This is a genomic window from Paracoccus sp. 08 (assembly GCF_024105395.1).
Lineage (GTDB): Bacteria > Pseudomonadota > Alphaproteobacteria > Rhodobacterales > Rhodobacteraceae > Paracoccus > Paracoccus marcusii.
On sequence record NZ_WEKR01000016.1, the window covers coordinates 1 to 56343 of the forward strand.

Genomic DNA, 56343 nt, shown 5'->3' on the forward strand with positions numbered 1-56343 from the left:
GCCCAGCACCAGCAGCGCCGCCGCCCCCACGGGCAGCAGCGGACCCCACCGGCCGGTGCTGCCGCCCAAGGCGCCAAGTGCGCGCATCGCGGCCAGCATGTGCGCCGGCATGACCTGTTCCCACCCGCCAGCGGACGGCCCGCGACGGTCCAGCCACCACGCAAGCGCCAGAAGCGGCACCAGACCCGCCAGCCACCACGGCCGCAGCAGCAGCGCGCCGGTCATTCCTGCCTCCGGATCGCGGCCAGCATCAGGCAGGCGGCGCACAGCATCGCGGGCCAGATCCACAGCGACCGCCAATAGCGCAGCGGCGGCCGTTCGCCCGGGCTGGGCTCCAGCCGGTCCAGCGCCTGCGCCATCGCGGTCAGGTCGGCGGTGTCGCGCACGCGAAACAGCGCGCCCCCCGCGGTTTCGGCCACCGCGCGCAGGGTCGCCACGTCGACGGCGTCGCGGGCGGTGGGACGGGTCTCCAGGTCCTCGGGGCCCAGGGCGATGGTGTGGATGCGCAGCCCGTGCGACGCCGCCAGGCGCGCCGCGTCCACCGCCAGCACGCTGCCCGAGGTGTCGACCCCGTCCGACAGCAGAACCACGACCCGGCCGGGTGACGTGCTGTCCTGCAGCCTGCGGATCGCCAGGCCCAGGCCGTCGGCGATGGCCGTGCCGCGGCCCGACACGCCGATCTGCGCCTCGTCGATAGCCTGCACGACGGCGTTCAGATCGAAGGTCAGCGGCGCCGCGACATAGGCGCGTCCGCCGAAGATCACCAGGCCGATCCGGTCGCCCGTCCGGCTTTGCACAAAGGCGCGGGCGGTGCGCTTGACCGCATCCAGGCGGCTGACGGGCTGACCGTCCAGGGTGAAATCGGCCTGCTCCATGCTGCCCGACAGGTCCAGCGCCAGGACGATGTCCCGCCCGCTGGCGGGAACCACCTGGGCCTGGCGTTCCACCTGCGGCCCCGCCAGGGCGATGACAAGCAGCACCCAGGCCGCGGCCGCCAGCCACGGGGCGCGGTGCAGCGGCGGCAGGCTGCCAGGCGTGGCATGGGGCAACAGGTGGTCGGGCACGTCCAGCGCGGCACGGGGCCGGACCACCGGCGGCAGAAGCCAGCGCAGCAGCAGCGGCAGCGGCAGCAGCGCCAGCAGCCAGGGTGTGGCCAGGCTCATCTGCGCCACGGACGGCGCAGCCGGGCGCCGCGGGCGATCGCCTCGATCCGGCGGTCGGACGGTGGTGGGGCCGCGCCATAGGCGGCCGGGCGCAGCGCCGCGGGCAGATTGCCCAGCATGCGGGCGATGGCCAGCAGGCGGTCCGGCACCGGCAGCCCCCGCAGCGCCGCCACGCGCAAACGCGGGCGGGCCGCCCGACGGCGCGTGAAGGGCAGCACCGCCAAGGCCAGCACCAGCCCCGCGATGATGCCCAGTGCCAGAAGCGCGGCCATCTCTGCCGTCGACAGGATGGCCATCGGCGTGGGCAGGCGGACCGGGGACAGGGCCTGCATCAGCTGGTCATGGGTCATCGCCTCAGGCGTCACGGCTCGACCCGTCGCGCAACGGCGCCCATCGCGGCCAGGCGGTCGGTCTGGCCACCCAGATCGGCGGGCTGCAGACGCAGCAGCCGAGTGGCGCCGCCCTGTCGGACGGGCAGCGGGCGGGCGGGTGGCGCGGTCTCCAGCGGGTCCAGGATCAGCGCGACCTCCACCCGGCGGCCGCGGGCCAGGCGGGACAGCGCGGCATCGGCCCCCTGCCAACCATCGGGCAGGGTGGCCAGGACGACATGGGCGCCCGTCGGCGCGGTGCGGGCGGCCAGGGACAGCGCCTCGGTCAGGGGCGCCGTGCCGGAGGGATCGGCCAGGGCGGCGGCATGGCGGTCGACCAGCAGGCGGCACAGGGKCAGCATATGGCCCGCGCCGGTCGCGGGCGGCAACACGCGGACCCCCGCCCCTTCGGCGACGATCAGGCCGACCGCACCCTGGCGCGCCACCGCCTGCCAGCCAAGCCCCGCCAGATGCCGCGCGCCGCGCACCGATCGCAGCGCGTCGCCCGTGCCCCACAGCATCGGCCCGCGCAGATCGGCGATCAGCAGCGTGATGTCGTCGCGATCCTCGTGCAGGGCGCGCACATGCGGCACGCCCGTGCGCGCGCTGGCCGAAGGGTCCATCCGGCGCGGATCGTCGCCAGGGACATAGGCGCGGATCTCCCTCAGGTCCATGCCGCTGCCCGGATGGCGCGAGGCCATGACCCCCGCCCGCCGTGCCATGGGTCGCTGCCGGGGCATGGCGCCCTGCCCCGCCTGCAGGTCGACCAGCGCCTCCAGCGTCAGGGCGATGCCGGGCGCGGACCGCCAGCCGCTCATGGCGCCCCTACCACGGGGCCACCTGGCGCAGCGCCTCGGCGATCAGACGGCGGCCGTCCTGCCCTTCGCTGGCGGCCTTCCAGTTCGGGACCAGCCGGTGGGCCAAGGCATCGGGGGCCAGGGCCTGCACGTCCTCGGGCAGGCCGTGATCGCGGCCCTGCAGCCAGGCGCGCGCGCGCACCGCCGCGGCCAGCGCCAGCGTCCCGCGCGGAGAGACCGGGTGTTCGACCGCCTCTGCCAGCACCCCGCCGGGCCGCGTCGCCAAAACCAGCCTGATGATGAAATCCTTGAGCACGGGGGCCAACGTCACCCCCGCGACCTGCAAGCGCGCGCGATCCAGGTCCGCGGCCGTCACCTGCGACAGCACGGCCGCCATGCTGCCCCGGCCCTCGGCCTCGACCAGGTCCAGGATGGCGCGTTCGTCCTCGGCGCCCGGCAGGTCCAGCCGCAGGTGCAGCAGAAAGCGGTCCATCTGCGCCTCGGGCAGCGGAAAGGTCCCTTCATGCTCGATCGGGTTCTGGGTGGCCACGACCATGAAGGGATGCGGCAGGGAGCGTGTCACGCCGCCGGTGGTGACCTGCCCTTCGGCCATCGCCTCCAGCAGGGCCGACTGGACCTTGGGGGGCGCGCGATTGATCTCGTCCACAAGGACGATGTTGTGAAAGACCGGGCCGGGCAGAAAGTCGAAGCCGCCGGTCTCGGGACGGAAGACCTGGCTGCCGGTCAGATCCGACGGCAGCAGGTCGGGGGTGCACTGGATGCGCGCATGCTCGCCCGGCAGACGCGCCGCCAGCTGCTTGACCGCGCGCGTCTTGGCGATGCCCGGCGGCCCCTCCAGCAGGACATGGCCGCCGGTCAGGTACGCGATCAGCAGACGTTCGACCAGCCAGTCGTGGCCCACCAGCGTCCCCGCCACGTCGTCGGCCACGGCCCTGACACTGGCGCGGGCCAGATCGACATCAGCATGATCGTCCATGAGCGCCCCTCGGATTGCTTGCAGATGGTGCAGCGGCTTTCCCATCATGGCCAGCCGGGCCGCGCCGCGCTGCCACCAAAGTCGGGCAGGCCCGCCCGCGCTGTGCGACGGCCCCGCCTCGCCACCGCAAGTGGAATCACGCCATTGTGGGGGGCGGAACGGGCCGCCGCAGCATCGATAACCGGGTGGATTCGGCATCTTCCCCTTGCCCTGCAGGCCCTGGCGCGGGATGGTGCACGGCGCGCAATCCAGCGCCCATCGCATACGGAGCGGACAGTGCCTGACGTCGGTCTGAGAGAGTGGTTCGCGGTCGGCCGCGCCATCGCAAGCGGCAGCCTGCTGCGCTATGACAGCGGGGCCAGCCGGACGGCCCTGTTCGAACGCGAGATGGCCGCCCAGACCGGCGCCGCGCATGTGCTGGCCGTGAATTCGGGGACCAGCGCGCTGGTCGCGGCCCTGGCCGCCGCCGGGATCGGTCCGGGCGACGAGGTGCTGGTGCCGGCCTATACCTGGATGGCGACCGCCGCCGCGCCGGTGCAGGTCGGGGCCGTGCCGATCCTGGTCGACATCGACGAGACGCTGACCATGGACCCCGAGGACATCCGGGCCAAGATCACCCCCTATACCCGCGCGATCATCCCCGTGCACATGGTCAACGCGCCCTGCGACATGGACGCGATCATGGCGATCGCCAAGGAGCACGGCCTGATCGTCATCGAGGATTCGTCCCAGGCCGTGGGCATCCGATACAAGGACCGGCATTGCGGGGCGATCGGCGATCTGGGCGTCTTCAGCTTCAACCGCATGAAGAACATGAACATCGGTGAAGGCGGGGCCGTCCTGACCAGCGACGAACGCTATTTCATCCGCGCGCGCAGCTATCACGATCTGGGATCGATGGTACGCCAGCACGGCGACCGGCTGAACGAGCCCGAATTCGTCGGCATGAACATGAAGGTCACCGAGATGGACGGCGCCATGCTGCGCGTCCAGCTGAAGAAGGTGGTCCCCATGCTGCGCCGGATGCAAAAGCGCCGCGCCGTCCTGGCCGATATCCTGCAGCACAGCAGCGAATTCAGGGTCACCCCGCACAACGATCCCGCTTCGGCCGTCAGCCTGTCGATCCTGGCCCCGACCCGAGAGAAGGCGATCGAGCTGACCGGCCGCCGGGGCGTGCACAACCGCCTGCGCGACAGCTCCAAGCACCTGTACACCAATTGGGAGCCGATCCTGAACAAGCGGACCTTCCATCCCAAGATGAACCCCTGGGCCTGGGCCAAGCGCGACATCGAATACACACCCGACATGTGCGCCCGCACGCTGGAGATTCTGGACCGGACCTGCATCGTCACGCTTGGGATGCGCTATCCCACCCCGCTGATGGCGATGGTGGCCCGCAAGCTTGCGGGCCAGCGCTGATCAGCGGGCGGCCGCATGCGCCGCGGCGCGTGCGGTCAGCATCATCATCGTCAGGGTCGGGTTGTGGACATGCTGGCGCGGAAAGCACGCCCCGTCCGTGACATAAAGGCCCGGCACGTCCCAGCATTCATTGTGCATGTCCACGACGGATGTCGCGGGGTCGGTCCCCATCCGCGCCGTGCCGCATTCATGCACGCTGGTGCCGCCGGGTGACAGGTCGGTGTTTACGATCACGTCCGTCAGACCGATATCCGCCGACAGCTCGCGGATGATCTGCGCCTGACGGTCCGCCAGGGCGCGCTGTTCCGCCGAATGGCGGAAGCGGATCACCGGGACCGGGATGCCGTACCGGTCGGTCTGCGACGGCGACAGCGTCACCCGGTTCCACGGGTCGGGCAGCATCTCGGCGAACGAGACGATGTCGACCCGCGCGGCCCCGTCGGGACGGGGATGGACATGGATCTGCATGCTGATCGACGGATGCAGCGACGGGTCGGGCGGAATGTGGATGCAGCGGCCTGGCTCGGCCTGTTCGGGCAGGACGTCGTCCGATCCGGCGCGATATCCGGTTCCGCTCATGACCGCATGGTCCATCAGGTGACGGCCCAGGGCGGGCGATTCCGTCCCGATGCCCGCATCATCGCCCACCGACCGCGACAGCAGCAAAATGCGCGTGCTCTCGATCGCCGAGGCGCAGAGGAACACGACCGGCGCGTGGACGGTCCGGACCGCGCCCGTGCGGCCGTCGATCCATTCGACCCCGCTGACCGCGCCCGACGGATCCTTCAGGACGCGGCGCACCACGGCGCCGGCCTGGAACGCCATGCGGCCCGTGCCGGCCGCAATGTCCAGCCATGACAGGGGCGGCGCGAAATTGCCCAGCACCGGCCGTGCCCGCGGCCATCTGGACCGGATCGCGCCGATGATCGCCTGCTCGGACGGGGTGGGCTGCAGGACGCCGGCCAGGCGGCTGGTGTCCGGGCCGGGAACGGCCTGATCGCCGCCGCGCAACTGCAGCTTGTCCTCGACCCATCCGTACCAGTCGGCGACATCCTCCAGCGCGAAGGGCCAGGCATTGTCGGCGCTGTTCGAGCCATCCGACTTCATGCCGGACAGACGGTAGTACTGGCGCCCATGGCCGGGAACGGTCATGCGCCCCCCCGGCTGGCGGGCGCGGAACCACAGGAACTGGCTGCCATCCTCGGTCTGGTAGGGACAGTCGCGGTCGTCGACCAGCACGTTGGGGGCCATCGCCCAGGCAAAGCAACGCGACTGGACCGGCTGGCGAGCGCGGCCCAACAGCCGAAAGGCGCGTTCGCCAAAGCGGGCCAGGCTGGGCGGCATCCGGCTTTCGGCCCTGGTCCTGTCCAGGAACCGGGCCACGGCCGTCAGGGCCTTGGTCACGGGGTTGATGCGGCCGGGCCCGGCATCACCGGCCTCCAGGACCGCCACGCGCATCCCCGCCTCGGCCAGCGCGGTTGCGGCGACGCCACCTGCCGCGCCAGAGCCCACGACAATCGCGTCAAACCGGCTGCCATCCGCGATGGATGCGTGCCTCCACGTTGCAGCGCCGGTCATGGGCATGCCGATCGTTGAAGATGATCCAAAAGGCCGGAAGCCGGCCACGATCGGGTGGGGGCGCCCATTGCGCGGTGCAGGGCGGACCGACGCAAATCGTCGAACGGAAAGGACGTCTGGAAAAGGAACTGGCTGAAATTCACCTGATCATCCTTGTGGTCGCTATATGCCACGGTCCTAGACGTTTCCAACGGGGCGGGTCGTCGACGTCCGTTCCGTCATGACAGACCGCATGCTCTTCGCCGACGTGACAAGGTTGCGCACCGGCAGGTCATGGGAACAGCTCATTAAATACTCCATGCGTCAAAACGGGCATCATTCATCGTGCCGCACCGCACCGACCGGAAATTGAATCGTTCGCACGATAATATTGCGAAAAGCATACAGGTTCGGCATCGATTGCGGGAATAAGACATGTCCGTGACTGTGACAACAGTCCCGCGATCGACCGGCCCGCGCGCAAAAAGATTGCGCAGACAACCACAGCGGGCGTCGCGCGGCGCTAAGGTGCTGTAGTCTATTTGTATTATTAATTTCCCGCCGCAATCTCAAACGGCGGATTTATCCATTAACCCCCGTCACAATACGTCAATATATATATATATTGGCAGTTTCGGCCGTCATTTCGCAATCGAGCCGGGTCGCTTTGCATATATCAATCCGCAACATTCGCCGGGGCGAATTTTTCTGGAAGATTGAACAGGTCCATGAAGCGACGCAGGTCGCAAGCCGCGCCCCTGCAGGTCACGCCGGCGGTTTCAGGKGCGACCTTGCCATAGAACAGCGCGGCCATACGGGGTGCCGCATCCGCCTCGAAGACCAGATCGGCCGCGTCGGGAAGCCCGCGGGTGACGTCCAGACACGCCTGTTCAAGACGCAGGCCAAAGGAGGAGCCGCCGATGGTGATCGCCACCGTCAGGGACAGCCCCGCGGCCGCCTGGCGATCCAGCATGGTCCGCAGGGACATGATGAAGGACGCTGCCGACAGGGGCAGCGTCGGGTCATGCAGCGGAGAGGCGGCAGCCCACCGCCCGATCTCCTGCAGGATGGGTTCGGCCGACCGGCCCCAGGGCGTCAGCTGATAGACCTGCGCGGGCACCGGGTCGGACAGGGTGATGCGGGCCAGGATGCCGCTGCGCTCCATCCCGGCCAGCCGTTCGGTCAGGATCTTGGCGCTGATGCCGGGCAGGTCCGCGCGCAGGTCGGTGAACCGGCGCGGCCCGAACATCAGTTCGCGAAGGATCAGCAGGGTCCAGCGTTCGCCCAGCAACTCCATGCCGAACGCGCTGCCGCAGGCATCGTCGTACCAGCGGCCATGGGCGGGTTCCGGCCTGATGGTTTCTTTTTGTAACTTCATGGTTGCCTCAGGTAACCAAGCACCCCCATCCTGTCAACAGCACAGGAGGAGCGAATCGATGACCCGGATGATCTTCGTCAACCTGCCCGTCACGGACGTGACGCGGGCGACCGCCTTTTACGAGGCGATCGGCTTTACAAAGAACGAGGCCTTCTCGAACGAACAGGCCAGCGGCATGGTCTGGTCCGACGCGATCCACGTGATGCTGCTGGATCACGCCTTCTACGCCACCTTCACCGACAAGCGCATCATTGACGCCCGTACCCAGTCGGGCGTGCTTCTATGCCTGACCTTCGACAGCCGCGCGGCCGTCGACGACATCCACCGCCGCGCCCGCGAGGCGGGCGGGCACGACACGCGCCAGGTCGAGGACCAGGGCTTCATGTATGGCGGTGCCTTCGACGACCCCGACGGCCACGGGTGGGAGACGGTGTGGATGGACCCCGCCGCGACGCGGGACGGCCCCCCCGACATGCAGGATGCGGGGGGCCGCCATGCCGGTTGATCCCGCGGCCCCGATCACCATCACCGCCTTCGACTGGGTTCCGGACTTCGCCAGGGGCCAGGTCCGTGACCTGCGCGTCCGGTGGGCGCTGGAGGAGGTAGGCCAGCCCTATGCCGTGCGCCTGCTGTCCCAAGGCGCGCAGAAGCGGCCGCCGCACCGGGCGCGCCAGCCCTTCGGCCAAGTGCCGACATTGGAGGATGGTGACCTGATCCTGTTCGAAAGCGGCGCGATCGTCTGGCACATTGCCGAACGCTTCCCCGGCCTGATGCCAGGCACGGCGGCGGCGCGGGCGATGCAGCTGGAATGGGCATTCGCCGCCCTGAACACGCTGGAACCGCCGTTCATGGACCACGCCATGGCCATGCTGTTCGAGGCCGACGCGCCCTGGTCCGCACCCCGCCTGCCCGCGGTCATGGCCCGCATCGACGAGCGCCTGCACGAGGCGTCGGACCGGCTTGGCACGGCGGACTGGTTCGGCGGCGAATTCGGGCCGGGCGATCTGCTGATGGTGTCGGTCTTGCGGATGGCGGACGGGATGCTGGACGACCACCCCAACCTGGCCGCCTATGTCGCACGCGGGACGGGGCGCGATGCGTTCGGCCGCGCTTTGGACGACCATATGGCCGGCTTTACCGGCGCCCCTCCTCCGGTCGGCCCGGAACGGGCGCCGCCGCCGGACGGGCCATGACCGCCCGCCCCTGTCGCACAAGCGCCATCAGACTGTCGCAAGGCCGTCACCGACCGTGATCAAAGAGGACCCCGAACCAAAACGGGGGATTCCACGGTGCAAAGACTTGCCCTTCTGACCTCGGCCGTCGCGCTGGCCACGGCCATGCCTGCGATGGCCCAGACCACCTTCGACCGGATCGCGACATTCGCCACGCCCGACAACATGCCCGCGGGGGAGGACCGGTCGCGCCCGACATCGGCCGAGATCATCTCGGCCTCCGAAGATGGCAACACGCTGGTCTATTCCGACAGCCCGCTTGGGGTGCTGGGCTTTCTGGACATCACCGACCCGGCCGCCCCCCTGCCCCTGGGCACCGTGCCGATGGACGGGGAACCCACGACCGCCGTGATCATCGACGACCGCGTGTATGTGGGCGTGGACACGTCGACCTCGTTCACCGAACCCTCGGGGCAGCTGCGGGTGCTGGACCTGAAGACCCGCGCTGTGCTGGCATCCTGCGACCTGGGCGGGCAGCCGGATGCGGTCGCCCGTGCCGATGACGGCAGCTTTCTGGCCGTCGCGATCGAGAATCAGCGCGACGAGGACCTGAACGACGGTGCCCTGCCGCAGATGCCCGCGGGCCATGTGGTCACGCTGGCCGTCACCGACGGCACGCTGGACTGCGACGGGCAGACCCGCATCGACCTGACCGGTCTGGCGGACATCGCCCCCGACGACCCCGAGCCGGAATATGTCGACATCAACGCCGCGGGAGAGATCGTCGTCACCCTGCAGGAAAACAACCATGTCGTCGTGATCGGCGCGGACGGCACCATCGCCGCGCATTTCAGCGCTGGCACGGTCAGCCTTGACGACATTGACACGCGCGACGACGGCGCGCTGACCTTTGACGGGGCGCTGACGGACGTTCCGCGCGAACCCGATGCGGTCAAGTGGATCGACGCCGACCATTTCGCCACCGCGAACGAGGGCGACTATCAGGGCGGGTCGCGCGGATGGAGCATCTTTCACCGCGACGGCACGGTCGTCTACGACTCGGGCAGCAGCTTCGAACACGCGGTCATCCGGGCGGGCCACTATCCCGACAAGCGCTCGGACGCCAAGGGTGTCGAACCGGAATCGATCGAGGTCGCGACCTTTGGGGGCATCCCGCATGTCTTTGTCGTCTCGGAACGGGGATCGCTGATCGGCGTCTACGATGTCAGCGACCTGGCGGCGCCGCGGCTGACGCAACTGCTGCCGTCGGGCATCAGCCCCGAAGGCATCGTGGCCCTGCCCGCCCGCGACCTGCTGGTCACCGCCAACGAGGCCGATCTGGGCGCAGAGGGCGGCGCGCGCGCCCACGTCATGCTGTTCGGCGCAACCGACGGTCCCCCCCGCTATCCGACGATCACCGCGGAGGGCGCGGACGGGCTGATCGGATGGGGCGCGCTGTCGGGCCTGGCCGCGGGTGATGCACCGGGCCAGCTGTTCGCCGTGTCGGACAGCGCCTATGGCGCGCAGCCCGCGATCCATGCCATCGACGCCACGCGGACACCCGCGCGGGTCACCGCCAAGACGATCGTGACCCGAAACGGTGATCCGGCGCAGAAGCTGGACCTGGAGGGCATCACGCCCGACGGTCAGGGCGGCTTCTGGCTGGCGTCCGAGGGTCGCAGCGACCGCCTGATCCCCCATGCCATCATCCATGTCGACGCCCAGGGCGAGATCCAGGAGGAGATCGGCCTGCCCGCCGAACTGCTGGCCCACGAGGACCGCTATGGGTTCGAGGGGATCGCCCGGCAGGGTGACCGCCTGTGGATGGCCGTCCAGCGCGAATGGGGTGACGACCCCGCCGGCCAGGTGAAGCTGGTCTCCTATGACCTGCTGACGCAGGACTGGGGCGCCGTCGCCTATCCGCTGGACCCTGCGGGCGACGGCTGGACGGGCCTTTCGGAAATCGCCATCGACGGTGACTGGGCCTATCTGATCGAACGCGACAATCTGATCGGCGACGCCGCCGTGCTCAAGGCGCTGTTCCGCGTGCCGCTGTCGGAGATGGTGCCCGCAAAGCTGGGCGACCCCCTGCCCGTCGTGACCAAGGAGCTGGTCCGCGATCTGATCCCCGACCTCAAGGCGCAGAACGGCTATGTCCTGGACAAAGTCGAGGGGTTCGCCATCGACGCGGCCGGTATGGGCTGGGTGGTCACCGACAATGACGGCACCGACGACAGTTCCGGCGAAACACTGTTCTGGTCCACAGGCCTGATGCGCGCCGCGCAATAGGCCGCGGTTCCACAGCCGCCGCTGGAACGGAACACCGTGCCCGGTCCGATCGGACTGGGCACAGTCGTGAGTGGCCCTTGACCGTCGGGTGATGCGGCTGGCACGCCCGCCCAAAACCGTTCCCGACATTCGCACGGCGATCCGGGAGGATGACGCGGGGGCATGAACCGGGACATGCAACCATCAGGTGAGCCGAACCGACGCGGGTCCGGATGCATCCCCCGAACCGGCCGCGCCCGATCAATCCGGCATTCCGGCTTCCGGCGCGTCCTGCGCCGGACTTCTGGCACAAGATGGCGGGACGACCCGACATTAACGCACGGTCAACCACGACCGGCAAAAAAGGCCTGCGTCGCGCGGGATGTTAACCTTGCAGAACATGCAAATCCCTAAGGGTCGGGAAAACCCTGCAGAAGGACATTCCCGTGATCACGTTCAGCATTCGGGGCGATCAGCTGATCGTCGATCCCGCCGTCGGCACCAACTCCTCGCAAGGCACGGCACGGTGCAATAGGGTCGCCAGATGTGGGCCAAGGACCACCGGATAGAGATCACGGCCACCGACGCGACACAGGGACCAAGCTGACCGGCAGAAGCGCCATCCTACGCTAAAGTGCACGATAACCAACTATGCCATCAGCATACCCCTGGCCGAGATCGGTCCGGACGTGCCGCTGGTGGCCTATCTGATGGACGACCGCGAGATTTCGGTTCGCGACAAGGGACCGCTGTGGATCGTCTATCCCTATGACGCGGACCGGCAGTACCAGACCGAAGTGATCTACTCCCGCAGCATCTGGCAGCTGAACTGTCTTCGCACCGCCCTGGTGCCATGAGCGCCATCCGCACCCGGCTGCAGGTCGCGGTGGCCGTCCTGACGGTCTCGATCGCCGTGTGGTGGTTCGTGGTCAACATCGTGGCGGGCTTGGCGCAGACCACGTCCGGCGTCGTGACCATGGACGGGGACGAAAGTTCCGGCCCCAGCCTGGACCGCGGCGTGGTCTTCCAGAACTACGCGCTGCTGCCGTGGCTGACCGCGCTTGGCAATGTCCGCTTCGGGGTGCGCGCCCGCCATCCCGACTGGACCCGCGCACAGGTCGACGAGGTTGCGACCCGGTACCTGTCGATGGTCGGGCTGAGCGCGGAGGCGATCCACCGAAAGCCCAGCCAACTGTCGGGCGGCATGCGCCAGCGCGTGTCCATGGCCCGCGCCTTTGCCAACCACCCCAAGCTGCTGCTCTTGGACGAGCCGTTCGGCGCGCTGGACGCGCTGACCCGCGGCACAATCCGGGACGAGCTGCTGAAGATCTGGGGCGGCACCAACCAGACCGTCTTCATGATCACCCATGACATCGACGAGGCGATCCTGCTGGCCGACCGCATCATGCTGATGACGAACGGACCCTTTGCGCGGGTGGCGGAATCGGTCCAGATCACCATCCCGCGGCCACGCGCGCGCACCGACATCGCCGATCACCCGAACTACTATCCGATCCGCAACCACCTGGTGCAGTTCCTGGGCAGGCGGTCGGCGGAACTGGCGGGACAGGCCTCGGGCGGGGCGGAGCAACGCCCCGATCCGGTGCGCATCGACGTGACCGAACCAGTCCCGGCACATTTGCGGGCCATCGCCGAATGACCCGCCCGCCGGTGCCGCCCCTTTCGCGCGACGACCCGATCCTCAAGGTCCGCATGGCCGAGGACGCGTGGAACGGCCGCGATCCGGCCCGCGTCGCGCTGGCCTATACGCCCGACACCGTCTGGCGGAACCGGTCTGACTTCCTGCATGGCCACGACCAGGTGCAGGCGTTCTTGGCCCGCAAGTGGCAGGCCGAACAGGACTATCGGCTGATCAAGGCGTTGTGGTGCCACGCCCACGACCGCATCGCGGTGCGGTTCTGTTATGAATGGCACGATGCCGAAGGTCGGTGGTTCCGGTCCCACGGCAACGAGAACTGGCAGTTCGACGCGGGGGGCCTAATGGCCGCACGCCACGCCTCGATCAACGACGTCGCCATCGGCGATGCCGACCGCCTGTTCCGCTGGCCGCAAGGGCCGCGCCCTGCCGATCATCCTGGCCTGACTGACCTGGGCATGTAACCCCCTTCACCGCAAGGAGACGACCATGAAATACCAGATTGCCCACACCTTGACCGGCGAGGACGTGACCGCCCTGATCCTGGCCGCCAGAAAGGCCAAGGGCCTGTCCTGCGGGGGATCGCCCAGCGCATCGGCATGTCGCAGGTCTTCACGCATTCGGACTGCATGGGCATGAACGCCTTTCCCTTCGACAAGGCGCAGGAACTGGTCACGGCGCTGGACCTGCCCGCCGATGCGGCCGACCTGCTGTCCGAACCGCCCACCAAGATCTGGAGCCAAGCGGTGCCAACGGACCTCTGCCTCTATACCTGTACGAGATCGTGGGCGTCTATGGCCCCACCATCAAGGCGCTGATCGAGGAGAAGTTCGGCACTGGCATCATGTCCGCCATCGACTTCGAGATGTCCGTGATCCGAGAGATCAACCCCAAGGGCGACCGCGTCAAGCGGGAGATGCCGGGCAAGTATCTGGCCTATGACGCCTGGTGACGGCCGCGGCCCGGGAGCCGGGGACTTTGGGACGCCCCGGACGGGGGGCCGCTGCGGGGCCGTCCCTCAGTCCTGGTCCCGGGGCGTGTTGCCGATGGGGAACATGTCCTCGCCGTAATGGTGCAGCTTGACGTGATGGGTGCGGCACAGCCAGCGCACAGCCAGCGGCTGGTCATAGTGGTCGTGATGGGCATCGACTGTCTCTGCGCCGCAGACCTCGCAGGGCCGCTTTTGCAGCTGCCCCGAGGCCAGCGCCCGCTGCACCGCCAGATGGGCGCTGTATTTCAGCAGGTTGGCACGGCGCCAGTTGGTCTGCCGCGTGTCGCTTTTCAGTGCAGGGGGCATGGGGCCCGCGGGATCGGGGGTCACCGTCCCCTGATCGTCCTCATCCTGCTGTTGCACTGTCTGTCCCTGATCCATCGGGCCAGCATATGCCCGACCCGCGCAAAAGACAAAAGGTCGCTTGATGCGCATCGCCGGGCGCGGCGTCAGGCATCCGGCCCCGGCCCGAAATCCAGCGTGACGCGGGCGCGCGTGTCGGTCATCGCATAGCGCATCGCAATCCCGTGGGCCGCGGCCATGCGCGTCACGATGGCCAGGCCCAGCCCGGCACCCTGCGACCCCGCGCCCTTGTCGAAGGTGGCATGGCGAAAGGCCGCGCCCGGCCCTACCGCATTGCTGACCGTCAACGCCGGCCCCGCCGAAATCAGCACCCGCAGGTCCCCCGTCCCGTGGTCGACTGCGTTGCGCAGCAGGTTGCGCAGGATCAGCGCCAGCGCGTCGGGATCGACGGCCACCGGGGCCTGCGTCATCTCTCCGTCGTCGAACATCACCGGCTGGCCGATGTCGTCGATGACCATCCGCGCCACGCGGATCAGGTCGCACGGGCCCGCGCCCATCGCCCCCGCCTCGGCCCGCGACAGCTGCAGCAGGCGTTCGACCAGGTGGCCCATGCGGGAAAGCGCGCCCGCCAACCGCCCCGCCGCCGCGTCGTCGGCAAGCCCCGCCGCGATCAGCTGCGCCTGGCCGGACGCGGCGGCGATGGGCGTGCGCAACTCGTGCGCGGCGTTGGTGGCGAACTGGCGTTCCGCATCGATCCGGGCGCGGATCGTGTCCAGATAGCCGTTCAGCGCCTGCGGGATCGGGTCCAGTTCGATCGGCAGGTCCGGGGTCGCGACGGGGGACAGATCCTGGGCCGATCGCCGCCGCAATTCGCCCGCGAAGCGCGTCGCGGGCCGCAGCGCAGACCCGACCGCCCCGCGGATCGCCAAGGGTGCGGCCAGCAGCACCGGCAGCATCAACCCCACCAGCCAGGTCAGGCTTTCGCGCAACTCGTCGCGGCGCCAGGCGGTGGTGTGGCCGACCTCGACGACCAGATCACCCCCCGGATCGGCCAGGCGGAAGACCCGCCAGCCGGGCAGGTCCTGGCCGCCATCGGCGGTGACCGGCGCCCAAGGCGCGTGCGCCACCCCCGCCAGCCATGCGGCGCAGGCCCCCAGCACGACCCGGCGCACCAGCCTGCCGCGCAGGGACCAGGGCCGCGTCACGGGATCAGGTATCCCAGGCCGCGCCGCGTCTGGATCGCATCGGCCCCCAGTTTGCCCCGCAGCCGCGAGACATAGACTTCGACCGCGTTCCCCTCGATGGCGTCGTCGAAGGCATAGAGGCGATCCTCCAGCACCTGCTTGGACAGCACCCTGCCCCGCGCGGACAGCAGTGCGTCGAACAGCGCCCATTCGCGCGAGGTCAGGCGGATCTCGGTCTCGTCCTTGAACAGGCGGGCTCCGGCGCGGTCCMCCCGCAGCCCGCCGAGCCGGCTTTCCGTCGCCGGATCGCCCGATGCACGGCGGGCATTGGCGCGCAGACGCGCCTCGATCTCGGCCAGGTCATAGGGTTTGACGACGTAATCGTCCGCGCCCGCATCCAGCCCGGCGATGCGTTCGGTGATCTGGTCGCGCGCGGTGGCGATGATCACCGGCACGCGGTTGCCGCGATGGCGCTGCTCGCGCAGCAGCACCAGCCCGGACCCGTCCGGCAGCGCCAGGTCCAGCAGGATCGCGTCAAAGGCCGCAACCTCCAAGGCCGCGCGCGCGGTGTCCAGGTCCGGCGCATGATCGACCGCATGACCCTGCGCCCGCAGGTACCGGACCAGCGCATCGGCGATATCGGCCTCGTCTTCGATCAGCAGCACACGCATCCGATTTCCCTTCGTTCCGCCAAGACATGGCGGGACGGGGGAGCCGGATCAACGGAAAAGAACGCCTCACGGCGTCGTGATGATGGCTTCCCTGTCTGTAAGCCTGCTGCAAGCTTTGCCCGTCAGATCATGGGCACGAACCACGCAAAGGCCCCACCATGCATGTACTGCGCCACCTGTCCGACCACGCCATGCACATGCAGATCCTGCAGCCCCTGGACCCCGGCTGGCAGGCCGCGGCCCTGATGATCGAAGGCCATTTCCATGACGCCTTCGACGCCCGCATGACCCTGCCCGCGGTTCCCCTGGCGGTGGCGCGGTCGGCTTCGGGCGCGGTGCTGGGGGCGGCGGGCCTGCGCGATGCGGCGGCAGGGTTCTTTTCACAGGTCTATCTGGACCGGCCGGTGGCGCAGCTGCTGTCCGAACGCAGCGGCCGTGCGGTTCACGACGACGACATCCTGGAGGTCGTGTCGATGGCCTGCCCCCGCCCCATCGCCACCCTGCCCCTGATCGAGGCCATCGCCGCCGAGGGCCGCCTGCAGGGCAAAAGCTGGGGCCTGTTCACGGCCACGACCGCCCTGGTCGCGATGCTGCAGCGGACCGGAGTGCCGCTGCTGGCGCTGGCACCGGCGCGGGCGGAATGCCTGCCCGATGCGGCCTGCTGGGGCCGCTACTACGACACGAACCCCTGGGTCTGCGCGCTGGCCGAACGATCCGAACCGCTGCGCTTCATGCCCCGCCCCTCCCGCAGCTTCAGCAAGGTTTCCCCCCGATGATCCCGATCTTCGACGCCCTCGCCCGCCATGCCCGGCAGCAGCCTGATGCCATCGCGTTCCGTGACGGTGACCGCACGATCAGCTGGGCCGGCCTTGCCCGTGCCGTCGGTCATGCGGCCGCCGGTTTCGCGGGCGGGCCCCGAACCGTCGGTCTGCGCCTTGTCGGGCTGGACTATGTCATCGCCGATCTGGCCGCGACTTTGGCCGGGTGCCGCGTGGTGCCGGTGCCGGGCTTCTTTTCCGCCGGGCAGGTCGATCACCTGCTGGCCGATTCCGGCGCAGCCCTGATCGACCGCCTGCCGCGACCCGACACGGCAATGCCGCTGGCCTATGCCGGGGGGGCGGATCGGGTGATCTATACCTCCGGGACGACAGGGCGGCCCAAGGGCGTGGTGCTGGGCGACCGCCAGCTGACCGCCCAGACCCGAGCGTTGGCGGCGGCCATCGGGGCCACGCCCCGGGACCGCTATCTGTCCGTCCTGCCCCAGGCCCAGCTGCTGGAACAGATCTGCGGCATCTTCGTGCCGGTGCTGATCGGCGCCGAAACCGTCATCGCGGCCGAGGGCGCGGCCTGCCTGTTCACCGGCGACGGCACCGCCTTGGCGCGCGTCGCTGCGACCTGCCGCCCGACCGTGACCGTGCTGGCCCCGCGCCAGCTGACGCTGTGGGTCGCGGCCCTGCGGCAGGGCGCCCGCGCGCCGGACAGCCTGCGCTATATCGCGGTCGGGGGTGCGCCGGTCTCTCCGGTCCTTCTGGCCGAGGCCCGCGCCTTGGGCCTGCCCGTGGCCGAGGGCTATGGCCTGTCCGAGGCGTCATCGGTCGTGGCCATGACGCCGGCAGGCGGCACCGCGATGCTGCCCCTGGACGGCGTGGACCTGCGCATCGAGGATGGAGAGATCGTGGTCGACGGCCCTGCCGTCATGTCGGGCTATCTGGGCCATGCGCCCTATCGCGGACCGTGGCGGACCGGCGATCTGGGCCGGCTGACGAATGGGCGGCTGACGGTGCTGGGTCGGCGCGACGCGATGATCCTGCGCGCCTCGGGGCGCAACATCACGCCCGAATGGGTCGAGGCCGCGGCCCTGGCCGATCCGGCCATCCCGGCGGCCGCCCTGATCCTGACCGGGGACGACCGGCTGATGCTGGTCCTGGCCGCCACGGGCAGCCCGGACATGGCGGCGCTGGCGGCGCGGCKGGCCGCCCTGCCCGACTATGCCCGCCCCGACACGCTGGTCTTCGCCGACCCGCGCGAGGCCGGGCTGATCCGCGCCTCGGGCACCGCCGACCGGCAGGTGGCCGCGCGCATCGCCCGCTGTCCGGGGGCGCTGCTGGTGCCGCTGCCCGGTTCCGCGGCGGCCAATGCAGAGGTGGCGGCATGAGGGTCCTGATCACCGGCGCCGGGTCGGGCATCGGGCGGGCCTTGGCTGTCCAGGCCGACCGCCAGGGCCACGGCGTGATCCTGGTCGGCCGCCGCGCAGGACCGCTGGAACAGACCGCGGCGGGGCTGCGCGACGCGCTGATCCTGCCCGCGGATGTCACCACCCCCGACGGGCGCGCCGCCATCGCGCAGGCGGTGGCCATGACCGGTCTGGACATTCTGATCAACAATGCGGGCATGGTGCCCTCGGGCGCCGCCGACACCGCCGGCGACGCGCAGATCGCGGCCACGCTGGCGGTGAACCTGGCCGCGCCCATGGCGCTGACCCGCGACCTGCTGGGCGCGCTGACGGCCAGCCGGGGGCAGGTCGTGAACGTGGGTTCGGTCTTCGGCGATATCGGATTTCCGTATTTCGCGCTCTATTCCGCGTCCAAGTTCGCACTGCGCGGTTGGTCGGACGCGCTGCGGCGCGAGCTGGCCCCGCGCCGGATCGCCGTCACCTATCTGGCGCCGCGCGCGACGCGGACCGATGCGGCGCAGGGCTTCGACGCGCTGATCGGGCCGATGGCGATGACCCTGGACAGCCCGGACGCCGTCGCGGCCTATGCCTGGCGCGCCATCGCCGCGCGTCGGCGCGAACAGATGCCCGCCTCGCGCGAGCGGTTGTTCGTGGCCCTCCAACGCCTGCGCCCCGGCCTGATCGACCGGGCGCTGATGCGCCTGGCCCGCGACCCGGCGGTCATCGCCGCCGCGACCCTTCCCAAGTGATGAGGATCCCCATGAGCTACAATATCCTGCGCCACCGCGACCATCCGGGCGGCCTGACCGATCCGGGCCTGCTGGCCACCATCCGCGAGGACCTGGCCCGTGACGGCTGGACGCTGCTGCGCGGCTTTCAGCCGGACATGGAGGCGTTCTCGGGCGTGGTGACGACGCTCTGCCGCCGCGTGACCTTCGATCCGGCGCGCAGCCATAGCACGGACACGACGCAGATGGTCGATGCGGGCCTGGGCCCCATCGGCCTGCATATCGAGAACGGCAACACGCCCCGCTGTCCCGACATCGTGACCTTCTTTGCCCAGACCGCCGCCTTCGAGGGCTCGCAGACCACCATCTGCGACGGGCGCGCGGTCTGGGACCGGTTCGACGATGCGCTCAAGGCCCGCTGGTCGCAGCGCATGACCGTCGAGCGCGTCCTGCCCGAGGCGCTGTGGAAACGCTATCTGGCGAACGAACATCCGGCCATCTCGGACCCGGCGCAGGTCACGATGGAACACGTCCTGCAGTTCAAGGCGGCGATCCCGGATCAGGACTTTGCCCTGCACCCGGACGGCTCGCTGACCTATCGCCTGACGCTGGACCCGGTGCGCCCGTCGGCCTTGGGTGGAGAGACGCGCGGCTTTGCCAATGCCGTCCTGGGTCCGTCGCACAACTATCAGCCGCCCCGCTATGCGATGGCCGACGGCACCGAGGTGACCCCGGAGGAGATCGAGCAGATCCGCGCCCTGGCCGAGGAGGTCACGCATGAGATCAACTGGCAGGACGGCGACATCGCAATCCTGGACAACACCCGCGTCATGCATGGCCGCCGCGCCATCGCCGACGCCAACCGCAACCTGTTCATCGGCATGGGAACCATCTGACATGAAACCCCGCATGACCCGCCTTCTGTCGCTGCTGACCGCGCTGGCCCTGGCCCCCGCCGCCATCGCATCCCCCGGCGCCAGCGTCCCCGCATCGGGGCGCCTGGCCTTCGACGTGATCCGCAAGGACCGCGACATCGGCGACTATGTCGTCACCTTCCGCGGATCGGGCGACGACCTCACCGTGGACATCGCCACCGACGTCAAGGTCAAGGTCCCGGTGATCGGCGTCGCCGCCTATCGCTTTTCCCAGACCAGCACCGAGACCTGGCGTGGTGGCCAGCTGGCCGGCCTGGCCTCGCGCACGGATGACAACGGCACGCCGCATGACATCCGGGTCGGTGCGACCTCGCTGATCCCGGCCAGCCTGTGGAACGCCGACATGGTGCGGTCATCGGCAGTGCTGAACACCATCGACGGCAGCACCGACCCGATCAGCGTCAGCAACCTTGGCACAGAAAACGTGGCCACCGGCTCGGGCACGGTCGCTGCCACGCATTACGCACTGCGCGGCGGGCTGAACCGCGACCTGTGGTACGCAGGCGCGACGCTGGTCCATGTCCGCTTTGCGGCCGAGGACGGATCGCAGGTCGACTACGTCCTGCGCTAGCCCCTGCCCCCGGCCCGCCATGCACGCGGGCCGGGCACCTTTCGCGCCCCTTGCGCGTTGCATGGATGAACCCCCTGCATCCCTGGTGCGCCTGTCCGCTTTGGTCGTGCCCGAAACCCCGACGACAGGACCCGCATGACCCCCTGGACCGAAGACGACCGACCCCGGCTGCTGTCCATCGCCACCGCCGTCCCGCCCAACCTGCTGCGCCAGGACGATATCGTGACGGAATCGCGCGCCTTGCTGCAATCGCGCTTCTCTCAGTTCGACCGGCTTGCGCCGGCGTTCCAGAACGCCGGCATCGACACGCGGCATTCCGTCGTGCCGCTGGACTGGTTCCGGCAGCCCCATGGCTGGGTCGACCGCACCCGCGCCTATGCCGAAGGGGCCGCGGCACTGTTTCGCGTCGCGGCCGGGCTGGCGCTGGACCAGGCGGGGCTGCGGGCGGACCAGGTGGACATCATCGTCACCGTGTCCTCGACCGGGATCGTGACGCCGACGCTGGAGGCACTGACCGCGCGCGACCTGGGCTTTCGCGCCGACGCGATGCGCGTGCCGGTCTTTGGCCTGGGCTGCGCGGGGGGCGTGTCGGGTCTGTCCATCGCCGCCGACCTGGCGGCCGCCCGCCCCGGCGCCGTGGTCCTGATGGTCGCAGTCGAGACGTGCACCGTCCTCTTTCGCCTGGACCGGCTCGCCAAGGCCGACATCATCGCCACCGCCCTGTTCGGCGACGGGGCCGCGGCGGTCGTCCTGCGCGCGGGCAACGCGGCCGACGATGCACGCCCCCGGATCGGACGGGGCCGCCAGCACATGTGGCCCGACACCCTGGGCATCATGGGCTGGACGGTCGAGGAAAACGGCCTGGGCGTCGTCTTCGACCGATCGATTCCCAGCTTTGCCGAGGCGGAATTGCGGACGGCGCTGGACGGCCTGATCCGGGATCATCCGGTCGACCGCCACGTCTGCCACCCGGGCGGCGCCAAGGTCATCACCGCGCTGGAGACCACGCTGTCCCTGCCGGAGGGGTCGCTGGACGTCGAACGCCGGGTCCTGGCGCAGAACGGCAACATGTCCGCCCCGACCGTCCTGTTCGTCCTGGAACAGGTGCTGCGCGCGGGCACGCGCGGATCGCTGCTGGCCATGGCGCTTGGGCCGGGCTTCACACTGTCGGTCCTGCCGATCACGGTGCAGTAGGATGGAGCATCACGCCGCGTCCCTGGCCTTCATCGCCTTCCTGCTGCTGCAGCGCGGGGCCGAACTGCTTGTCGCCCGGCGCAACACCCGCCGCCTGCTGGCGCAGGGGGCGGTCGAACATGGGGCGGGGCACTATCCATTGATCGTCGCGATGCACGCAGCCTGGCTGGCGGCCATCTGCATCTGGGGATGGTCCAACCCGGTCCACCCCGGATGGCTTGCCGCCTTCGTGGTCCTGCAGGGTCTGCGGGTCTGGGTGCTGGCCAGCCTGGGGCCGCGCTGGACCACGCGCATCATCGTGCTGGACGCGCCGCTGGTGGCACGCGGGCCCTATCGCTGGATGTCGCACCCGAACTATGCCGTCGTCATCGCCGAGATCATCGTGGCGCCGATGGTCCTGGGCCTGTGGGGGGTCGCGGCCCTCTTCACCATCCTGAACGCCTGCGTGCTGACGATCCGCATCCGTGCGGAATCCCGCGCGTTGGCCGGGCGCTGACCGCGTCAGGCCTCGCGCGTCGGATCGAAGGCCAGCAGGCGCAGGGCGTTCAGCGTGACCAGCACCGTCGCGCCGGTATCGGCCAGGATGGCGATCCACAGCCCGGTGACGCCCATGACCGTCGTGACCAGGAACACCGCCTTGAGCCCAAGCGCCAAGGCAACGTTCTGGCGGATGTTGCCCATCGTCGCCCGCGCCAGCCGGATGATCGCCGGCGCATCGGTAACGTGATCGCGCAGCAACGCGCCGTCCGCCGTCTCCAGCGCGACATCAGACCCCGATCCCATCGCGATGCCGACGCGGGCCTCCTTCAGCGCCGGGGCGTCGTTGATGCCGTCGCCGACCATCATCACGCCGCCCTGGCGGTTCATCGCGCGGATCGCGGTCAGCTTGTCCTCGGGCAGCATGCCCGCGCGATGATCCAGCCCGATTTCCCCCGCGATCGCGGCGGCGGTGCGGGCGTTGTCGCCCGTCAGCATCGTCGCGCCCAAGCCCATCGCCGACAGCTGGCGAATGGCGGCGACCGCATCGGGACGCGGTTCGTCGCGCATCGCGATCAGCCCCAAGGGCTGTTCCGTCCGAAACACCGCGACGACGGTCCGGCCCTGTTCCTCCAGCGCGGTGACGCGTGACAGGGCGGCTGGGCCGACGCCGCCCGCCTCCGCAGCGTAAGAGGGCGATGTGACCCAGGCGGGCGCGCCGCCGACTGTCGCCACCGCCCCACGCCCGGGCAAGGCACGGGCATCCCGCGACGTGGGCACCAGAGCGCCCGCGGCCTGTGCCCGGGCAACGATCGCCTGCGCCAGGGGGTGACCCGATCCGGCCTCGACGCCCGCGGCGATGGACAGCAGGTCGATCTCGGCGACGCCCGGTGCCGGGATCAGGTCGGTCACGACCGGGCGCCCGCGGGTCAGCGTGCCGGTCTTGTCGAAGACGACATGCGTCACCCGCGCCGCCGCCTCGATCACGGCGCCGCCCTTCATCAGCAGCCCCCGCCGCGCCCCCGCAGACAGCGCCGATGCGATCGACGCCGGGACAGAGATCACCAGCGCGCAGGGGCACCCGATCAGCAGCAGCGCCAGACCGCGATAGATCCAGGTGATCCAGTCCTGCCCGAAGGCCAGCGGCGGCACCAGGATCACCAGCGCCGACAGCGCGATGATCGCAGGCATGTAGATCCGAGAGAAGCGGTCGATGAACCGCTCGGTCGGGGCGCGCGCGTCTTCGGCGTCTTCGACGAGGCGGATGATGCGGGCGATGGTGTTGTCGCGGGGTTCGCGCGTCACGCGCATCCGCAACGCGGCCTGGGTGTTGATCGCGCCGGCAAAGACCGCATCGCCCACGCCGCGGGTCTGCGGAACGCTTTCGCCGGTCACGGGGCTTTCGTCGATGCCGCTGGTCCCCTCGACGATGTCGCCATCGGCGGGGATGCGGTCGCCGGGGCGGATCAGGACCACCTGGCCGATCGTCAGGCTGTCGGCGGGGACGGKGCGTGTCCCGCCCGACTGCTCCAGCATCGCGGTCTTGGGCACCAGATCGGCCAGCGCGCGGATGCCCTGGCGGGCCCGGCCGGCGGCGACGCCTTCCAGAACCTCGCCCACGGCGAACAGGAACACGACCAGCGCCGCCTCCTCGGCCGCGCCGATCAGCAGGGCGCCGCCCGCGGCGATGGTCATCAGGCTTTCGATCGTGAAGGGCTGGCCCATGCGCAGCGCCGCAATGGCGCGCCAGGCCACAGGCGCCACCCCGATCAGGCAGGCCGCGACGAATGCCGCATAACCGCCGCCCGCGGGCGTCAGCAGCGCCACGATCCAGGCCAGCGCCAGCAGAAGTCCGGTCAGCACCACCAGCCGCCCCTTGGCCGTCCGGTACCACGACGGTTCCGCACCCGCCGCGGGGCGGACCGCCTGTTCGGGCGCGTCATCGACCGCCACCGTCGGCGCGATGCCATAACCCAAGGCCCGGACGACCGCCTCGATCTGGTCCGATTGGGTGATGCCGGGGTCCAGATCGACGCTCAGCCGTTCGGCCATCAGCGCGACCCGGGCCGCGCGGACGCCGGGCATCCGCTCGACCGCGCGCACGACCTTGGCCGTGCATCCGGCGCAATCCATGCCCGTAACGGTCCATTCCCGCCGATGTGTCGTGTCATCCGTCATGTCGCATCCTGCCATGGGTCTTTTCGTCCTGTGGCCAGGAAGATAGGATCTCTAGCAACTAGAGCTACAAGGGGTGTTTCATGCTCAGCATCGGAAAATTGAGTGCGGCCACCGGGGTCAAGGTGCCCACGATCCGCTATTACGAAAGCATCGGCCTGCTGCCCGAACCCGAGCGCAGCACCGGGAACCAGCGCCTCTATGGTCGCAAGCAGCAGGAGCGGCTGGCCTTCATCCGCCACGCCCGCGACCTTGGCTTTCCGCTGGACAGCATCCGCGAGCTGCTGAGCCTGTCGGATCATCCCGACATGCCCTGCGCCGCCGCCGACGTCATCGCGCGGCGCCAGCTGCAATCGGTGCGCGACCGGATCGTCCGGCTGCAGGCCCTGCAGCAGGAGCTGAGCCGCATGCTGGCCCAATACCATTGCCGCACTTGTTGGAGCCAATAAGTCTGCGCTGATTGTTGATTTCTTTGCTGGCAGCGGAACGACGCTCAATGCGGTCAATCTATTGAATGTTCTGGATGAAGGACAACGGCGCTGCATCTTAGTCACAAACAATGAGTTGAACGGTGATTTCGCTGATCGCGTGTTGGCATCGGGCGTTCGACCCGGTTCAGACGAATGGGAGAGTAATGGTGTCTGCCAATCTGTCACTTGGCCAAGGACTAAGTTCACTGTTAAAGGCGAGCGGTCCGACGGGAGCAAGTTGTCCGGAGAGTATTTCACCGGCAGTCTGATCGATAGTGAAAAGCGTCGGGCCTTCCGTCATGCGGCCTTTGTAACGCCCGAGGACTTCCGGGTGCCTGCTGGTCTGTCTCCCGCAGACGTCAAGAAAGCGGAAAAGAAAGTAGAGAAGAAGAAGCTGGCCTTTGTCAGCATGATCGATGCCCTGCCGCAGAACAGCGTCACGCCCGGCTGCCGGTTCATCGTGTCTGAGGACTACAAGGCATCCGTCCTGTTTGACCCGGACGCCGCCGCCGAATGGCTGGAAGCCTTGGAGGAACAGGACCACATCACCGACTTCTACATCGTGGCCGAGGACGAGAAGCAGTTCAAGGCGCTCAAGGCCCAGGTGGATGACCTGGTCGGCCCGTTGATCGTTCAGGAAGAAGAGAAGCGTCCGATGTCGGCAGGGTTCCCTGCGAACGTCGCGTACTTCAAGCTCGACTTCCTCGACAAGGACCGGGTCGAGCTTGGGGCGGCCTTCAGGGAAATCCTGCCTCTTCTGTGGATGAAGTCGGGAGCCACCGGCCCGTCGCCTACCTTGCCTGAAGGCCCCTTGCCGGATGTCTTCGTTCCGGAAAGCAGCCCCTTCGCAGTCTTGCTGAATGAGACACGCGTGACGGCTTTTCGCGAAGCCCTGCTGGCCAGGGAGGCACTGCGGCATGTCTACGTCGTGACGGATGCAGAGGAGGCCTTCCGAGCGATTTCAGGGGAACTGCGCATCGCCTTGATCGCCCGTAACCCGGACGTCGAGTTCGTTCAGCTCTACCGGGACTACCTTGTGAACTTTACAATCAATACGCGGGCGGAAGATGCCGCTGCTGGCATCGGGGGCGTCGCATGAAGATTGAACTGTTCGATTTCCAGAAGGATGCCCTGCACAACCTTCGAAAGCGGCTGATGCTGGCCCGTCCCGCGGCGTCGCCTGAAGCCCCGCAGGCAATCACACTGTCCGCGCCCACAGGAAGCGGCAAGACGATCATCATGACGGCCTTGTTCGAGGCGATCCTCGACCAGCCCGACGAACAGCTGGACTGGCCGCTGGATTGGGTACCCCAGCCGGATGCGGTCATCCTCTGGGTGTCGGACATGCCCGAGCTGAATGAGCAGACGAAGCTCAAGATCGAACGTCAGTCCGACAAGGTCTACCGGGTCGGGCAGCTGGAGGTGATCACAGCCAGCTTCGACGAAGAGCGCCTGGCCGGTGGCAAGATCTATTTCATCAACACCCAAAAGCTGGCCAGCGACCGGCTGCTCACGACCGTCGGCGATGGGCGCAGCTATTCTATCTGGACAACGCTGACGAACACCGCGCGCGCGATCCCGGACAGGTTCTATGTGGTGATCGATGAAGCCCATCGTGGGATGACCACTGGCAAGGGCAGCGCAACGGCACAAACGATCATTCAGCAGTTCATCAAAGGCAACAAGGAAACCGGCCTGGTGAAGATGCCGCTGATCATTGGCGTCTCTGCAACCCCCAAGCGTTTCAACGAGCTGCTGGCTGACACCGACCACACCCAGCACAAGGTACCAGTGCCAGTCGAGGATGTGAAAAAGTCCGGACTGATCAAGGAGCGTGTCCTAATCCACCACCCCGCCAACCCGACGAATGCCGAAATGGGCATCCTTGAAGAGGCGGCACGGCGATGGCAGGTCATGACCGACCAATGGGCATCCTACTGCAAGGACGAGGGCGAAAGGCCTGTGCGACCCATTCTCGTCATCCAGATTGAAGATGGCGCACCCACCCGAACCAACCTGGCGGACGCGATCAAGGCGGTTGAAGATGGCATTGGCCGTCCCCTTCGGGATTCCGAGCTCGCGCATGCATTGATGGATAAAGGGGGCCTGAAGGTCGGCGACCGCGCAATCCGCTACATCGATCCTTCTCGCATCGACGACGACGCAGACGTCTCGGTGGTATTCTTCAAGATGGCGCTTTCTACCGGATGGGATTGCCCACGGGCAGAAGTCATGATGTCTTTCCGTAGCGCGCAGGACCACACCTACATCGCACAGCTTCTCGGGCGCATGGTTCGGACGCCTTTGGCGCGCAGGATCGAAAGCACGGCCGAGCTGAACGACGTCCACCTTTATCTGCCTCATTTCAATGCAGCGGCGGTCGAGCAGGTCATCACAGCACTACAAACCAGCGACGATATCGTTCCTGCCGAGACAGGAGAGGGGACGAAGCTTGTCACCCTGCACCGTCGACCCGGCACCGAGAGTATTTTCGAGGCTATCGAGGCAGTCGAGCTCGTCACCTATCGCGTGAACGCGGTTCGGGCTCAGAGCGACATCCGTCGTTACCAGGCGATAGCAAGCCGACTAACGATGGATGGGATCGACCCGAATGCCTGGGATGATGCCAAAGCTGACGCCGTGTCATGGATCGGCGAGCAGGTTGCCGTGTTGAAAGCATCTGGCGACTTCGAGAAGGCGCGCAAGTCCCTCACAAAGGTTGGCTTGCGCACAGTCATGGTCACGGGCGTGACCGGAATGGCGGAAGGCCAAGAGGACTACACCGTTGACGTGTCAGATCTCGATGTCGACCGGCAGTTTGAAGACGCAGGTCGCACCTTAGGACAAGGGTATGGCCTTCACCAGCTTTACCGAAAGGCAAACGCGGAACGTGACGGTCAGGAGGTGAAACTGGAAGCAATCATCGTGGCTGCATCTGCGGCAGCGCGCTCTGCGTTGGAGAACAAGTCGAAGGCTAAGTTTGAAGCGCTCTATGACGCACACCGACATGCGATTTCCAAACTTACCGAACAGGTGCGCGCCGGGTACGACAAGCTGAAATCAGCGTCTTCCACCCCCTCAAGCACACCTTGGCGGCTGCAGGACACCATTGATTTTCGCCGCGACACCACGGAACCCACCTGGAGCCATCACCTCTATGTCGAAGATGATGGATCGTTCCGCACAACCCTGAACCCTTGGGAAGCTGATGTCCTGAAGCTTGAAATGGGCCGAGATGACTTCGTTGGATGGCTGCGAAATCTCGACAGGAAACCCTGGTCTCTTGAGATCCCCTACCAGGTGAGCGGAACTTGGAAACCGATGTTCCCCGATATGCTGATCGTGAGGAGCAAGGGCGCGGATTTCGTTTTCGACATTCTGGAGCCGCATGACGACAGTCGCGCTGATAACCTGTACAAAGCGCAGGGACTTGCCGAGTTTGCCGAAAAGCATGGCGACCGCTTTACTCGAATTCAGCTTATCCGAAAGAAAGGCGATGGCTTCGTTAGGTTGGAGCTGAATAGAACTGCCGTAAGGTCCCGCGTCCGACAGGCAGCGTCCAACCCTGCAATTGACGCAATCTTTGATGAGTTGGGGATGGTCTAGACGCGCTGTCGGAGCGGCTTGTTTCTGGTACGTCAAACTGATCGAGCTGCACTCTCAAAGTCGAAGCGCACGTCAAGACGAAGGATTCGCCCCCCTCCTCTGGTTCCTCCCCGGCCCTGAACGTATGCGGGGGGGCGCAGCGCGGCGGTTCGCTAGCGTGAGGCAGTTTCACCGGGGAAGCCAGGCGGAAGCCACCTTGCGCCCTAATGCCGGAATTCATGAGTCAGATCAGCGGCTTGCGGAATCACGATCTGGCCGGGGTGGATTCCCGGCGGGAAGCCAGGGAAGCCAGGTGGCCAGAAGCCACCCCGGAAAGCCAATTTGTTAGAAGCCGTTGAATCCGCTTCACTTTTCGGGTTGACAGACCTGCCCCCATTGACCTACCCCTTGATCATCGAAGAATTGCGCCCGGAGGAACCCCCTCGCGGGCGCTTTGCATTTCCCCTCCCCCACATCTCGAGCCCCGCCCCATGGATCTCGTCTTTGCGCCGAGTCAGGTTGAATCTTGGCCGATTGCCCGGCTGCGCCCTTATGCCCGCAATGCCAAGATGCATGGCGACGACCAGGTGGCGAAGATCGCCGCCAGCATGGCCAAGTTCGGCTGGACCGTCCCCTGCATGGTGGCCGACGACGGCGAGCTGATCGCGGGCCATGGCCGGGTGCTGGCCGCGACCATGCTCGGGCTGACCGAGGTGCCGGTGATCCGGCTCAGCCATCTCGACGAGGCAGAGCGCCGCGCCTACCGGATCGCCGACAACAAGTTGACGGAGCTCGGCGAATGGGACGAAGCCCTGCTTCGCGACGAGATCGCGGGGCTGCTGGCCGAGGATTTCGACCTGACGCTGCTTGGGATCAGCGACGATGATCTCGACGCGCTTTTGCGGGATCCCGAGGCGCTGGGCGGCGATGGCCCGGTCGAGGGCGAGAACGACATTCCTGAGTTGCCGGTCACGCCGGTGTCGGTGCCGGGCGATCTGTGGCAGCTGGGCGCGCATCGGCTCATCTGCGGCGACAGTACCGCGGCCGATGTGGTCGGGCGGCTGCTGGGTGATGTGCGCCCCCTGCTGATGGTGACCGACCCGCCCTACGGCGTGGAGTACGATCCGTCCTGGCGCAATCAGGCCGGGGCCGCAAAGACGAAACGCACCGGCAAGGTCTTGAACGATGATCGCGCCGATTGGCGCGAGGCATGGGCGCTGTTCCCCGGCGACGTCGCCTATGTCTGGCACGGGGCGCTGCATGCCGGGACCGTGGCCGACAGCCTGACCGCTGCCGGTTTCGCCATCAGGTCGCAGATCATCTGGGCCAAGGATCGGCTGGTGCTGAGCCGGGGCGATTACCACTGGCAGCACGAGCCCTGCTGGTATGCGGTGCGCACCAAAGGCAAGGGCCATTGGGCCGGAGACCGCAAGCAGACGACGCTGTGGCAGATCGCAAACCGGGATCAGGACGCCGACACCGTGCATGGCACGCAGAAGCCGGTCGAATGCATGCGGCGGCCGATCCTGAACAACTCCAACACCGGCCAGGCGGTCTATGAACCGTTCATGGGATCCGGCACCACGCTGATCGCCTCTGAGACCACGGGCCGGGTCTGCTTCGGAGTCGAGTTGAACCCAGCCTATGTCGATGTCGCCATCGAACGCTGGCAGTCCTTCACTGGCCAAGAGGCGCTGCTGGCGGAAACCGGCGAGACCTTCGCCGCCTTGAAAGCCAAGCGGCTCGCAGCATGAACGCGCCCCTCCTGCCCGGCCGGATCGAGCACTGGCCCCTTGCCCGTCTCCACCCCTATGCCCGAAATGCCAAGACTCACGATGCCGACCAGGTGGCGAACATCGCCGCCAGCATGGCCGAGTTCGGCTGGACCGTCCCCTGCCTCGTGGCGGCCGACGGCGAGTTGATCGCGGGCCATGGCCGCGTCCTGGCCGCAGCCCAGCTGGGGCTGGCAGAGGCGCCGGTCATCGTGCTGGGCCATCTGACCGAGGCGCAGCGGCGCGCCTATCGCATCGCCGACAACAAACTGACCGAACTGGGCGGGTGGGACGACGCGCTGCTGCTCGAGGAACTGCGCGGGCTAATGGCCGAGGACTTCGACCTCGGGCTGATCGGGATCCCCGAGGACGAACTGGATGCTCTGCTGGACGCAGCCGATGACCGCGCGCCTATCGACGATGACACGGCCGACACCATTCCCGAGGCCGCGGCCGAACCGATCACCCGGCCCGGCGACATCTGGGCGCTGGGCGATCACCGGCTGATCTGCGGCGATGCCACTGACCCGTCCGTGGTGGCGCGGCTGATGGATGGCGCGCAGGCCTCGCTGCTGTTCACCTCACCGCCTTACGCGCAGCAGCGCGACTATGGCGCGGCGAAGGAGAAGGTCGGCGATTGGGATGCGCTGATGCAGGGCGTCTTTGCCGCGGCGCCCGTCACTGCCGATGCCCAGCTGCTGGTCAACCTCGGCCTCGTTCACCGCGATGGCGAGTGGATCCCCTATTGGGAGGGCTGGCTCGACTGGATGCGCGCGCAGGGCTGGCGGCGCTTCGGCTGGTATGTCTGGGACCAGGGGCCCGGCCTGCCCGGCGACTGGAACGGGCGGCTGGCGCCGTCGCACGAGTTCATCTTCCACTTCAACCGCCAGCCGCGGAAGCCGAACAAGACGGTGGAGAGCAAGCATGCGGGCGAAACCCTCGGTGGTGGCGGCCTGCGTGGCGCCGACGGCACGGTCCACCGCAAGACCGGCTCCGGCAACGCAATCCAGAGCCACCGTATCCCGGACTCTGTGTTCCGCATCATGCGCCACAAGGGCGGGCTGGGTGCCGCCGGATCGCATCCGGCCGTGTTCCCGGTATCGCTCGTCGAGACGGTGCTGGAGGCCTTCACCGATCCAGGCGACCTGGTGTTCGAGCCTTTTTGTGGATCGGGAACCCAGCTGATCGCCGCGGAACGCACCGGGCGGCGGAGCTGCGCGGTGGAACTGGACCCCGTCTATTGCGACGTAGCGGTGCGGCGGTGGGAGATGGCGACGGGGAGAAAAGCTGTAACGGAAATCCGCTAGCGGGAAGAGGATGTGCCCCCTACTATCGTGTCTGCCGAAGCTATTGGAATTCCAAAATGCCGAATTTGATTTGTAACGTTGTCTGGATGCCCCATTACCGCGGAGAGGCCGATGTCCACCCCGGCGGGTTTGACTACGTATCGATCAATGGCTACGGGCACGAACTCTTGAACTTCGACCCTCTGAACGGAAAAGTGTTCGGGTACGTCCAAACCAGGAACGCCACGGTCAACATTACACGACTGGGTGCCAAGCCCGACGACGACTTTTTGGACGGCGTTCGAATTATCTTCATTTCAACCCACGAAACGCACGGACCGGTCGTCATCGGCTGGTACGAAAACGCCCGTGTTTGGCGCCGCAAGCAACCTGGCCTCCGTTCCATCCCAACTCACCCTGAGATCAAGATCGACTATCAATTTGAAGCCTCTGCAGACAATGCAGCATTGCTGCCTGTTTCTCAAAGGCTGCTTGCTGTTCCGAACCGCAAGAAGGGATTCCCTGGACAGAGCCCCGTGTTCTTCCCTGACGAAAGCGACGAAATGCGCACATGGATGCGCAAATTTGAAAAGTACTTTGAAGAAAAAATGCCCGGGCGTGTCACCGCCCCGAAAAAGGCCAAGGGCTCAGGGCGCAGCAATGACGCTGAGCATAACGCGCTGGTGGAAGTCTCAGCGATTGAGGCCGTGATTGCCCTACTTGGGCCGCTTCATCGGGACCGACAGCCAGACAATTGTGGATGGGATCTCGAGTTTGAGCGCAGCGGCAAAAGGCTTTGCGTCGAGGTAAAAGGCAACTCTGGCCTGACACCTCGTGCCGAAGTGTCACCGAATGAGTACCGGACCATTCTGGAGGTGATGGAAGGGCGGTTCACGGACGGGGAATACCGTCTGGCGATCGTGACCGACGCATTTGGCGGCCGGAAGGTCCACTTGTTCGGCTTCACTGTGGACAAAGGCTGGGTCTGTGAACGCACTGGCGCCTCAATCAATGCGACCGAGCGCGTAGCTGCGATATTCAATTAAATGCGGTAGACGGTTCCCCTGCCCTCGACCCTTTCGACGCGGACGGGGAAGCCAAGCTTCTTCTTCAGCGCTCCGGAGATCGAACCACGGACTGTGTGCGACTGCCAAGAAGTTGCCTCGACCATCTCGGCGACTGTCGCGCCCTCGGGGCGCTGGAGCATGGCGATGATCTGCGCCTGCTTGGTGCCAGCGCGGATGGCGACGGGTTTCGCGGTGTCGGCGGCATCAGGGGTCTGCGCCGGTTCCGGCTTCGGCTTCGCCTTCCGCGCGCTAGCGACGGCGCTGGCCACCAGCGGCTCGATGCCGATGGCCTCCAGCCCGGCCTCGGTGGCGATCAGCGTGGTGCCGTGGCAATCACCGGTCTCGCGCCACATCGGCTCATTGCGGCGCAGGTTGGCCTCGACCTCCACGAGCCAGCCGCGGGCGATCATCTTGCCGACGACCATCTTGGCAGCGGCGCCGACCAGCCCCTCGGGCAGCGGCAGGGCAAGGTTGCCGGGCCGGGTCGCGGCGCGGGAGAGGATCAGGGACTGGGTGTCGGACGGGGTGGTCATGGGGCCTTCGGGCGCTGTGGCGCGCGGTGTGCGCACCTTCTATGGAGGCAAGCCCCGTCTTCGGACGGGGCGGCTTTGGCGCGGCGCAGGCGCGTCAGGCGGCGTGTTCACCCTCGCCAAAGAGGAAGTCAGTGATCTTGCGCAGATCGGCGGCAACGCTGTTGAGTGATCCGACGGCACCCCAGTTGATGGCGTCCGGATCGAATTCGAAATGGTCGTCGCTGAGGGCCCTCAGGCGCTCCAGCATCACGTCGATCTCGGCCTTGGCAGCGATGAAGGCATCGAGGGCTTTGGAGTTGCCGGCGGCGCGGCGGGTGGTCATGGCGGTGGCATCCTTCGCTGAGTTGCATCGTTTCCTTGCGATCAGATTCGCTCTGTCGCGCCCTCTAATCAACTGAATACCAAGCGATATCATCAGCTTGATCGGACTATCAGCGCCATGAAGGGCATGAGCGAACGCGAGTATGCGGCCCATTCCGGCCTGTCCCGCGGCGGGGTGCAGAAGGCGCGCAAGAACGGGCGGCTGGTGGTCCATGACGACGGGTCGATCAATGCCGCGGCCTCGGATGTGCGGCGGGCGGAGATGACGGACCCCGATCAGCAGCGCCGATCACTTGGTGGAGACGGGCTGGCCAGCGGCCCCGGGGACACAACATCGTATATCAAGGCGCGCACGGCGCTGACGGTTTACGCCGCGCAAGAACGCCAGCTGGCCGTGCAGAAGAAGAAGGGCACGCTGGTCGACCGCGCGCGGGCGGAAACCCTCGTCTTTCGCCTGGCGCGGCAGGAACGGGATGTCTGGGTGACCTGGCCCGGACGGGTGGCAGCAACGATGGCGGCGCAGATCATGGCGGAGGTGGAACGGCAATCCGGGGCATCGGTGACGATCGAGACCGCGATCATGCAGAGGGTGCTGGAAGCCCATGTCCGCGAACAGCTCGACGCCCTCGCCGACCTCCGGGTCTCGCTTGCATGATGAGGACGATGACAACGATCTGACGGCCGACCTCGACCTCGGTTTCGACGGCGCCGAGGATCTGCTGCGGGTCTGGCGGCAGGGCCTGCGGCCCGATCCGAACCTGACGGTATCGGAATGGGCGGATCAGCATCGCTGGCTGTCGTCGCGGGGCGCGGCCGAGCCGGGGCGGTATCGCACCGCCCGCGCGCCCTATCTGCGCGAGATCATGGATGTGCTGTCGCCCGGCCATCCGGCGCAGCGCATCACCTTCATGAAGGCGGCGCAGGTCGGGGCAACGGAAGCGGGCAACAACTGGATCGGCTTCGTCATCCATCACGCGCCAGGCCCGATGCTGGCGGTGCTGCCATCCTTGGAACTGGCGAAGCGGACGTCTCGCGGTCGTCTTGACCCCCTGATCGCGGACAGCCCGGCACTCCGTGAACGGGTAAACCCGGCGCGGTCTCGCGATGCGGGCAACTCGATGCTGTCGAAGGAATTCCCCGGCGGCATCCTGGTGCTGACCGGGGCGAACAGCGCGACCGGCCTGCGGTCGATGCCCGCGCGCTACGTCTTTCTCGACGAGGTGGACGCCTATCCGGCCTCGGCCGACGAGGAGGGCGATCCGGTCACGCTGGCCGAGGCGCGGACGACGACCTTCTCGCACCGGCGCAAGGTGTTCATGGTCTCGACGCCCACGATCCGGGGGCTGTCACGCATCGAGCGGGAGTTCGAGGCATCGGACCAGCGGCGCTATTTTGTCCCCTGCCCGCATTGCGGAGCGATGCAATGGCTGCAGTTCGACCGCCTGCGCTGGGCGAAGGGGAAGCCGGAGACCGCCGCCTATCACTGCGAGGGCTGCGAGCGTCCCATCGCCGAGCACCACAAGACCGAGATGTTGGCCCGCGGCGAATGGCGGGCGACGGCGGTTTCCAAGGATCCGAAGGCCATCGGCTTCCACCTCTCGGCGCTCTATTCGCCGCTCGGGTGGAAAAGCTGGTCCGACGTCGCGCGGGAATGGCTGGCGGCCCAAGGGTCGGACGAGACGCTGCGGGCCGCGCGCAACACGCTTCTGGGTGAGACATGGGTCGAAAGCGGCGACGCGCCGGAATGGCAGAGGCTGGCAGATCGGCGCGAGGCGTGGAAGCCGGGCACCGTGCCGCTGGCCGGGTTGTTCCTGACTGCCGGGGCCGACGTCCAGAGGGACCGGATCGAGGTTGACATCTGGGCCTGGGGCCGGGGCTTGGAAAGCTGGCTTGTCGATCACATCGTCATCCCGGGCGGGCCTGACGATCCCGCGGCATGGGACAAGCTGACCACGCTGTTGGGGAAGAGCTGGCAGCATTCCAACGGTGCCTTCATGACCGTGGCGCGGCTCGGGATCGACACCGGCTACGAGGCCGCGGCCGTCTATGCCTGGTCGCGCAAGGTCGGGTTCGAACAGGTGGCACCGCTGAAGGGGCTTGAGGGCTTCAACCGGGCCGCGCCGGTCTCCGGCCCGACCTTTGTCGATGCGACCATCGGCGGGAAACGCCTGCGCCGGGGCGCGCGGCTCTGGTCGGTAGCGACGGCGACCTTCAAGGCAGAGACCTATCGGTTCCTGCGGATCGAGCGGCCGAGTGATGAGGACCGCGCCACAGGGGTGCTGGACGCGCCCGGCACGATCCACCTCCCAGGCTGGGCCGACACCGAATGGCTGAAGCAGCTGGTGGCGGAACAGCTGGTCACGATCCGCAACAAGCGCGGCTATGCCCATCAGGAATGGCAGAAGATGCGCGAGCGGAACGAGGCGCTGGACTGCCGGGTCTATGCCCGTGCCGCGGCATGGATCCTCGGCGCCGACCGATGGGACGAGGCGACTTGGCGGCGGCTGGAAGCGCAGGCGGGCGTGGAAACGCGCATGCCGACGGCCGTCGCAACCGACATCGCCACACAAGACCCGGCCCAGCCCAAGGCCGGAACCCTGACCACGCCGCGCCGGAAACGGCGGGCCTACACCCCGAACTTCATGAGGGACTGATGGATCTCGACCGCATGCAGGCCCTGCTGACCGCACTGCAGGAAGCCCGCTTCGCCGGGCTGCGCAGCGTCAGCTATGACGGCAAGACCGTGACCTATGGCTCGGACGCCGAACTGGCTGCGGCCATCAGAGACTTGGAGGGCCGGATTTCTACCGCCTCCGCCACCCCGCGTCGCCGCCGCTGGGGCACCGTGGCCACGAAGGGTCTTTGACCATGGTCCTCGACGCCTTCCGCCAGCGCCTTGGCAGCATCATCGGCGGGTTCGACGCGGCGCAGTCCCATCGCCGCATGCGCGGGTTCCGCGCCACCCGGGCGCATGTGAACACACTGATCGCCGCCTCGGGCGAGACGATCACCGCCCGCGCACGCTGGCTGGTCAGGAACAATGGCTACGCCGCGAACGCAGTCGATGCCTTCGCGAACCATGTCGTTGGCGACGGAATCAAGCCGTCCTCGAAGATCGCGGATGCAGGGAAGAAGGAGGAGCTGCAGAAGCTCTGGCTCGCCTGGACCGACGAGGCCGATGCCGAGGGTCTGACCGATTTCTTCGGCCTGCAGCGGCGGGCCGCGCGCGAGGKGTTCCTGGCGGGCGAGGTCTTCCTGCGCATCCGCACGCGGCGGTCGGAAGACGGGCTGACGGTGCCGATGCAGCTGCAGATGCTCCCCTCGGAAATGCTGCCCCAGGACATGACGCGCGTGCTGCCCGGCGCGGGATCGATCCGGCAGGGGATCGAGTTCGACGGGATCGGGCGGCGCGTGGCCTACCACTTCCTGCGCCGCCATCCGGGCGACATGACCGATCCGGGGCTCATCGGCGAAACCGTCAGGGTTCCAGCCTCGGAGGTGATCCACATCCTGGACCCCGTCGAGGCGGGGCAGCTGCGCGGCGTATCGCGCTTCGCCGCGGCCGTGGTGAAGCTGTTCACCCTCGATCTCTATGACGACGCGGAACTGGAGCGGAAGAAGACCGCGGCGATGTTCGCGATGTTCATCACGTCGCCCGCCCCGGAAACCGCCCTCGACCCGGCCGAGGACGATCTGGAGGTCGAACCGGGCCAGGTGGTGCGGCTGGACCCGGGCGAAGATGTCACGACGCCGTCCACCCCGGACTCGGGGTCCACCTATGAGCCCTTCCAGTACCGCACGCTCCTGCAGATCGGCGCCGCGCTGGGCGTGCCCTATGGCTATCTGACGGGCGATACCGCGAAGGGGAACTTCTCGAACACCCGGATCGCGCTGGTCGACTTCCGCCGCCGCATCTCGGCCTTCCAGCATTCAGTCATGGTCTACCAGCTCTGCCGCGCGGTCTGGACGCGGTGGATGGATATGGCCGTGCTGGCAGGCGCCATCGATCTGCCGGGCTATGCCACCGACCGGCGCCAATACCTCGCCTGCGACTGGCTCCCTACAAAATGGGACTGGATCGACCCGGCCAAGGATGCCGCGGCAGAAATCCTGCAGATCGAGGCGGGCCTGAAATCCCGCACGCAGGCCATCGCGGAGCGCGGATACGACGCCGAGCAGGTCGACCGCGAGATAGCTGCCGAACGCAAGCGCGAGGCGGAGCTGGGTCTGGACTTCCGGCGGCCGGGATCGCCCGCACAGGCGGCGGGTGGCGGCGCGCAGCCGGGTGATGCCGAGGGCCAGCGGCAGGATCAGCAGGACGGCAGCAATCAGGAAGACGACGGCGAGGACCGGGAACCCCGGCCTGCGGAGGAAGGATGATGCATCACACCCAGATCGCCCAGCGCGTCTTCAACACGCCTCTTATGGTCGATCCCGCCAAGGCGCGGGCCTTTCTGACCGGGCTTGGCCCCCGGATCGTTGGGCGGGAAATCAGCGTCGAGGGGCTGGAGATTGCGGCCATAGATCGGGAGGCGGCCAGCCTGCCCGCGCGCGCCTCTCTCTTCGGCGACGACCTGACCAGCCGCCAGGCGCGCAACGGCGGCCAGCCCTTCGCGGTCGTCGACGGGATCGCGGTGATCGAGATCGCTGGCACGCTGGTGCATCGCGGGGCCTGGATCGGGCAATCCTCCGGTCTGACCTCCTATGAAGGGATCGCGGCCCAGCTGCAGGCGGCCGTCACCGATCCCGCCATCCGCGGCATTGCCCTCGACATCGACAGCTTTGGGGGCGAGGTGGCCGGTGCCTTCGATCTGGCGGATCGCATCCGCGCAGCGCGTCAGGTCAAGCCTGTGCAGGCTTTCGTCGCCGATCACGCCCTCTCGGCCGCCTATGCGCTGGCCTCACAGGCCGACCGGATCATCCTGCCCCGCACCGGCGCCGTTGGCAGCATCGGTGTCGTGGCCATGCACAGCGACATGAGCGGGGCGCTCGACCAGAAGGGCATTGCCGTCACGCTGATCCATGCCGGGGCCCGCAAGGTCGATGCGAACCCGTATCAGCCGCTGCCTGAGGCCGTCCGCGCCCGGATCGCGGGCGAGCTGGAAGACCTCCGCCAACTCTTCGCCGAGACCGTCGCCGAAGGGCGCGGCCGCCGCCTCGACACGCTTCAGGCGCTCGCCACTGAGGCCGCCGTCTTCCGCGGCGAGGCGGCGATCTTCGCCGGTCTCGCCGATGAGGTGGCCGATCCAGTCACCGCCTTCCGCGCTTTCGCCGCCGCACCCCGCGGCACAACCAGCCTCAAATCCAACCCCAGAGGAAAGGGCCCGATGATGACCACCGCCCCCGAAGACCATGCGCAGCCTGCGACCGCGCCTGCTGCCAGCGCCCCGCCGGAACCGGCCGCGCTCACGGCAATCGCGCCGCCGCAAACCACGGCGGCCGCCATGTCGCCCGAAGCCATCCGCGCCGAGGCGGCGGAGGTCGCACAGGTCTGCGCGCAGGCGGCGCGCCTTGGCATCCAGATTGATGCCGCCGAAGCCGTGGCCAAGGGTGTGAAACCCGAGGCCCTGCGCGCCAAGGTGCTGGCCGATCTCGCCGCGCGCAGCGATGCCGCGGGCATCATCGCCACCGCCCCGGCGGCTGGCGCGAAGGAAAGCCCTATCGTGGCGGCCGCGAAGAAGTCGGCCGCCGCCTCGCGCTAACGCGCATTGCCCAGATCGGGCGCCCCCACCCCCACCGTCCTGGAGACTGAACCATGCCCGTCCTGACGGAACCGCCCAGCATGGGCGACGTCCTCAAATACGAGGTCAACCCGAACTACACCCGCGATGTGGTGACGCTGCTCGCGGGCATGCCCTATCCCGTGGGCTCGGTGCTCGGCAAAATCACGGCCAGCAGCAAGTACACCCTGTCGCCCGCGACCGGGGCCGACGGATCGCAGATCGCCTCGGCCGTCCTGCTTTACGCCGTCGACGCCACGCTGGCCGATGCCACCGGCATCGTACTGGTCCGCGGTCCCTCGATCGTGTCGCGCGCGGCCCTCGCCTACGGCGCCACCGTCGATGACGGCACCAAGATCGCCGCGAAGATCACCCAACTGGCCGCCGTCGGCATCATCGCCCGCGACGGCGTCTGATCCCCCTCTTTCCCCGGAGCATCCCTATGACCCTCGTCCGCAATCCCTTCGACGCTGGCGGCTATTCGCTGGCCGAGATGACGCAGGCCATCAACATCCTGCCCAATCTCTACACCCGCCTCGCCCAGATCGGCCTCTTCCGCTTCGAAGGGGTCAGCCAGCGCTCGGTCATCATCGAGCAATACGAGGGTGTCCTGAGCCTCCTGCCCTCCGTCCCCCTTGGCGGTCCCGCCACGGTCGGTACCCGCGAGGGCCGGTCGATGCGCAGCTTTGCCCTGCCGTGGATCCCGCATGACGACGTGGTCCTGCCTGCCGATATCCAGGGCCAGCCAGCGCTGGGCGGCGCGTTTGATGCGGCCGATCCCCTCGTCGAGGTGATGAACCGCAAGCTTCTGCTGATGCGCCGCAAGCACGCCCAGACCCGCGAATACATGGAAATGAACGCGCTCCGCGGCATCGTGAAGGACGGCGCGGGCACCACCCTCTACAACTACTTCACCGAATTCGGGCTGGCGCAAATCTCCGTCGACTTCGTTCTGGGCACGGCTGGCACGAACGTGCAAGGCAAGGTCCGAGAGGTGCTGCGCGCGATCGAGGACAACCTTCTGGGCGAGGCGATGACCTCGGTCCATGCCCTCGTCAGCCGCGAGTTCTTCGACAAGCTGATCGCGCATCCGAAGACCGAGGAGGCCTACAAGTTCTACGCCTCGACCGGCGCCCAGCCCCTGCGCGAGGATGTGCGCCGCAACTTCCCCTTCGGCGGGATCCTCTTCGAGGAATATTCCGGCACAGTCACCCTCTCGACCAAGGCCACCGAACGGCTGGTCCCGGCGAACGAGGGGATCGCCTTCCCGCTCGGCACGATGGACACCTTCACCACCTATGGCGGCCCAGCGAACCTCTTGGAGACCGCCAACACCATCGGCCTGCCGCTCTATGCCCGCCAGCATCTCGACGAAAAGGGCCGCTGGATCGACGTCATGACCGAGGCCTCGATCTTGCCGGTGAACAAGCGGCCGCGGCTGGCGATCCGCCTGCACACGTCGAACTGACGGACCAACCCGTGTCCGTCTTTGCCGCCGCCATGGACCGCATCTTCAGCCATGCCTCCATGGCGGCCCCGGCCCTCTGGATCTCGGGCACCACCTCCGAGGAACGCCCGATCCGCATCATCCGCCGCGCGCCCGACCGCGTCACCGACTTCGGCGCGGGACGCTTCGTCAGTGACACCACGGTGGTGGATGTGCGCGTCGCCGACTTGCCTGCCCCGCGCCCGGGCGATGTGATCGTCATCGGCGCCGACAGTCATGTGATCCAGGGAGAGCCGCTGCGCGACCGAGAACGACTGATCTGGACGCTGGACCTAAGGCCCGTATGAAGCTGAAGCTGGAAATCAGCCCCGACCTCGCCGCCCTGATGCAGGCAGAAATCGCCGCGGGGGAGAAGGCCGTCACCACCGCCATGCGCGAGGCGGGCGCGGGCCTCAAATCCGCGTGGCGCGGCCAGATCACCGGCGCAGGCCTCGGCACCCGGCTCGGCAACTCGATCCGGCTGGCCACCTATCCCAAGGGTGGCGAAAGCCTGAACGCCGCGGCGCTGGTCTGGTCGAACGCGCCGGTAATCGTCGGCGCGCATGACACAGGGCCGCTGATCCGGTCCAAGGATGGGTTCTGGCTCGCCATCCCCACCCCGGCCGCTGGACAATCCACTCGCGGCGGGCGGATCACCCCCGGCGAATGGGAACGCCGCACGGGGCTGCACCTGCGATTCATCTACCGGCGCCGGGGACCCAGCCTGCTGGTGGCCGAGGGACGGTTGAATTCGAAAGGCCGGGCCGTGGCGTCCCGCGCGAAAACCGGCCGCGGGCTGACCACAGTGCCGATCTTCCTGCTGGTGCCGCAGGTCAAGCTGCGCAAGCGGCTGGATCTGGCGCGGGATGCGGAACAGGCCATCGACGGCGTGCCGGGGCGGATCGTGGCGGGGTGGGTTGAAACACGATCATGACGGGGCCTGTCGACACGGCAGACTGATTGGCATATATTGCCAATGATCCGCAGGGAGACTCCCATGGCCACCAGAAACGTCGTCCTGACCGAAACGCAATCCGACCTTGTCGACCGCCTGGTGGCATCCGGGCGCTATCAGAACGCGTCCGAAGCGTTGCGCGCCGGACTGCGCCTTCTGGAACGCGAAGAGGCGGAACTTGGCGCGTTGCGCAACCGTCTTGCGGCGGGGCTGGATCAGGCCCGGCGTGGCGATTTGGCCGAGGGCAGTGGCGAGGATGCCATCCGCCGGGCTTTTGCCGTCGCACGTGCTAATTCCTGATGCCGAAACCCTGGCGCCTGACTAGGCAGGCGGAGGCATCGATGATCGAGATTGCACACTGGACCATCGATACCTTCGGACCACGACAGGCGGCGGCCTATGAGGATGACCTGATCGCGACCTGCCGCGGGATCGCCGCGGGCACCGCCCTGTCACAGGACTGCCGTCGGCTCGTTGATCCCGATCTGGCCGAGAACCTGCGCTTCACGCGCGCAGGCCAGCACTTCGTGGTCTTCATTGAAGACGCCGACCAGGTGATAATCGTGGACTTCCTGCACAGCCGCGCCGACCTGCCGCGACGGCTGGCCAACCTGCCGCTGCCGAAAGGTGGCGGGGAACACTGACCCCGGGCCTGTCCCGGAACCCCGGAACAACAGATGCCCACCATTCGCGAAACCGTCCTCGCCGCGTTGCACGCGCGGCTGCAACCGCTTGCCGCCCTCACCCTGCGTGACGAGGTTCTTCCCGAGCGGATCCCGGCGGCCGGGTTGATCATCTTGCGCGACGGCCAGACGGGCGAGCCGGATGTGACGCTGTCGCCCCTGCGCTATCACTACCAGCACAGGGCCGAGCTGGAAGTCGTCGTCCAGGCGGGCACCGGCAGGGCGAGTGCCTTCGACGACCTGATCGCCGCCATCGGCGTGGCGCTGGAGGCTGATCGGACGCTGGGAGGCCTCTGCGACTGGGTCGAACCGGAGGCACCGGGCTCGGTCGATCTGCCCGTAGAGGGCGCGGCGGCCCTGAGGGCGGCGATGATCACCGTCGTCCTGCATTACTCTACATCTGGTCCGCTGCAATGATGCGGCGTTCACCCACGCCCGTTCGGGTTGTTCCCCAACAGCCAAAGAAGAAGGCAAGCGAGAATCGGTGAAAACAACACGCTGACCAGCACCCATCCGACAGCATTGCGACGGCGGTTGGTCGCCATGCCAGCTGGCAGCAAGATGAACAACCAGAACATAAAATACAGAGACGCCAGCATAAAGATGATCAGAAAGACTGACTCGATCATGGTGTTTTCCCAAATGTCCTTCGGACCACGCGGTCGCTGAAATCTCGAGGCTCCAAACCTCGCTTCAGGCCGAATTACAGACTTTCGAGGAAAGGAGAAACTCTTCATGGCACGCGCACACGGCGCGCGGGCGCAGATGGCGCTTGCGTTCGAGACGGTTTACGGCACCCCGCCCGCGAGCGGCTATCGGTTGATGCCGTTCGCAAGCACCACGCTCGGATCAGAACAGCCGCTGATCGCCTCGGAGCTTCTGGGCCAGGGACGCGACCCGCTGGCCCCGATCAAGGACGCGGTCACCGCCGACGGCGATGTCGTCGTGCCGATCGACGTCGAGGCCTTCGGCTTCTGGCTGAAGGCCGCCTTCGGCGCCCCGACTACGACGGGGACCACGCCCAAGACCCACACCTTCCAGTCGGGCAACTGGACCCTCCCCTCGATGGCCATCGAAGTAGCCATGCCCGAAGTGCCGCGGTTCGCGATGTATGCGGGTTGCGTCATGGACCAGCTGTCCTGGCAGATGAACCGCTCCGGCCTGCTGACAGCGACCGCACGGCTCATCGCGCAGGGCGAAGCTATCGCCACGACCACCGCCGCGGGGACGCCGACCGCGCTGGGCCTGCAGCGCTTCGGCCATTTCAACGGGGTGGTGAAGCGGAACGGCACGGCACTGGGCAACGTCGTCTCGGCCGAGATCACCTATGCCAACGGCCTCGACCGGATCGAGACCATCCGCAACGACGGCAAGATCGAAGGCGCCGATCCCGGCATGGCCGCGCTGACCGGCCGGATCGAGGTGCGTTTCGCCGATAGCGCCTTGGTGACCCAAGCCACCGACGGTACGCCCTGCGAGCTCGAGTTCGCCTACAGCCTCGGGGCGAACGCCAGTTTCACCTTCACGGCCCATGCCGTCTACCTGCCCGTCCCGCGGATCGAGATCCCCGGACCCCAAGGCATCCAGGCCACCTTCGACTGGCAGGCGGCCAAGGCCACCAGCCCCGCCCGCATGTGCACCGCCGTCCTCGTCAACACCGTCACGGGATACTGACCATGATCCGCCTGAACCTCTCGAACCGCCCCGAATGGCTGGACCTGCTGCCCGGCCTGCGCGTCCTCGTGGCCCCTCTCACCACCGCGCTGATGGTCTCGGCCCGCGCCGATCCCGTGATCGACGGCCTGTCGGAAACCTCTAGCCAGGAGGACATGGCGCTGGCCATGGCCAAGGCCGTCGCGCGCCGCGCCGTGCAGGAATGGGAAGGTGTCGGCGATGAGGCTGGCAACCTCGTGCCTGTCAGCCCGGCCGGGATCGATGCCCTGCTGGAAATCTGGCCCGTGTTCGAAGCCTTCCAAGCACAATACGTCGCCCGCGGCCTGATGCTGGATCAGGAAAAAAACGCCTCCGCGCCCTTGCCGACTGGTCCTTCGGCGGGGGCGACGGCTACTGCGCGGCCTGTGCAGGCCCCTGCCCGGACTGCCCGACAAGACTGAACCGGCCGCAGACGGTCGAGGGCTGGCAGGTCTGGGACCTGACCCAGCGCCTTGGCGGCCAACTGCGCATCGCGCCGGGGGCCGTCATCGGATGGGACATGGGCGCCGCCCTCGCGCTGGCGCAAGCGCTGGGCATCAACCCCCTGATCGCCGCCGAACTGCTGCCCGAGGTCGAGGCAGTGATGGTGCGAAAACTGAACGAGCAGATGGAAGGACGCCGCAATGGCTGAGAAGAAGGTCTCCGTCCGCCTCGTGGCGGAGGGCGGACGTCGCGTGCGCGCCGAACTGGAGGGTGTCGGTGAAGCTGGGGCCCGCGGCTTTGGCCGCCTGTCACGCGAGATGGAACTGGCGAACACCCGGCTTGCGGCCTTCGCACGCCGGGCGGGCCTAGCCCTTGGGGCCGCCGCTGCCGCCGCCACGGCTTCGCTCGGTCTGATCGTAAGGTCTACCGCCGAGAGTGCCGCGCAGATCCGGCAGTTCGCGCAGGTCGCCAATGCCACGCCCGAAGCCCTGCAGCGCTGGTCGGCTGGGGCGCGGACGGTCGGGATCGAGCAGGAGAAGCTGGCCGACATCCTGAAGGACGTGAACGACCGGGTCGGGGATTTCCTGCAGACCGGCGGCGGGCCGATGGCCGACTTCTTCGAGAACGTCGCCCCGCGTGTGGGCGTCACCGCCGACCAGTTCGCCCGCCTTTCCGGCCCCGAGGCGCTGCAGCTCTACGTCGATACGTTGGAACGCGCCGGTCTCAGCCAGCAGGAGATGACTTTCTATCTCGAGGCCATGGCCTCGGACGCCACACGCCTGCTGCCGCTTCTGCGCAACGGTGGGGCGGAGATGGCGCGACTTGGCGACCAGGCATCCGATCTTGGCGCGGTTCTGGACAGTGATGCCCTCGAAGCCCTGCGCCGCACGCAACTGGCGCTGGGCACGGTCTCGCTGGTGTTCGACGGCCTGCGCAACCGCATCGCGGTCGCCGTGGCGCCGACCATCGAGGCGCTGGCCAATGCCTTCGTGGTCCTTGCGTCCGATGGCGGGATCCTGCGCTCGGCCATCGACACGCTGATCGGCAACCTCGGGCGTCTGGCCTCCTATGCTGCGACCTTCGCGGCCGTCATGGCCGGGCGCTGGGTGGCGGGTCTCGCCACCGCGGCCCTGTCGGTGCGCGGCCTTGAAACGGCGCTCGTGTTCCTGCGCGGTGCCCTGATCCGCACCGGTATCGGCGCACTGATCGTCGGCGCGGGCGAGTTGGTCTATCAGTTCTCGCAACTCGTCGCCCGGGTCGGCGGCGTGGGCGAAGCCTTCCGGCTCCTCGGGGATCTGGCGCGGGAAGTCTGGTCTCGTATCGGTCTGTCGCTCGACGCGGCGCTGGCGCGCATGGCGGCCGGATGGGAAGGCCTGAAGGCGGCTGGTCTCTCGGCCCTCGAGGGCACCATTGCCGGCGTCGTCAGCTTCGGCGACCGGACAGCCGCGATCTTCCAGGGGGCCTATGACGCTGCGGTTGCGATCTGGGGCAGTCTGCCCGGCGCCATTGGCGACTTCGCCTTTCAGGCGGCGAACGGGCTGATCTCGGGCGTCGAGGCGATGCTGAACGGCGTCGTGACGCGCATCAACAGCTTCATCGAGACCCTGAACGCGGCGCTGGCCTTGTTGCCAGAATGGGCCACCGGCGAAGGGGGCGTTCGGATCGGCGTCCTCGATCCGGTTGAACTGGGCCGCATCGGCAACCCCTTTGAGGGGGCCGCGAGCGCAGCCGGTGCCGCGGCCGCGGATGCCTTTTCAGCGGCCCTCGCACGCACCTACCTCGAGCCGCCTGACCTCGGCCTCGGCGCGATGGCCGAGGATGCCCGCGCCCGGGCCGACGGCTATCGCGAGGCGGCCGGGATGTTGGCTGATGCCGCCGGTCGGCCGCTGGCCAGCTGGCAGGCCCTGAAGGATGCCGTGACCGGCACGGGGGCCGAAGCCGAAACCGCTCTGTCGGATGCAGCCGCTTCGGCTGATGCCCTGACCTCCGGGTTGAACGACACCGCCACCGCAGCAGAAGGTGCAGGCCGCGCAGCGCGCGACGCTGGGGCGGCAGCGGCCGAGGGCGCGGACACGGCCCTCACTGGCTGGCAAGCCGTCACCGCGGCGCTCGCCGATTACGCCGCGAAGGCGCGCGACATCGGTGGGGATATCGGCAGCGCGCTGGTGGGCGCGTTCCAGAGCGCCGAGAACGCAATCGGTGACTTCGTGAAGACCGGCAAGATCGACTTCCGCGACCTGGTCACCTCGATGATTGCCGATCTCGCAAAGCTGGCGGCGCGGCGCTTCATCCTTGGGCCGATAGCGAACGCCCTTTCCGGCGCGCTGGGCGGTGCGGGCGGGCTATTCGCGAACATCCTGCATACCGGCGGCGTGGTCGGCGCCCCTGGCCCCGGCCGGATGGTTCCCGCCTTGGCCTTCGCGGGTGCGCCGCGCATGCACAACGGCGGCTGGGCAGGGCTGCGCCCCGACGAGGTGCCCGCGATCCTGCAGCGGGGCGAGCGCGTCCTTTCCCGGCGCGAGGCGGCAGGGTTGGGCCAGTCGGGCGCGTCCACCGTCAATGTCACGATCAACGCCCGCGACGCCGAGAGTTTCCGCCAGTCGCGCACGCAGGTCGCCAGCGACATCGCCCGTGCCGTGTCGCTCGGGCGGCGGGGCATGTGAGGATCAGCCATGGCATTTCACGAGGTCCGGTTTCCGGACAACATCAGCCAGGGCGCACGCGGTGGCCCGGAGCGGCGCACGCAGATCGTGGAGCTGGCCTCGGGCGCCGAGGAACGCAACGCGAGCTGGGCCAACTCGCGCCGCCGCTATGACGTCGCCTATGGCATCCGCCGCGCCGACGATCTGGCGGCGGTGGTCGCCTTCTTCGAGGCCCGCAATGGTCGTCTCCACGGCTTTCGCTTCAAGGACTGGGCCGATTTCAAGTCCTGCCAGCCATCGCAGGCGCCGGAGGCGACCGATCAGCCGATCGGCACCGGCAACGGCAGCACGACCCAGTTCCAGCTCGCCAAGCGTTACACCTCGGGCGCGCAGTCCTGGTCCCGCACCATCACCAAACCCGTCGCGGGAACCGTGACCATCGCCCTGAACGGCACGCCGCAGGCCTCCGGCTGGTCGGTTTCCACGACCACGGGCCTCATCACCTTCACCACCGCCCCGGCTGCGGGCGTCGCCATCACCGCGGGGTTCGAGTTCGACGTCCCCGTCCGCTTCGACACCGACGCTCTCGACGTCACCCTCGACCTCGAACGTCTCGGGTCGATCACCTCGATCCCGCTTGTGGAAATCCGCACATGAACGACGAATCCTTCTGGTCCCACCTTTGGCGCGAGATCGCCGCCTCGACGGCGCTGATGCTGGCCTTCTGGGGCGCGCTGGGCGGTGCCACCAATGCCCTGACCACCCGGATGGCGCTGCGCGAAGCCCTGCGCCATGTCCTGCTCGGCGGGTTGATTGCCGCGGGGATGGGCAGTTTTTCCATCGTGATCGTGACGGGCTGGCTCGGTCTGCCCGATGGCGCCGTCGCCGCGGGCGGGGCGGTCGGCTCGGCCGCCTATCTGGTCGGCGTCTTCGGGGCGGCCTTCATCGAACTGATCCTCGCCAGGCTCCGCCGCGCCGGGAAGGATGACGCCGATGCATGAGATCCTTCGCCTTGCCCGCTCGCTGCGCTGCGATCCTGCCGACCCCGGACAGGCCTTTGCCCACCGGCTGCGCATCGGCCTCGCGGTCGCCGTCCTGATCCTTTTCCTCTCAACCCTCGGGTAATCCCATGCAGACCTCTGATCGGGGGCTTCTCGCCCTGATCCGGCACGAAGGCGTCGTGCCCGGACCTTACCTCGATGTGAAGGACGTCTGGACCTTCGGCATCGGCCATACCGCCATCGCTGGTTCGCCCGATCCGGCACGGTTGCCGCGTGGGATGCCCGCCAATCTCGATGCCGGGATCCGCGAGGCGTTCCGCATCTTCCGCACCGACCTCGCCACTTACGAGGCCGAGGTGCTGCGCACCGTGAAGGTGCCGCTTGAACCCCACGAGTTCGATGCGCTGGTCTCCTTCCACTACAACACCGGTGGCATCGCCAAGGCCGCGCTGACGCACCACCTGAACGCAGGGAACCGCGCGGCGGCCGCAGCGGCCTTCATGGGCTGGCTCAAGCCCCCCGCCATCCGGTCCCGCCGCGAGGCCGAGCGCGATATCTTCGCGAGGGGTCTCTACTCGACCGGCACCATCCCGGTCTGGTCGGTCGACCGCAACGGCCGGGTCGATTTCTCGCGGCCGATCCGGCGGCTCAGCGAGGCCGAGGCGCTGGCACTGCTGCGCCCGCTCCTCAATCCACCCTCCAACCCTATGTCACCTGCCCCTTCCACGGCCGCCACCGACCCCGCACCCGTGCAGGCAGCGGCGAGCCTGACCGCCCGCATTCTCGCCTTCCTCAAGACTCTGATCGGAGCATGACCATGAACTGGACCCACGCACGCGGCCTCGTCTATCTCGCTTGCCTCGCCGCCTCCGGCCTCGCACTGGCCGGGCTGGCGGATTTCGACTTGGCCACCGGCATACTCGATATTCGCCCTTTCAATCTCTATGCCCTGACTGGCGCGACCGGAGGCGTCGTGTCTTCGCTCCTCGCGTCCGTAGCTCTCCTGCGCGGCTGGGGGCGGAAGTGAAGTCGCTTTCGCCCGCGCTTCAGGCCCACCTCGACGAGGGCACGACCACGCTTGCCTGGTGCTGGCGTATCACCCGCGCCGATGGCGTGACCTTCGGCTTCACGGACCACGACCGGACCCCGTCATTCGACGGGACCGAGTTCGAACCGGAAAGTGGTCTGACGGCATCCGAAGTCCGATCCGGCTCCGACCTCTCTGTCGATGCGCAGGATGCCCAAGGCGTGCTGTCCTCCGACCGGATCACCGAGACCGATATCCTCGACGGCCGATGGGACAATGCTTCGGTCGAGGTCTGGCGGGTGAACTGGACGAACCCCGCGCAGCGCGTTCTCCTGCGGCGCGGGGCCATCGGCCAGATCCGGCGTGGGCGGCTGGCTTTCGTGGCGGAGGTGCGGTCGCTGGCCCATGTCCTCGGCCAGACGGTGGGGCGGACGTTTCAGGCGAATTGCGATGCCGCGCTGGGCGATGTGCGCTGCGCCGTGAACCTCGAGGCCGCGGCCTTCAAGGGGACCGGCGCGGTCATCGATGTGCTGCGCGACCGAGCCTTCACGGCTTCTGGCGTCGCCAGTTTCTCGGCGGGCTGGTTCGCCTTCGGGCTGGTCGAATGGTCGACCGGCGCGAATGTGGGGCGGCGGGTCGAGGTGCTGTCGCACGACCTTGTCGACGGCGTAGCGATCCTGACCCTGCTGGAAGCGCCGGTGCGACCGATTTCGGCAACAGATGCATTCGTGGTCCGGGCGGGCTGCGACAAGCGGATCGCCACTTGTGGTGCGAAGTTCGCCAATGTCGCCAACTTCCGGGGCTTTCCGCACATCCCCGGCCAGGATGTCGTGCTGCGCTACGCCACCAAGGACGGCGGTCACGAGGGGGCGATGCTGTGAAGTCTGCCGATCCCGCCCATGTCATTACCGCCGCGCGATCCTGGCTCGGCACGCCCTACCACGACCAGGCCAGCTTGCGCGGGGTCGGCTGCGATTGTCTCGGCCTTGCGCGCGGCGTTTGGCGCGAGGTGGTGGGGCCTGAGCCGTTCCCGATCCCGCCCTACAGCCGCGACTGGGGCGAGACCGGCCCGCGCGAGGTGCTGGCCGACGGCACAAGACGGATGATGACGGAACTTCATCGATCCGAGGCTGGGCCCGGCGCACTGATCCTGTTCCGGATGATGCCCCGCGCCATCGCCAAGCATGTCGGGATCCTCACCGGCCCGGACTCCTTCCTCCACGCCTATGAGCGCCTTGGCGTGATCGAGGAGCCGCTGACACCCGCATGGCGGCGGCGCATCGCCTTCGCATTCCTGTTCCCCGCACGCTGACCACCACAACCCTTCGAACGCTGAGATTTCTCATGGCCACGCTCGTCCTCGGTGCCGTCGGTTCTGCCATCGGCGGGGCCTTTGGCGGCGCGATCCTCGGCTTTTCCGGGGCCGCCATCGGTGGCTTCATCGGCTCGACCATCGGCTCGGTGGTCGACAGCTGGATCGTGTCCTCGCTTGCGCCTGCGCAGAAGATCGAAGGGCAACGGCTGGATTCCCTGCGGATCACGTCCGCCACGGAAGGCGCGATCATCCCGCGCCTCTACGGCCGGATGCGGATCGGCGGCAACATCGTCTGGGCCACGGATTTCCGCGAGGAGACGAAGACCACGACACAGGGCGGCGGCAAAGGCGGGGGCGGCGGAAGGGTCCAGACGACCGAGTATATGTACTATGCCAGCTTCGCGGTGGCGCTCTGCGAGGGACAGATCACCGGCATCGGCCGCATCTGGGCGGATGGCAAGCCACTCGACATGACCGGGATCACCTGGCGCTGGTATCCGGGGAACGAGGCGCAAGCGGCCGACCCGTTCATCGCGGCGAAGATGGGCGCGACCAATACGCCCGCCTATCGCGGCACGGCTTATGTCGTCTTCGAGGAACTGGCTCTTGCGACCTACGGCAACCGCCTGCCGCAGCTCAGCTTCGAGGTGTTCCGGCCGCTGGCCGACCCTGACACCGCCGAGGGGCTGGTCAAGGCGGTAACGATGATCCCGGCCTCGGGCGAGTTCAGCTATGCGACCGAAGCCGTCCGCAAGACGGTCGGGGCGACGACCACGGTCTTCGGCCAGACCACCGGCGGCACGACCTCGGCCGAGAACCTGAACGCGCTCCCGGATGAGGCTGACATCGTCGTGGCCCTTGACCGTCTGCAGGCCATGGCACCGTCGGTCGAAAGCGTCAGTCTCGTCGTCGCCTGGTTCGGCAATGACCTGCGCGCAGGCAACTGCACGATCAAGCCCGGCGTCGAAGTGGCGACCAAGGTTACCAGCCCGAAGGTTTGGTCCGTGAATGGCGTGGCGCGGGCCAATGCGCATCTGGTCAGCCGCGATCCTGAAGACCGGCCAGTTTATGGCGGCACGCCTGCCGACTTCGCGGTGGTGCAGGCCATCCGCGAGATGAAGGCGCGCGGCCTGCGGGTGACGTTCTATCCGTTCCTGCTGATGGACGTCCCACCCGGGAACACGCTGCCGAACCCCTATAGCGCGAATGCCGCCACACCCGGCCAGCCGAGTTTCCCCTGGCGCGGTCGGATCACCTGTTCTCCGGCGCCGGGATATGCGGGGGCCGCGGACAAGACCGCCGCCGCAGCGACCCAAGTCTCCAGCTTCTTCGGCGCGGCCACCCCGGCGCAATTCGCCGTTTCCGGCGACAGTGTCAGCTGGACGGGCCCCGCAGGCGATTGGGGCTTGCGGCGGATGATCCTGCACTACGCCCATCTCTGCGCGGTGGCAGGCGGTGTCGATGCCTTCCTGATCGGCAGCGAGATGCGTGGGCTGACCACGATCCGCTCCAGCGCCAGTTCCTATCCGGCCGTGACCGCGTTCAAGGCGCTGGCGGCGGATGTGAAGTCGGTCCTCGGGCCGGGCACCAAGGTGGGCTACGCCTCGGACTGGTCGGAATACTTCGGTCACCAGCCGGGGGACGGCAGTGGCGACGTGTTCTTCCACCTCGACCCGCTCTGGTCGGATGCGAACATCGATTTCATCGGCATCGACAATTACATGCCGCTGTCGGATTGGCGCGATGGGTTCGACCATGCCGACGCCCTGCAAGGTTGGCCCGCCATCCATGACCGGGCCTACCTGCAGGCGAACATCGCCGCTGGCGAAGGCTTCGACTGGTTCTATGCCAGCGCCGCCGACCGGTCGGCCCAGATCCGCACGTCGATCACCGACGGCAGCGCGGGGAAGCCTTGGGTGTTCCGCTACAAGGATCTGCGCGCCTGGTGGTCGAACCCGCATTACAACCGCCCGGGCGGGGTGGAAAGCGGCACGCCCACGGCATGGGTGCCGCAATCGAAGCCCGTCTGGTTCACCGAACTGGGGTGCCCGGCCATCGACCGGGGCACCAACCAGCCGAACGTGTTCTTCGACCCGAAGTCGTCCGAGAGCTTCACGCCCTACTTCTCGCGAGGCTGGCGCGACGACGCCATCCAGCGCGCCTATCTGGAGGCGAGCTACCTGTGGTGGGGTCAGGGCGCGAACAACCCGACTTCGTCCGTCTACGGCGGTCGGATGGTCCATGTCCCCGAATGCGCCGCCTGGACGTGGGACGCGCGACCCTATCCGTTCTTTCCGGAACTCACCGGCGTCTGGACGGACGGGCCGAACTGGCGGCTTGGCCACTGGCTGACCGGGCGGCTGGGCGCCGTGTCGCTCGCCGCCCTCGTGCGCCACCTCTGTCTGCGCGCCGGGCTGGCTGAATACCTCATCGACGTCTCCGGCCTCTGGGGTGCGGTCGAGGGCTATGTGATCGGCGCACTGGAAAGCCCCCGCGCATCGATTTCCACCTTGGCTCGCCACTTCGGCTTCGATGCCATCGAGACAGAGGGCGTGATCCGCTTCGTCATGCGCGGGCGGGCATCCAGCCTGACCCTCACGGTAGATGATCTGGTTTCCAGCCGCGAGGGTGAGGCATTTGAACTGACCCGTGGCCAGGAGACCGAACTGCCGCAGGCTCTGAAGTGGCAGGTGGCGCGCGCCGACGAAGATTACGATGCGGCGCTGGTCGAGGCTCGGCGTATCACCGTCGACACCACCCGCATCTCCTCGGAAAGCTTCCCAATGGCGATCCCGCCCGAAGAGGCCGAACGCCGCTGCCGCCGCGCGCTGATGGAGGCCTGGATCGGCCGGGAAAGCGCGACCTTCCGTCTGCCGCCCTCGCGTCTGGCACTGGACCCGGCAGACGTCATCCGGCTCGCGCATGACGGCCGGGAGGTCGAGTTCCACCTCGTCTCCGTCGCCGATGCCGAGGCGCGCGGGATCGAGGCGGTGCGTCAGGACCGTGCGGCATATGACCTGCCACCCGGCGATCCGCGCCCGGCCTCGCTCGCCAGCCCCGTCGTCTTCGGCACGCCCGAGGTGGTGATGCTGGACCTGCCGCAGATCACCGAGGATCAGCCCGCCCATCGCCCCCTGATTGCCGCCCATGCCAGCCCCTGGCCGGGGGAGATCGCGGTTTTACGCAGCGCATCAACGGACGGCTTCAACCTCCTGACCACATTCGGCAGTCGGGCGCGGATCGGAACCATGGCCTTCGACCTCTTTCCGGGGCCGACCTCCCGCTTCGATCTCGGCAACGCGCTGGTCGTCGATCTGCTGTCTGGCACGCTGGAAAGCGTGACCGACGTGGCCCTGTTCGGCGGGGCCAATGCGGTCGCCGTCGAGACAGTGGCTGGGGTCTGGGAAATCGTCCAAGCAGGCGCGGCCGAACTGATCGCCGCTGGTCGCTATCGCCTGACCCGCCTCCTGCGCGGCCAGCGCGGGACGGAACACGCCATGGGCAATCCGACCCCTGCCGGGGCGCGGGTCGTGGTGCTGGATGCGACCTTGGCCGCGCTCCCCATCGCCGAAGCTGACCTCGGCCTGCCGTGGAACTGGCGCGTGGGCCCGGCCGCGCGCGCCGTCACCGATGACAGCTACGCCGCGCTGGGGTTCACCCCGACCGGACGGGGCCTTGTCCCCTTCGCCCCTGTCCATGTCGAACAGCCGTGGCGGACAGCGCGCAGCCCGGGCGACCTGACCATCCGCTGGACGCGGCGATCCCGCGCGCTGGTGGCCGATACCTGGGAACAGGTCGAAGTGCCGCTGGCCGAAGACGTCGAGGGGTACGACGTCCAGATCCTCGACGGCGCTGCGGTCAGGCGCACGCTGTCCAGCGACACGACCTCTGTCCTTTACACCGCCGCCCAGCAGAGCGCCGATTGGGGCGCTCCGGTCGGGCCCGGCCAGACGCTGGCGATCCGCATCTATCAGCTTTCGAACCGCCTTGGCCGCGGCACGCCCGCGAACGTGACGCTTCAATTCTGATCTCAACCCACGGGAAACCCCATGTCCAACACCACGACCCATCTGGGCCTGCCGTATCTTCTGGCGGCGCAGGCGCAGAAACATGTCACCCATAACGAGGCGCTGCGCCTGCTCGATGCCATGGTGCAGCTGTCGGTCTTGGACCGCACGCGCACTGCACCACCGGCCAGTCCCGCCGATGGCAACCGGCATCTGGTGGCCTCCGGCGCCACTGGCCTCTGGGCCGGGTGGGACCTGAACATCGCTTTCTGGGTGGACGGCGCGTGGATCCGCCTCGTCCCACGCACCGGCTGGCTGGTCTGGATCGCGGACGAGGGCCTATTCCTCGTCTGGATCGGCAGCGCTTGGGAGGTCGTGGGCGAGCCCCGGGACGTGTCAGACGCGGTGTTCAGCCTGGTGAACGATGCCGATCCGACGAAGAAGGTGACCTTCTCGCTGGCGGGGATCAGCGCAGGGACGACGCGCAGCTTCACGCTGCCAAACACCTCCTCAGAACTGGCGATCCTCGCGGGCACCCAGACCTTCACCGGCAACAAGACCTTCTCGGGCACGCTGACCGCCTCGGGCACAGTCACCGTTTCGGCAGCTGCGGCCAGTATCGGCACGGCGACGACGACGGCCACCTATGGGATGGGCACTGGTGCGACGACCACGGGCGTCACCAAGACGGTGAACCTCGGCACGGGCGGGGCATCCGGATCGACCACGGTCGTGAACATCGGCTCTGCGACGGCTGGCGCGGGCGGCACGACCGTGATCAACACGCCCACGGTCACCTTCGCCAATGCCGTCACGCAGGTCGGCATGCCGCAGGCGAACCTGACGGCACAGCTTCTGGGCCTCGGCGGGGCCACGGCGGACAGTTACAACCGGATGTCGGTCAACACGCCCGCCGTGCTGCTGAACAACGCTGGCGCGGGCATCGAGGCGACGGTCAACAAGGCCGCCGCCGGGAATGACGCGGCCTTCGCCTTCAAGACCGGCTTCTCCGCCCGCGCGCTGATCGGCCTCTTGGGCAACGATGACTTAAGCTTCAAGGTCAGCCCGGATGGCTCGGCCTTCTTCGATGCCATCCGCATCGACCGGACCAGCGGCCAGGTAGAACTGCCGCAGCCCACGGTCTTGCCAGGTCTGGCCGCAGCGCCATCGCCGCCGCCCGCAGGCAAGGCCGCCCTCTATGCGCGCACCCGCGCCGGGGCACCGTGGATCGACGTGATGCGCCCTTCCGGCCGGGACTTCCCCCTGCAGCCGCATTTCGGGGTGAACCGCATCGCCAACTGGTCCCCCTCCGTCAGCACCACGATCACCACCGAAGGCTTGCCGATCACCTCGGTCGGCACCGTTTCACACCCGACGCTGGCTGCGACGAACCTTGCTGCTTCCATGCGGCGATGGCGTCTTACGTCGGCGGCCGTCGTGGACTCGGTCGCCGACCAGCGCTCCGCAGGCTGGGCCTGCTGGCGCGGGAACGCGGCGGGGCTGGGCGGCTGGACCTTCGTGACGCGAATTTCGCTGACGACGCTGCAAGCGACAGGCATGGGGTTCTTCGGGCTCTATGGATCAACCGCAGCGCTTGCCACCACCTTGACGCTGGCTGCAGCCATCAACTGCATTGGTATCGGCTTCCAGCGCGGCACCCATGCCAACTGGCAGCTGGTCGCAAACGACGGGACCGGGGCACCGACCTTAACCGACCTGGGGGCCGCCTTCGCCATCGCGACCGGCGGTGTCCTGAGCCTTTTCATCGCCGCACCCCCGAATGGTTCATCGGTGTGGGTCCGAGCCGTGAACGAGGTCACCGGAGCCACCTTCGAACAGGAAATCACCGCCGATCTGCCCGCCGCGACGCAGTTCCTGTCGCCGCGGCTGTTCCTGAACACCGGCGCCACGGCCGCCGCCGTCGCCTACGACTGCGCTGGGGTCTATGTCGAGACGGACTTCTGATCCGGCTTCTTGGCAGGCCAGCTCGTGTGAATCCCGGGCCGGGCGACATCAAAACGGGAAGCGCCGAACGCCTCGACCGAGGCGCATCGCCCGGCCCGGATCACAGGTTCACGGTTTCAAGGAGCGGCAGGGATTCGCTGCGCGGGAATGGTGGCACGGCAAAGCGGCACCTGTCTCGTGCGGCGATGGGCACA

Annotated in this window: 59 protein-coding genes and 2 pseudogenes; 47 read left to right on the top strand and 14 right to left on the bottom strand. The window is 67.8% G+C overall.

Annotated features, from left to right (window positions below; genetic code table 11):
* The 5 genes and pseudogenes from GBO37_RS07355 to GBO37_RS07375 all read right to left on the bottom strand — a co-directional run.
* A pseudogene (locus GBO37_RS07355) lies at positions 1-225 on the bottom strand (hypothetical protein); the annotation flags it as partial.
* A complete protein-coding gene (locus GBO37_RS07360; protein WP_252928133.1) occupies positions 222-1163 on the bottom strand; it encodes a VWA domain-containing protein in 942 nt (313 codons plus the stop codon). The pseudogene GBO37_RS07355 and the gene GBO37_RS07360, both read right to left, overlap by 4 nt.
* Positions 1160-1528 carry a hypothetical protein gene (locus GBO37_RS07365; protein ID WP_252928135.1) on the bottom strand — a complete coding sequence of 123 codons (369 nt, stop codon included), beginning with the start codon at positions 1526-1528 and terminating at the stop codon, positions 1160-1162. Before GBO37_RS07365 ends, GBO37_RS07360 begins: the two co-directional genes overlap by 4 nt.
* Positions 1525-2349 carry a DUF58 domain-containing protein gene (locus GBO37_RS07370; protein ID WP_252928136.1) on the bottom strand — a complete coding sequence of 275 codons (825 nt, stop codon included), beginning with the start codon at positions 2347-2349 and terminating at the stop codon, positions 1525-1527. Before GBO37_RS07370 ends, GBO37_RS07365 begins: the two co-directional genes overlap by 4 nt.
* A gap of 7 nt (positions 2350-2356) precedes the next feature.
* Positions 2357-3325 (bottom strand): MoxR family ATPase, encoded by a 969-nt coding sequence (locus GBO37_RS07375; protein WP_045983191.1) that lies wholly within the window; start codon positions 3323-3325, stop codon positions 2357-2359.
* A gap of 276 nt (positions 3326-3601) precedes the next feature.
* Between GBO37_RS07375 and GBO37_RS07380 the strand changes: the two genes are divergently transcribed.
* Positions 3602-4744 (top strand): DegT/DnrJ/EryC1/StrS aminotransferase family protein, encoded by a 1143-nt coding sequence (locus GBO37_RS07380; protein WP_045983192.1) that lies wholly within the window; start codon positions 3602-3604, stop codon positions 4742-4744.
* Here GBO37_RS07380 and GBO37_RS07385 read toward each other — a convergent pair whose 3' ends face one another.
* Both GBO37_RS07385 and GBO37_RS07390 read right to left on the bottom strand, forming a co-directional pair.
* On the bottom strand, positions 4745-6322 hold the full coding sequence (locus GBO37_RS07385; RefSeq protein ID WP_045983193.1) for a GMC oxidoreductase: 1578 nt from the start codon (positions 6320-6322) through the stop codon (positions 4745-4747). It abuts the gene before it with no gap.
* 655 nt (positions 6323-6977) lie between these two features.
* The gene (locus GBO37_RS07390) at positions 6978-7679 is read right to left on the bottom strand and encodes a helix-turn-helix domain-containing protein (RefSeq protein WP_252928137.1); all 702 of its coding nucleotides are present in this window, start codon (positions 7677-7679) and stop codon (positions 6978-6980) included.
* Between the two features lie 58 nt (positions 7680-7737).
* Here GBO37_RS07390 and GBO37_RS07395 point away from each other — a divergent pair, with 58 nt between their 5' ends.
* The 8 genes from GBO37_RS07395 (at position 7738) to GBO37_RS07430 (ending at position 13728) form a co-directional block, all read left to right on the top strand.
* The gene (locus GBO37_RS07395) at positions 7738-8184 is read left to right on the top strand and encodes a VOC family protein (RefSeq protein ID WP_252928138.1); all 447 of its coding nucleotides are present in this window, start codon (positions 7738-7740) and stop codon (positions 8182-8184) included.
* Positions 8174-8872 (top strand): glutathione S-transferase family protein, encoded by a 699-nt coding sequence (locus GBO37_RS07400; RefSeq protein ID WP_252928139.1) that lies wholly within the window; start codon positions 8174-8176, stop codon positions 8870-8872. Before GBO37_RS07395 ends, GBO37_RS07400 begins: the two co-directional genes overlap by 11 nt.
* Positions 8873-9016: 144 nt before the next feature.
* Positions 9017-11140, top strand: coding sequence for an esterase-like activity of phytase family protein (locus GBO37_RS07405; protein WP_252928218.1), 2124 nt, complete (start codon positions 9017-9019; stop codon positions 11138-11140).
* Between the two features lie 677 nt (positions 11141-11817).
* On the top strand, positions 11818-11976 hold the full coding sequence (locus GBO37_RS07410; RefSeq protein ID WP_252928140.1) for a hypothetical protein: 159 nt from the start codon (positions 11818-11820) through the stop codon (positions 11974-11976).
* Positions 11973-12779 carry an ABC transporter ATP-binding protein gene (locus tag GBO37_RS07415; RefSeq protein WP_252928141.1) on the top strand — a complete coding sequence of 269 codons (807 nt, stop codon included), beginning with the start codon at positions 11973-11975 and terminating at the stop codon, positions 12777-12779. The genes GBO37_RS07410 and GBO37_RS07415 overlap by 4 nt, the downstream gene beginning before the upstream one ends.
* Positions 12776-13240: a nuclear transport factor 2 family protein gene (locus tag GBO37_RS07420; RefSeq protein WP_252928142.1), complete on the top strand. Its 465-nt coding sequence runs from the start codon at positions 12776-12778 to the stop codon at positions 13238-13240. The genes GBO37_RS07415 and GBO37_RS07420 overlap by 4 nt, the downstream gene beginning before the upstream one ends.
* A gap of 171 nt (positions 13241-13411) precedes the next feature.
* A complete protein-coding gene (locus tag GBO37_RS21600) occupies positions 13412-13594 on the top strand; it encodes a hypothetical protein (RefSeq protein WP_371927516.1) in 183 nt (60 codons plus the stop codon).
* Positions 13561-13728 carry a hypothetical protein gene (locus GBO37_RS07430; protein WP_252928145.1) on the top strand — a complete coding sequence of 56 codons (168 nt, stop codon included), beginning with the start codon at positions 13561-13563 and terminating at the stop codon, positions 13726-13728. The genes GBO37_RS21600 and GBO37_RS07430 overlap by 34 nt, the downstream gene beginning before the upstream one ends.
* A gap of 66 nt (positions 13729-13794) precedes the next feature.
* Here GBO37_RS07430 and GBO37_RS07435 read toward each other — a convergent pair whose 3' ends face one another.
* From GBO37_RS07435 to GBO37_RS07445, 3 genes are all read right to left on the bottom strand, one after another.
* Positions 13795-14130 (bottom strand): hypothetical protein, encoded by a 336-nt coding sequence (locus GBO37_RS07435; protein ID WP_252928146.1) that lies wholly within the window; start codon positions 14128-14130, stop codon positions 13795-13797.
* 86 nt (positions 14131-14216) lie between these two features.
* Complete coding sequence (locus GBO37_RS07440) at positions 14217-15275, bottom strand: histidine kinase dimerization/phospho-acceptor domain-containing protein (RefSeq protein WP_252928148.1); 1059 nt, start codon at positions 15273-15275, stop codon at positions 14217-14219.
* Positions 15272-15925, bottom strand: a complete 654-nt coding sequence (locus tag GBO37_RS07445) for a response regulator transcription factor (protein ID WP_252928149.1) — start codon at positions 15923-15925, stop codon at positions 15272-15274. Before GBO37_RS07445 ends, GBO37_RS07440 begins: the two co-directional genes overlap by 4 nt.
* A gap of 158 nt (positions 15926-16083) precedes the next feature.
* Between GBO37_RS07445 and GBO37_RS07450 the strand changes: the two genes are divergently transcribed.
* From GBO37_RS07450 to GBO37_RS07480, 7 genes are all read left to right on the top strand, one after another.
* Positions 16084-16701: a thermostable hemolysin gene (locus tag GBO37_RS07450; protein WP_252928151.1), complete on the top strand. Its 618-nt coding sequence runs from the start codon at positions 16084-16086 to the stop codon at positions 16699-16701.
* Positions 16698-18080, top strand: coding sequence for an AMP-binding protein (locus GBO37_RS07455; RefSeq protein WP_252928152.1), 1383 nt, complete (start codon positions 16698-16700; stop codon positions 18078-18080). Before GBO37_RS07450 ends, GBO37_RS07455 begins: the two co-directional genes overlap by 4 nt.
* Positions 18077-18847, top strand: coding sequence for an SDR family NAD(P)-dependent oxidoreductase (locus GBO37_RS07460; RefSeq protein ID WP_252928154.1), 771 nt, complete (start codon positions 18077-18079; stop codon positions 18845-18847). The genes GBO37_RS07455 and GBO37_RS07460 overlap by 4 nt, the downstream gene beginning before the upstream one ends.
* An 11-nt stretch (positions 18848-18858) precedes the next feature.
* Entirely contained in the window at positions 18859-19722 is an 864-nt protein-coding gene (locus GBO37_RS07465; RefSeq protein ID WP_252928156.1) for a TauD/TfdA family dioxygenase, read from the top strand.
* 13 nt (positions 19723-19735) lie between these two features.
* The gene (locus tag GBO37_RS07470; RefSeq protein WP_252928158.1) at positions 19736-20332 is read left to right on the top strand and encodes a DUF6134 family protein; all 597 of its coding nucleotides are present in this window, start codon (positions 19736-19738) and stop codon (positions 20330-20332) included.
* A gap of 135 nt (positions 20333-20467) precedes the next feature.
* Positions 20468-21526, top strand: a complete 1059-nt coding sequence (locus GBO37_RS07475; protein WP_252928160.1) for a type III polyketide synthase — start codon at positions 20468-20470, stop codon at positions 21524-21526.
* Between the two features lies 1 nt (position 21527).
* Positions 21528-22022: an isoprenylcysteine carboxyl methyltransferase family protein gene (locus GBO37_RS07480; RefSeq protein WP_252928162.1), complete on the top strand. Its 495-nt coding sequence runs from the start codon at positions 21528-21530 to the stop codon at positions 22020-22022.
* A 5-nt stretch (positions 22023-22027) separates the two neighbouring features.
* On the opposite strand, the gene GBO37_RS07485 is transcribed toward GBO37_RS07480, so the two are convergent.
* A complete protein-coding gene (locus tag GBO37_RS07485) occupies positions 22028-24181 on the bottom strand; it encodes a heavy metal translocating P-type ATPase (protein ID WP_252928164.1) in 2154 nt (717 codons plus the stop codon).
* Between the two features lie 80 nt (positions 24182-24261).
* On the opposite strand from GBO37_RS07485, the pseudogene GBO37_RS07490 reads away from it, so the two are divergent.
* The 6 genes and pseudogenes from GBO37_RS07490 to GBO37_RS07515 all read left to right on the top strand — a co-directional run.
* Positions 24262-24597: pseudogene (locus GBO37_RS07490) on the top strand (helix-turn-helix domain-containing protein); the annotation flags it as partial.
* Positions 24598-24886: 289 nt separating this feature from the next.
* Positions 24887-25747, top strand: a complete 861-nt coding sequence (locus GBO37_RS07495) for a hypothetical protein (protein WP_252928167.1) — start codon at positions 24887-24889, stop codon at positions 25745-25747.
* A complete protein-coding gene (locus tag GBO37_RS07500) occupies positions 25744-28254 on the top strand; it encodes a DEAD/DEAH box helicase (protein ID WP_252928169.1) in 2511 nt (836 codons plus the stop codon). Before GBO37_RS07495 ends, GBO37_RS07500 begins: the two co-directional genes overlap by 4 nt.
* Before the next feature lie 470 nt (positions 28255-28724).
* A complete protein-coding gene (locus tag GBO37_RS07505) occupies positions 28725-29987 on the top strand; it encodes a site-specific DNA-methyltransferase (protein WP_252928171.1) in 1263 nt (420 codons plus the stop codon).
* A complete protein-coding gene (locus tag GBO37_RS07510) occupies positions 29984-31312 on the top strand; it encodes a site-specific DNA-methyltransferase (protein WP_252928173.1) in 1329 nt (442 codons plus the stop codon). Before GBO37_RS07505 ends, GBO37_RS07510 begins: the two co-directional genes overlap by 4 nt.
* 86 nt (positions 31313-31398) lie before the next feature.
* Positions 31399-32337, top strand: coding sequence for a DUF3883 domain-containing protein (locus tag GBO37_RS07515; RefSeq protein WP_252928175.1), 939 nt, complete (start codon positions 31399-31401; stop codon positions 32335-32337).
* Here GBO37_RS07515 and GBO37_RS07520 read toward each other — a convergent pair.
* Both GBO37_RS07520 and GBO37_RS07525 read right to left on the bottom strand, forming a co-directional pair.
* Complete coding sequence (locus GBO37_RS07520; protein WP_252928177.1) at positions 32334-32891, bottom strand: DUF3489 domain-containing protein; 558 nt, start codon at positions 32889-32891, stop codon at positions 32334-32336. The genes GBO37_RS07515 and GBO37_RS07520 overlap by 4 nt on opposite strands.
* 94 nt (positions 32892-32985) lie before the next feature.
* Entirely contained in the window at positions 32986-33213 is a 228-nt protein-coding gene (locus tag GBO37_RS07525) for a hypothetical protein (protein ID WP_252928179.1), read from the bottom strand.
* 117 nt (positions 33214-33330) lie between these two features.
* Here GBO37_RS07525 and GBO37_RS07530 point away from each other — a divergent pair, with 117 nt between their 5' ends.
* The 12 genes from GBO37_RS07530 (at position 33331) to GBO37_RS07585 (ending at position 42473) form a co-directional block, all read left to right on the top strand.
* Positions 33331-33867, top strand: a complete 537-nt coding sequence (locus tag GBO37_RS07530; RefSeq protein WP_252928181.1) for a hypothetical protein — start codon at positions 33331-33333, stop codon at positions 33865-33867.
* Positions 33815-35866, top strand: a complete 2052-nt coding sequence (locus GBO37_RS07535; RefSeq protein ID WP_252928182.1) for a phage terminase large subunit family protein — start codon at positions 33815-33817, stop codon at positions 35864-35866. The genes GBO37_RS07530 and GBO37_RS07535 overlap by 53 nt, the downstream gene beginning before the upstream one ends.
* The gene (locus tag GBO37_RS07540) at positions 35866-36078 is read left to right on the top strand and encodes a phage head-tail joining protein (protein ID WP_252928183.1); all 213 of its coding nucleotides are present in this window, start codon (positions 35866-35868) and stop codon (positions 36076-36078) included. The genes GBO37_RS07535 and GBO37_RS07540 overlap by 1 nt, the downstream gene beginning before the upstream one ends.
* Positions 36079-36080: 2 nt before the next feature.
* The gene (locus GBO37_RS07545; protein WP_252928184.1) at positions 36081-37592 is read left to right on the top strand and encodes a phage portal protein; all 1512 of its coding nucleotides are present in this window, start codon (positions 36081-36083) and stop codon (positions 37590-37592) included.
* Entirely contained in the window at positions 37592-38914 is a 1323-nt protein-coding gene (locus GBO37_RS07550; RefSeq protein ID WP_252928219.1) for a S49 family peptidase, read from the top strand. The genes GBO37_RS07545 and GBO37_RS07550 overlap by 1 nt, the downstream gene beginning before the upstream one ends.
* A gap of 53 nt (positions 38915-38967) precedes the next feature.
* The gene (locus GBO37_RS07555) at positions 38968-39348 is read left to right on the top strand and encodes a head decoration protein (RefSeq protein ID WP_252928185.1); all 381 of its coding nucleotides are present in this window, start codon (positions 38968-38970) and stop codon (positions 39346-39348) included.
* Positions 39349-39374: 26 nt separating this feature from the next.
* Complete coding sequence (locus GBO37_RS07560) at positions 39375-40400, top strand: major capsid protein (RefSeq protein ID WP_074556081.1); 1026 nt, start codon at positions 39375-39377, stop codon at positions 40398-40400.
* Between the two features lie 11 nt (positions 40401-40411).
* Complete coding sequence (locus GBO37_RS07565) at positions 40412-40726, top strand: hypothetical protein (RefSeq protein WP_252928186.1); 315 nt, start codon at positions 40412-40414, stop codon at positions 40724-40726.
* Positions 40723-41352: a DUF6441 family protein gene (locus tag GBO37_RS07570; protein WP_252928187.1), complete on the top strand. Its 630-nt coding sequence runs from the start codon at positions 40723-40725 to the stop codon at positions 41350-41352. The genes GBO37_RS07565 and GBO37_RS07570 overlap by 4 nt, the downstream gene beginning before the upstream one ends.
* 63 nt (positions 41353-41415) lie before the next feature.
* Positions 41416-41673 (top strand): type II toxin-antitoxin system ParD family antitoxin, encoded by a 258-nt coding sequence (locus GBO37_RS07575; protein WP_252928188.1) that lies wholly within the window; start codon positions 41416-41418, stop codon positions 41671-41673.
* Complete coding sequence (locus GBO37_RS07580; RefSeq protein WP_252928189.1) at positions 41673-42017, top strand: type II toxin-antitoxin system RelE/ParE family toxin; 345 nt, start codon at positions 41673-41675, stop codon at positions 42015-42017. Before GBO37_RS07575 ends, GBO37_RS07580 begins: the two co-directional genes overlap by 1 nt.
* 33 nt (positions 42018-42050) lie before the next feature.
* Positions 42051-42473, top strand: coding sequence for an acyl-CoA transferase (locus tag GBO37_RS07585; RefSeq protein ID WP_252928190.1), 423 nt, complete (start codon positions 42051-42053; stop codon positions 42471-42473).
* A gap of 8 nt (positions 42474-42481) precedes the next feature.
* On the opposite strand, the gene GBO37_RS07590 is transcribed toward GBO37_RS07585, so the two are convergent.
* On the bottom strand, positions 42482-42685 hold the full coding sequence (locus GBO37_RS07590; protein WP_189382562.1) for a hypothetical protein: 204 nt from the start codon (positions 42683-42685) through the stop codon (positions 42482-42484).
* Between the two features lie 106 nt (positions 42686-42791).
* Here GBO37_RS07590 and GBO37_RS07595 point away from each other — a divergent pair, with 106 nt between their 5' ends.
* The 13 genes from GBO37_RS07595 (at position 42792) to GBO37_RS07645 (ending at position 56149) form a co-directional block, all read left to right on the top strand.
* On the top strand, positions 42792-43730 hold the full coding sequence (locus GBO37_RS07595; protein WP_252928191.1) for a phage tail tube protein: 939 nt from the start codon (positions 42792-42794) through the stop codon (positions 43728-43730).
* Positions 43731-43732: 2 nt separating this feature from the next.
* Positions 43733-44170, top strand: a complete 438-nt coding sequence (locus tag GBO37_RS07600; RefSeq protein ID WP_252928193.1) for a hypothetical protein — start codon at positions 43733-43735, stop codon at positions 44168-44170.
* Positions 44171-44268: 98 nt separating this feature from the next.
* On the top strand, positions 44269-44400 hold the full coding sequence (locus tag GBO37_RS21435; protein WP_256480209.1) for a hypothetical protein: 132 nt from the start codon (positions 44269-44271) through the stop codon (positions 44398-44400).
* On the top strand, positions 44393-46855 hold the full coding sequence (locus GBO37_RS07605) for a phage tail tape measure C-terminal domain-containing protein (protein ID WP_252928194.1): 2463 nt from the start codon (positions 44393-44395) through the stop codon (positions 46853-46855). The genes GBO37_RS21435 and GBO37_RS07605 overlap by 8 nt, the downstream gene beginning before the upstream one ends.
* A gap of 9 nt (positions 46856-46864) precedes the next feature.
* Positions 46865-47491: a DUF2460 domain-containing protein gene (locus GBO37_RS07610; protein ID WP_252928196.1), complete on the top strand. Its 627-nt coding sequence runs from the start codon at positions 46865-46867 to the stop codon at positions 47489-47491.
* Positions 47488-47835 carry a hypothetical protein gene (locus GBO37_RS07615; RefSeq protein ID WP_252928199.1) on the top strand — a complete coding sequence of 116 codons (348 nt, stop codon included), beginning with the start codon at positions 47488-47490 and terminating at the stop codon, positions 47833-47835. The genes GBO37_RS07610 and GBO37_RS07615 overlap by 4 nt, the downstream gene beginning before the upstream one ends.
* Positions 47828-47959: a hypothetical protein gene (locus tag GBO37_RS21440; RefSeq protein WP_256480212.1), complete on the top strand. Its 132-nt coding sequence runs from the start codon at positions 47828-47830 to the stop codon at positions 47957-47959. The genes GBO37_RS07615 and GBO37_RS21440 overlap by 8 nt, the downstream gene beginning before the upstream one ends.
* A 4-nt stretch (positions 47960-47963) precedes the next feature.
* Positions 47964-48650: a lysozyme gene (locus GBO37_RS07620; RefSeq protein WP_252928201.1), complete on the top strand. Its 687-nt coding sequence runs from the start codon at positions 47964-47966 to the stop codon at positions 48648-48650.
* Between the two features lie 2 nt (positions 48651-48652).
* Positions 48653-48862, top strand: a complete 210-nt coding sequence (locus GBO37_RS07625) for a hypothetical protein (protein WP_252928203.1) — start codon at positions 48653-48655, stop codon at positions 48860-48862.
* The gene (locus GBO37_RS07630) at positions 48859-49743 is read left to right on the top strand and encodes a DUF2163 domain-containing protein (protein ID WP_252928205.1); all 885 of its coding nucleotides are present in this window, start codon (positions 48859-48861) and stop codon (positions 49741-49743) included. Before GBO37_RS07625 ends, GBO37_RS07630 begins: the two co-directional genes overlap by 4 nt.
* The gene (locus GBO37_RS07635; RefSeq protein WP_252928208.1) at positions 49740-50174 is read left to right on the top strand and encodes an NlpC/P60 family protein; all 435 of its coding nucleotides are present in this window, start codon (positions 49740-49742) and stop codon (positions 50172-50174) included. Before GBO37_RS07630 ends, GBO37_RS07635 begins: the two co-directional genes overlap by 4 nt.
* Before the next feature lie 32 nt (positions 50175-50206).
* Positions 50207-54205: a glycoside hydrolase TIM-barrel-like domain-containing protein gene (locus GBO37_RS07640; protein WP_252928211.1), complete on the top strand. Its 3999-nt coding sequence runs from the start codon at positions 50207-50209 to the stop codon at positions 54203-54205.
* A 21-nt stretch (positions 54206-54226) separates the two neighbouring features.
* Entirely contained in the window at positions 54227-56149 is a 1923-nt protein-coding gene (locus tag GBO37_RS07645) for a DUF2793 domain-containing protein (RefSeq protein WP_252928214.1), read from the top strand.
* The last annotated feature ends 194 nt before the right edge of the window (positions 56150-56343 follow it).

Excerpts from the sequence above, each read along its gene's own strand:
- GBO37_RS07360 (WP_252928133.1), bottom strand. The coding sequence starts at position 1,163 with ATGAGCCTGGCCACACCCTGGCTGCTGGCGCTGCTGCCGCTGCCGCTG.
- GBO37_RS07375 (WP_045983191.1), bottom strand. The coding sequence starts at position 3,325 with ATGGACGATCATGCTGATGTCGATCTGGCCCGCGCCAGTGTCAGGGCC.
- GBO37_RS07385 (WP_045983193.1), bottom strand. The coding sequence starts at position 6,322 with ATGACCGGCGCTGCAACGTGGAGGCACGCATCCATCGCGGATGGCAGC.
- GBO37_RS07395 (WP_252928138.1), top strand. The coding sequence starts at position 7,738 with ATGACCCGGATGATCTTCGTCAACCTGCCCGTCACGGACGTGACGCGG.
- GBO37_RS07400 (WP_252928139.1), top strand. The coding sequence starts at position 8,174 with ATGCCGGTTGATCCCGCGGCCCCGATCACCATCACCGCCTTCGACTGG.
- GBO37_RS07405 (WP_252928218.1), top strand. The coding sequence starts at position 9,017 with ATGCCTGCGATGGCCCAGACCACCTTCGACCGGATCGCGACATTCGCC.
- GBO37_RS07415 (WP_252928141.1), top strand. The coding sequence starts at position 11,973 with ATGAGCGCCATCCGCACCCGGCTGCAGGTCGCGGTGGCCGTCCTGACG.
- GBO37_RS07420 (WP_252928142.1), top strand. The coding sequence starts at position 12,776 with ATGACCCGCCCGCCGGTGCCGCCCCTTTCGCGCGACGACCCGATCCTC.
- GBO37_RS21600 (WP_371927516.1), top strand. The coding sequence starts at position 13,412 with ATGAACGCCTTTCCCTTCGACAAGGCGCAGGAACTGGTCACGGCGCTG.
- GBO37_RS07450 (WP_252928151.1), top strand. The coding sequence starts at position 16,084 with ATGCATGTACTGCGCCACCTGTCCGACCACGCCATGCACATGCAGATC.
- GBO37_RS07460 (WP_252928154.1), top strand. The coding sequence starts at position 18,077 with ATGAGGGTCCTGATCACCGGCGCCGGGTCGGGCATCGGGCGGGCCTTG.
- GBO37_RS07465 (WP_252928156.1), top strand. The coding sequence starts at position 18,859 with ATGAGCTACAATATCCTGCGCCACCGCGACCATCCGGGCGGCCTGACC.
- GBO37_RS07470 (WP_252928158.1), top strand. The coding sequence starts at position 19,736 with ATGACCCGCCTTCTGTCGCTGCTGACCGCGCTGGCCCTGGCCCCCGCC.
- GBO37_RS07475 (WP_252928160.1), top strand. The coding sequence starts at position 20,468 with ATGACCCCCTGGACCGAAGACGACCGACCCCGGCTGCTGTCCATCGCC.
- GBO37_RS07480 (WP_252928162.1), top strand. The coding sequence starts at position 21,528 with ATGGAGCATCACGCCGCGTCCCTGGCCTTCATCGCCTTCCTGCTGCTG.
- GBO37_RS07500 (WP_252928169.1), top strand. The coding sequence starts at position 25,744 with ATGAAGATTGAACTGTTCGATTTCCAGAAGGATGCCCTGCACAACCTT.
- GBO37_RS07505 (WP_252928171.1), top strand. The coding sequence starts at position 28,725 with ATGGATCTCGTCTTTGCGCCGAGTCAGGTTGAATCTTGGCCGATTGCC.
- GBO37_RS07510 (WP_252928173.1), top strand. The coding sequence starts at position 29,984 with ATGAACGCGCCCCTCCTGCCCGGCCGGATCGAGCACTGGCCCCTTGCC.
- GBO37_RS07515 (WP_252928175.1), top strand. The coding sequence starts at position 31,399 with ATGCCCCATTACCGCGGAGAGGCCGATGTCCACCCCGGCGGGTTTGAC.
- GBO37_RS07520 (WP_252928177.1), bottom strand. The coding sequence starts at position 32,891 with ATGACCACCCCGTCCGACACCCAGTCCCTGATCCTCTCCCGCGCCGCG.
- GBO37_RS07525 (WP_252928179.1), bottom strand. The coding sequence starts at position 33,213 with ATGACCACCCGCCGCGCCGCCGGCAACTCCAAAGCCCTCGATGCCTTC.
- GBO37_RS07530 (WP_252928181.1), top strand. The coding sequence starts at position 33,331 with ATGAAGGGCATGAGCGAACGCGAGTATGCGGCCCATTCCGGCCTGTCC.
- GBO37_RS07535 (WP_252928182.1), top strand. The coding sequence starts at position 33,815 with ATGTCCGCGAACAGCTCGACGCCCTCGCCGACCTCCGGGTCTCGCTTG.
- GBO37_RS07540 (WP_252928183.1), top strand. The coding sequence starts at position 35,866 with ATGGATCTCGACCGCATGCAGGCCCTGCTGACCGCACTGCAGGAAGCC.
- GBO37_RS07550 (WP_252928219.1), top strand. The coding sequence starts at position 37,592 with ATGCATCACACCCAGATCGCCCAGCGCGTCTTCAACACGCCTCTTATG.
- GBO37_RS07555 (WP_252928185.1), top strand. The coding sequence starts at position 38,968 with ATGCCCGTCCTGACGGAACCGCCCAGCATGGGCGACGTCCTCAAATAC.
- GBO37_RS07560 (WP_074556081.1), top strand. The coding sequence starts at position 39,375 with ATGACCCTCGTCCGCAATCCCTTCGACGCTGGCGGCTATTCGCTGGCC.
- GBO37_RS07570 (WP_252928187.1), top strand. The coding sequence starts at position 40,723 with ATGAAGCTGAAGCTGGAAATCAGCCCCGACCTCGCCGCCCTGATGCAG.
- GBO37_RS07575 (WP_252928188.1), top strand. The coding sequence starts at position 41,416 with ATGGCCACCAGAAACGTCGTCCTGACCGAAACGCAATCCGACCTTGTC.
- GBO37_RS07580 (WP_252928189.1), top strand. The coding sequence starts at position 41,673 with ATGCCGAAACCCTGGCGCCTGACTAGGCAGGCGGAGGCATCGATGATC.
- GBO37_RS07585 (WP_252928190.1), top strand. The coding sequence starts at position 42,051 with ATGCCCACCATTCGCGAAACCGTCCTCGCCGCGTTGCACGCGCGGCTG.
- GBO37_RS07590 (WP_189382562.1), bottom strand. The coding sequence starts at position 42,685 with ATGATCGAGTCAGTCTTTCTGATCATCTTTATGCTGGCGTCTCTGTAT.
- GBO37_RS07595 (WP_252928191.1), top strand. The coding sequence starts at position 42,792 with ATGGCACGCGCACACGGCGCGCGGGCGCAGATGGCGCTTGCGTTCGAG.
- GBO37_RS07600 (WP_252928193.1), top strand. The coding sequence starts at position 43,733 with ATGATCCGCCTGAACCTCTCGAACCGCCCCGAATGGCTGGACCTGCTG.
- GBO37_RS21435 (WP_256480209.1), top strand. The coding sequence starts at position 44,269 with ATGGGCGCCGCCCTCGCGCTGGCGCAAGCGCTGGGCATCAACCCCCTG.
- GBO37_RS07605 (WP_252928194.1), top strand. The coding sequence starts at position 44,393 with ATGGCTGAGAAGAAGGTCTCCGTCCGCCTCGTGGCGGAGGGCGGACGT.
- GBO37_RS07610 (WP_252928196.1), top strand. The coding sequence starts at position 46,865 with ATGGCATTTCACGAGGTCCGGTTTCCGGACAACATCAGCCAGGGCGCA.
- GBO37_RS07615 (WP_252928199.1), top strand. The coding sequence starts at position 47,488 with ATGAACGACGAATCCTTCTGGTCCCACCTTTGGCGCGAGATCGCCGCC.
- GBO37_RS21440 (WP_256480212.1), top strand. The coding sequence starts at position 47,828 with ATGCATGAGATCCTTCGCCTTGCCCGCTCGCTGCGCTGCGATCCTGCC.
- GBO37_RS07620 (WP_252928201.1), top strand. The coding sequence starts at position 47,964 with ATGCAGACCTCTGATCGGGGGCTTCTCGCCCTGATCCGGCACGAAGGC.
- GBO37_RS07625 (WP_252928203.1), top strand. The coding sequence starts at position 48,653 with ATGAACTGGACCCACGCACGCGGCCTCGTCTATCTCGCTTGCCTCGCC.
- GBO37_RS07640 (WP_252928211.1), top strand. The coding sequence starts at position 50,207 with ATGGCCACGCTCGTCCTCGGTGCCGTCGGTTCTGCCATCGGCGGGGCC.
- GBO37_RS07645 (WP_252928214.1), top strand. The coding sequence starts at position 54,227 with ATGTCCAACACCACGACCCATCTGGGCCTGCCGTATCTTCTGGCGGCG.